This window comes from Aeromonas sp. 601039, from assembly GCF_049174415.1.
Classification (GTDB): Bacteria; Pseudomonadota; Gammaproteobacteria; order Enterobacterales; family Aeromonadaceae; genus Aeromonas; species Aeromonas veronii_A.
The window spans coordinates 1-57096 of sequence record NZ_JAAKTL010000009.1 but is presented as its reverse complement, the minus strand read 5'-3'; the positions used below and the strand labels follow the sequence as shown (position 1 = coordinate 57096).

General features: G+C 53.1%; 53 protein-coding genes, 2 tRNA genes, 1 pseudogene and 1 riboswitch (1 of these 57 only partly in view). Of the genes and pseudogenes, 37 read left to right on the top strand and 19 right to left on the bottom strand.

Going from position 1 to position 57096, the window contains the following annotated elements:
* On the bottom strand, positions 1–402 hold the 5' portion of the coding sequence (locus G5195_RS09645; RefSeq protein ID WP_216978992.1) for an amino acid ABC transporter permease. It extends 396 nt beyond the left edge of the window; 402 of the gene's 798 nt are visible here — the first part of the coding sequence; its start codon is at positions 400–402; the stop codon falls past the left edge of the window.
* Positions 395–1165, bottom strand: coding sequence for an amino acid ABC transporter ATP-binding protein (locus G5195_RS09640; protein WP_421221590.1), 771 nt, complete (start codon positions 1163–1165; stop codon positions 395–397). The genes G5195_RS09645 and G5195_RS09640 overlap by 8 nt, the downstream gene beginning before the upstream one ends.
* Positions 1166–1271: 106 nt before the next feature.
* On the opposite strand from G5195_RS09640, the gene G5195_RS09635 reads away from it, so the two are divergent.
* A complete protein-coding gene (locus G5195_RS09635) occupies positions 1272–1814 on the top strand; it encodes a hypothetical protein (RefSeq protein ID WP_323915199.1) in 543 nt (180 codons plus the stop codon).
* A 216-nt stretch (positions 1815–2030) separates the two neighbouring features.
* Entirely contained in the window at positions 2031–2312 is a 282-nt protein-coding gene (locus G5195_RS09630) for an RNA recognition motif domain-containing protein (RefSeq protein ID WP_005337180.1), read from the top strand.
* A 71-nt stretch (positions 2313–2383) separates the two neighbouring features.
* Here G5195_RS09630 and G5195_RS09625 read toward each other — a convergent pair whose 3' ends face one another.
* Positions 2384–3283, bottom strand: a complete 900-nt coding sequence (locus G5195_RS09625; RefSeq protein ID WP_421236058.1) for an aldo/keto reductase — start codon at positions 3281–3283, stop codon at positions 2384–2386.
* A 149-nt stretch (positions 3284–3432) separates the two neighbouring features.
* Between G5195_RS09625 and G5195_RS09620 the strand changes: the two genes are divergently transcribed.
* The 3 genes from G5195_RS09620 (at position 3433) to ltaE (ending at position 5761) form a co-directional block, all read left to right on the top strand.
* Positions 3433–3840, top strand: coding sequence for a helix-turn-helix domain-containing protein (locus G5195_RS09620; protein WP_033137628.1), 408 nt, complete (start codon positions 3433–3435; stop codon positions 3838–3840).
* A gap of 87 nt (positions 3841–3927) precedes the next feature.
* Positions 3928–4629 carry a short-chain dehydrogenase gene (locus G5195_RS09615; RefSeq protein WP_266135536.1) on the top strand — a complete coding sequence of 234 codons (702 nt, stop codon included), beginning with the start codon at positions 3928–3930 and terminating at the stop codon, positions 4627–4629.
* A gap of 112 nt (positions 4630–4741) precedes the next feature.
* A complete protein-coding gene (ltaE, locus tag G5195_RS09610; RefSeq protein ID WP_421221589.1) occupies positions 4742–5761 on the top strand; it encodes a low-specificity L-threonine aldolase in 1020 nt (339 codons plus the stop codon).
* 89 nt (positions 5762–5850) lie between these two features.
* On the opposite strand, the gene G5195_RS09605 is transcribed toward ltaE, so the two are convergent.
* Genes G5195_RS09605 through G5195_RS09595 form a run of 3 tightly spaced genes read right to left on the bottom strand, consistent with a single transcriptional unit; the run spans position 5851 to position 8306 of the window.
* A complete protein-coding gene (locus G5195_RS09605; protein ID WP_005337175.1) occupies positions 5851–6282 on the bottom strand; it encodes a PAS domain-containing protein in 432 nt (143 codons plus the stop codon).
* Between the two features lie 8 nt (positions 6283–6290).
* Positions 6291–7313, bottom strand: coding sequence for a response regulator (locus tag G5195_RS09600; protein ID WP_043823589.1), 1023 nt, complete (start codon positions 7311–7313; stop codon positions 6291–6293).
* A gap of 54 nt (positions 7314–7367) precedes the next feature.
* Complete coding sequence (locus tag G5195_RS09595) at positions 7368–8306, bottom strand: LysR family transcriptional regulator (protein WP_216978986.1); 939 nt, start codon at positions 8304–8306, stop codon at positions 7368–7370.
* 833 nt (positions 8307–9139) lie between these two features.
* Here G5195_RS09595 and G5195_RS09590 point away from each other — a divergent pair.
* The 5 genes from G5195_RS09590 to G5195_RS09570 all read left to right on the top strand — a co-directional run bounded on the left by G5195_RS09590 (position 9140) and on the right by G5195_RS09570 (position 15103).
* Positions 9140–11092, top strand: coding sequence for a putative bifunctional diguanylate cyclase/phosphodiesterase (locus G5195_RS09590; protein WP_421221658.1), 1953 nt, complete (start codon positions 9140–9142; stop codon positions 11090–11092).
* Positions 11093–11235: 143 nt separating this feature from the next.
* Complete coding sequence (locus G5195_RS09585; protein WP_005351146.1) at positions 11236–12801, top strand: AbgT family transporter; 1566 nt, start codon at positions 11236–11238, stop codon at positions 12799–12801.
* 71 nt (positions 12802–12872) lie between these two features.
* The gene (nfsA, locus tag G5195_RS09580) at positions 12873–13598 is read left to right on the top strand and encodes an oxygen-insensitive NADPH nitroreductase (protein ID WP_421206552.1); all 726 of its coding nucleotides are present in this window, start codon (positions 12873–12875) and stop codon (positions 13596–13598) included.
* Positions 13599–13790: 192 nt separating this feature from the next.
* The gene (locus tag G5195_RS09575) at positions 13791–14555 is read left to right on the top strand and encodes a DNA repair protein (protein ID WP_421221588.1); all 765 of its coding nucleotides are present in this window, start codon (positions 13791–13793) and stop codon (positions 14553–14555) included.
* The gene (locus G5195_RS09570; protein ID WP_421221587.1) at positions 14549–15103 is read left to right on the top strand and encodes a VOC family protein; all 555 of its coding nucleotides are present in this window, start codon (positions 14549–14551) and stop codon (positions 15101–15103) included. The genes G5195_RS09575 and G5195_RS09570 overlap by 7 nt, the downstream gene beginning before the upstream one ends.
* A gap of 145 nt (positions 15104–15248) precedes the next feature.
* Here G5195_RS09570 and G5195_RS09565 read toward each other — a convergent pair whose 3' ends face one another.
* Positions 15249–16472 (bottom strand): MFS transporter, encoded by a 1224-nt coding sequence (locus tag G5195_RS09565; RefSeq protein ID WP_421221586.1) that lies wholly within the window; start codon positions 16470–16472, stop codon positions 15249–15251.
* A gap of 95 nt (positions 16473–16567) precedes the next feature.
* Between G5195_RS09565 and G5195_RS09560 the strand changes: the two genes are divergently transcribed.
* On the top strand, positions 16568–17443 hold the full coding sequence (locus tag G5195_RS09560; protein WP_005337156.1) for a LysR family transcriptional regulator: 876 nt from the start codon (positions 16568–16570) through the stop codon (positions 17441–17443).
* A 63-nt stretch (positions 17444–17506) separates the two neighbouring features.
* Complete coding sequence (locus tag G5195_RS09555; protein WP_139734162.1) at positions 17507–18463, top strand: LysR substrate-binding domain-containing protein; 957 nt, start codon at positions 17507–17509, stop codon at positions 18461–18463.
* 81 nt (positions 18464–18544) lie between these two features.
* Here the strand turns inward: G5195_RS09555 and ribA are convergent, their stop codons facing one another.
* Positions 18545–19138, bottom strand: coding sequence for a GTP cyclohydrolase II (gene ribA / locus G5195_RS09550; RefSeq protein ID WP_103251772.1), 594 nt, complete (start codon positions 19136–19138; stop codon positions 18545–18547).
* A 248-nt stretch (positions 19139–19386) separates the two neighbouring features.
* On the opposite strand from ribA, the gene cmk reads away from it, so the two are divergent.
* The 6 genes from cmk to pyrF all read left to right on the top strand — a co-directional run bounded on the left by cmk (position 19387) and on the right by pyrF (position 24560).
* Entirely contained in the window at positions 19387–20079 is a 693-nt protein-coding gene (cmk, locus tag G5195_RS09545) for a (d)CMP kinase (RefSeq protein WP_019444698.1), read from the top strand.
* A gap of 94 nt (positions 20080–20173) precedes the next feature.
* Positions 20174–21844 (top strand): 30S ribosomal protein S1, encoded by a 1671-nt coding sequence (rpsA, locus tag G5195_RS09540; protein WP_005337148.1) that lies wholly within the window; start codon positions 20174–20176, stop codon positions 21842–21844.
* A 92-nt stretch (positions 21845–21936) separates the two neighbouring features.
* Entirely contained in the window at positions 21937–22221 is a 285-nt protein-coding gene (ihfB, locus tag G5195_RS09535) for an integration host factor subunit beta (RefSeq protein ID WP_005299934.1), read from the top strand.
* 158 nt (positions 22222–22379) lie between these two features.
* Positions 22380–22664: a LapA family protein gene (locus tag G5195_RS09530; RefSeq protein WP_005337143.1), complete on the top strand. Its 285-nt coding sequence runs from the start codon at positions 22380–22382 to the stop codon at positions 22662–22664.
* A gap of 9 nt (positions 22665–22673) precedes the next feature.
* Entirely contained in the window at positions 22674–23840 is a 1167-nt protein-coding gene (gene lapB, locus G5195_RS09525; RefSeq protein WP_047438342.1) for a lipopolysaccharide assembly protein LapB, read from the top strand.
* 18 nt (positions 23841–23858) lie between these two features.
* Entirely contained in the window at positions 23859–24560 is a 702-nt protein-coding gene (pyrF, locus tag G5195_RS09520; RefSeq protein WP_042083286.1) for an orotidine-5'-phosphate decarboxylase, read from the top strand.
* On the opposite strand, the gene rrtA is transcribed toward pyrF, so the two are convergent.
* Positions 24535–25128 carry a rhombosortase gene (gene rrtA / locus G5195_RS09515; protein WP_270657478.1) on the bottom strand — a complete coding sequence of 198 codons (594 nt, stop codon included), beginning with the start codon at positions 25126–25128 and terminating at the stop codon, positions 24535–24537. The two genes, pyrF and rrtA, sit on opposite strands and share 26 nt — an antisense overlap.
* On the opposite strand from rrtA, the gene G5195_RS09510 reads away from it, so the two are divergent.
* From G5195_RS09510 to G5195_RS09490, 5 genes are all read left to right on the top strand, one after another.
* Entirely contained in the window at positions 25127–25750 is a 624-nt protein-coding gene (locus G5195_RS09510; RefSeq protein ID WP_421206541.1) for a tRNA-uridine aminocarboxypropyltransferase, read from the top strand. The two genes, rrtA and G5195_RS09510, sit on opposite strands and share 2 nt — an antisense overlap.
* 20 nt (positions 25751–25770) lie before the next feature.
* Positions 25771–26478: a 7-cyano-7-deazaguanine synthase QueC gene (gene queC, locus G5195_RS09505; RefSeq protein ID WP_421236057.1), complete on the top strand. Its 708-nt coding sequence runs from the start codon at positions 25771–25773 to the stop codon at positions 26476–26478.
* Positions 26479–26539: 61 nt separating this feature from the next.
* Positions 26540–27211, top strand: a complete 672-nt coding sequence (gene queE, locus G5195_RS09500) for a 7-carboxy-7-deazaguanine synthase QueE (protein ID WP_421206539.1) — start codon at positions 26540–26542, stop codon at positions 27209–27211.
* Position 27212: 1 nt separating this feature from the next.
* Positions 27213–27443 (top strand): DUF3820 family protein, encoded by a 231-nt coding sequence (locus tag G5195_RS09495; protein WP_005337126.1) that lies wholly within the window; start codon positions 27213–27215, stop codon positions 27441–27443.
* Positions 27440–28015 carry a cob(I)yrinic acid a,c-diamide adenosyltransferase gene (locus G5195_RS09490; RefSeq protein ID WP_421236056.1) on the top strand — a complete coding sequence of 192 codons (576 nt, stop codon included), beginning with the start codon at positions 27440–27442 and terminating at the stop codon, positions 28013–28015. Before G5195_RS09495 ends, G5195_RS09490 begins: the two co-directional genes overlap by 4 nt.
* Positions 28016–28084: 69 nt before the next feature.
* Here the strand turns inward: G5195_RS09490 and G5195_RS09485 are convergent, their stop codons facing one another.
* Positions 28085–28489 carry an H-NS family nucleoid-associated regulatory protein gene (locus G5195_RS09485; protein WP_279490670.1) on the bottom strand — a complete coding sequence of 135 codons (405 nt, stop codon included), beginning with the start codon at positions 28487–28489 and terminating at the stop codon, positions 28085–28087.
* Positions 28490–28791: 302 nt separating this feature from the next.
* Positions 28792–28963: riboswitch (Lysine riboswitch) on the top strand.
* An 88-nt stretch (positions 28964–29051) separates the two neighbouring features.
* On the opposite strand from G5195_RS09485, the gene G5195_RS09480 reads away from it, so the two are divergent.
* On the top strand, positions 29052–30632 hold the full coding sequence (locus tag G5195_RS09480; protein ID WP_421206536.1) for a Na+/H+ antiporter NhaC family protein: 1581 nt from the start codon (positions 29052–29054) through the stop codon (positions 30630–30632).
* A 91-nt stretch (positions 30633–30723) separates the two neighbouring features.
* Positions 30724–31305, top strand: coding sequence for a thymidine kinase (locus G5195_RS09475; RefSeq protein ID WP_005337121.1), 582 nt, complete (start codon positions 30724–30726; stop codon positions 31303–31305).
* An 80-nt stretch (positions 31306–31385) separates the two neighbouring features.
* On the opposite strand, the gene G5195_RS09470 is transcribed toward G5195_RS09475, so the two are convergent.
* Positions 31386–32723 (bottom strand): flavohemoglobin expression-modulating QEGLA motif protein, encoded by a 1338-nt coding sequence (locus tag G5195_RS09470; protein WP_216953395.1) that lies wholly within the window; start codon positions 32721–32723, stop codon positions 31386–31388.
* A 158-nt stretch (positions 32724–32881) separates the two neighbouring features.
* Between G5195_RS09470 and G5195_RS09465 the strand changes: the two genes are divergently transcribed.
* Complete coding sequence (locus G5195_RS09465) at positions 32882–33337, top strand: YbjN domain-containing protein (RefSeq protein WP_005337119.1); 456 nt, start codon at positions 32882–32884, stop codon at positions 33335–33337.
* 134 nt (positions 33338–33471) lie between these two features.
* Positions 33472–33559: transfer RNA gene (locus G5195_RS09460), tRNA-Ser, on the top strand.
* 294 nt (positions 33560–33853) lie between these two features.
* On the opposite strand, the gene G5195_RS09455 is transcribed toward G5195_RS09460, so the two are convergent.
* The 6 genes from G5195_RS09455 to G5195_RS09430 all read right to left on the bottom strand — a co-directional run bounded on the left by G5195_RS09455 (position 33854) and on the right by G5195_RS09430 (position 39979).
* On the bottom strand, positions 33854–34576 hold the full coding sequence (locus tag G5195_RS09455; protein ID WP_421236055.1) for an AcvB/VirJ family lysyl-phosphatidylglycerol hydrolase: 723 nt from the start codon (positions 34574–34576) through the stop codon (positions 33854–33856).
* Positions 34577–34587: 11 nt separating this feature from the next.
* Entirely contained in the window at positions 34588–37137 is a 2550-nt protein-coding gene (mprF, locus tag G5195_RS09450) for a bifunctional lysylphosphatidylglycerol flippase/synthetase MprF (RefSeq protein ID WP_421236054.1), read from the bottom strand.
* A 153-nt stretch (positions 37138–37290) separates the two neighbouring features.
* Positions 37291–37473, bottom strand: coding sequence for a hypothetical protein (locus tag G5195_RS09445; protein ID WP_042055686.1), 183 nt, complete (start codon positions 37471–37473; stop codon positions 37291–37293).
* A gap of 54 nt (positions 37474–37527) precedes the next feature.
* Positions 37528–38853 carry a two-component system sensor histidine kinase RstB gene (rstB, locus tag G5195_RS09440; protein ID WP_421231570.1) on the bottom strand — a complete coding sequence of 442 codons (1326 nt, stop codon included), beginning with the start codon at positions 38851–38853 and terminating at the stop codon, positions 37528–37530.
* Positions 38854–38874: 21 nt separating this feature from the next.
* Complete coding sequence (gene rstA / locus G5195_RS09435) at positions 38875–39585, bottom strand: two-component system response regulator RstA (protein WP_216977836.1); 711 nt, start codon at positions 39583–39585, stop codon at positions 38875–38877.
* Positions 39586–39903: 318 nt separating this feature from the next.
* Positions 39904–39979 (bottom strand) — tRNA-His (locus tag G5195_RS09430).
* 370 nt (positions 39980–40349) lie between these two features.
* Between G5195_RS09430 and G5195_RS09425 the strand changes: the two genes are divergently transcribed.
* Genes G5195_RS09425 through gmtX form a run of 3 tightly spaced genes read left to right on the top strand, consistent with a single transcriptional unit; the run spans position 40350 to position 45390 of the window.
* A complete protein-coding gene (locus G5195_RS09425; RefSeq protein ID WP_421236053.1) occupies positions 40350–41750 on the top strand; it encodes a tyrosine-type recombinase/integrase in 1401 nt (466 codons plus the stop codon).
* Positions 41747–44719 (top strand): VPA1269 family protein, encoded by a 2973-nt coding sequence (locus G5195_RS09420; RefSeq protein ID WP_182927755.1) that lies wholly within the window; start codon positions 41747–41749, stop codon positions 44717–44719. The genes G5195_RS09425 and G5195_RS09420 overlap by 4 nt, the downstream gene beginning before the upstream one ends.
* The gene (gene gmtX, locus G5195_RS09415) at positions 44716–45390 is read left to right on the top strand and encodes a gamma-mobile-trio protein GmtX (protein WP_236319824.1); all 675 of its coding nucleotides are present in this window, start codon (positions 44716–44718) and stop codon (positions 45388–45390) included. Before G5195_RS09420 ends, gmtX begins: the two co-directional genes overlap by 4 nt.
* Positions 45391–45685: 295 nt before the next feature.
* On the opposite strand, the gene G5195_RS09410 is transcribed toward gmtX, so the two are convergent.
* A complete protein-coding gene (locus G5195_RS09410) occupies positions 45686–46396 on the bottom strand; it encodes a hypothetical protein (RefSeq protein WP_421236052.1) in 711 nt (236 codons plus the stop codon).
* A gap of 33 nt (positions 46397–46429) precedes the next feature.
* Entirely contained in the window at positions 46430–49291 is a 2862-nt protein-coding gene (locus G5195_RS09405; RefSeq protein ID WP_421236051.1) for a UvrD-helicase domain-containing protein, read from the bottom strand.
* Between the two features lie 545 nt (positions 49292–49836).
* On the opposite strand from G5195_RS09405, the gene G5195_RS09400 reads away from it, so the two are divergent.
* The 7 genes and pseudogenes from G5195_RS09400 to G5195_RS09370 form a co-directional block, all read left to right on the top strand.
* Positions 49837–50997, top strand: a complete 1161-nt coding sequence (locus G5195_RS09400) for a hypothetical protein (protein ID WP_376901214.1) — start codon at positions 49837–49839, stop codon at positions 50995–50997.
* An 88-nt stretch (positions 50998–51085) separates the two neighbouring features.
* A complete protein-coding gene (locus G5195_RS09395; RefSeq protein ID WP_421236050.1) occupies positions 51086–52780 on the top strand; it encodes a ThiF family adenylyltransferase in 1695 nt (564 codons plus the stop codon).
* A complete protein-coding gene (locus G5195_RS09390) occupies positions 52752–53255 on the top strand; it encodes a Mov34/MPN/PAD-1 family protein (RefSeq protein WP_376901212.1) in 504 nt (167 codons plus the stop codon). The genes G5195_RS09395 and G5195_RS09390 overlap by 29 nt, the downstream gene beginning before the upstream one ends.
* On the top strand, positions 53245–53781 hold the full coding sequence (locus G5195_RS09385) for a hypothetical protein (protein WP_159158219.1): 537 nt from the start codon (positions 53245–53247) through the stop codon (positions 53779–53781). The genes G5195_RS09390 and G5195_RS09385 overlap by 11 nt, the downstream gene beginning before the upstream one ends.
* Before the next feature lie 604 nt (positions 53782–54385).
* A complete protein-coding gene (locus G5195_RS09380; protein ID WP_421236049.1) occupies positions 54386–55711 on the top strand; it encodes a hypothetical protein in 1326 nt (441 codons plus the stop codon).
* Positions 55712–56061: 350 nt separating this feature from the next.
* Positions 56062–56922: a TIGR02285 family protein gene (locus tag G5195_RS09375; protein WP_421236048.1), complete on the top strand. Its 861-nt coding sequence runs from the start codon at positions 56062–56064 to the stop codon at positions 56920–56922.
* 68 nt (positions 56923–56990) lie between these two features.
* A pseudogene (locus G5195_RS09370) lies at positions 56991–57096 on the top strand (IS5/IS1182 family transposase); the annotation flags it as partial.

The following is a 57096-nucleotide window of genomic DNA, read 5'->3' as shown; positions in this document are numbered from 1 at the left end:
GCAGGCAAGGGGGGCCAATCCCAGCATGGGGCCCAGCAAGAAATAGAGAATATAGAGCTGCACCAGCTGGGGCGTGGTGCGCACCAGCGCCAGATAAGCGATGGCGAGCCATGGGCCGAGCCGAGAGGGGAGCAGCCGCAGGCTGACCACGCACACCCCGACCGCCAGAGTGCCCAACAGGCTGAGCAGCGCCACCTGCAAAGTGACCAGCAGGCCGTTTAGCAAGGGGCCGGCATAAAAGGTTCCCTCATCCCACTCGCCGAGAAAGGGCAACACCCGCGGCCACTGCCACTCATAGCCCATCTGGCGAGCGCCGCTATAGAGCGCCCAGCCCAGTAGCGCAGAGAGCATCACAGTGCCCGACAGCCAGCCAAGCAGGCGGGGGCGATTGAGCCTAGCCATGATAGCTAAGCACCTGTTCGAGGAAGGCCCGGGTTCGCGGGTGCCGGGGGGCGTTGAACAGCTGGGCGGGCGGGGCTGACTCGATGATCTTCCCCTCATCCATAAAGAGCACCCGATCCGCCACCTGACGGGCAAAGCCCATCTCGTGGGTGACGCAGATCAGGGTCATCCCCTCGTCAGCCAGCTCGCGGATTACATCGAGCACTTCGCGAATCATCTCGGGGTCGAGGGCGGAGGTGGGCTCGTCAAACAGCATCAGCTCGGGTTGCATGCAGAGGGAGCGGGCGATGGCGACCCGCTGCTGCTGGCCGCCGGAGAGCTGGTGAGGGTACTTGTCGGCCTGCGCCTGAATGCGCACCCGCTCGAGCAGCCCGAGCGCCCGGGCTTTGGCCTCCTCAGGGCGCAACCCCAGGGTATGCACCGGCGCCACCATCAGGTTTTCCAGCACCGTCATATGGGGGAAGAGGTTGAACTGCTGAAACACCATGCCAACCCGACCTTGCAGGCGGCGCAGGTAGGAAGGGGTCACCGGCTCGCCAAACAGGAACAGCTGGCCGTCGTCGATCCCCTCCAGCCCGTTGATGGTGCGGATCAGGGTCGATTTTCCCGAGCCTGACGGGCCACAGATAACCCACTTCTCTCCCCGTTCAATGGTGAGATCGATGTGATGTAGAGCCTGAAAGTTGCCATAGAATTTGTCGACGCCACAAAAGCGCACACAGGGTTGCGAGCTGGTCAAGAAGCAGGTTCCACTGAGAATCATTTACGCCATGGTATTGATTTTATAGGGGGATGACAAAGAAAACCCCCTTGTCAGCATCCTGATGGCTATTCACAATGGCGCCATTTCGTGATGACAGGAGCTTTTCATGCGTATTACATCCTTGCTTGCCGGTTCGCAGGTGCAGCTGTTGATGCCGCCAGCGGTTCGCTATCGCTGCGTCATTTTTCTGCTGTTGCTGGTGAGTTGGGGCGTGGTGGTGGCCTCCTTGTGGGATGGCTGGGGCGCCATGGCGCTGCTCAACTGGGTGGGCGTGGTCTTTGGTGGCATCACCGGGATCATGGTGTCGCTGCCCCGCAGCTGGCAGCCCTGGCGCCTGGCGGAGCTGGGGTGGGATGAACAGCATATCTATCTGCTCAATGGCAACAAGGATGAGGCGCTGGCGCTGCCCCGCAACCAGCTGGTGGCGCTTGAACGGGAGCGACGAGTGGGTCACGACGGCCAGTGGCTCGACTTCAGCCTCGATCTGCAACTGAGTGAAGATGAGCTGGCGGCGGCCATGGCCTTGCTGGATCTCAAGGCGGGGGAGCTGCATCTGGTGAGCCCGTCTGTCTATCGCTTCGGCTTTAAACGGGCCTGGCACGGTCGCCGGATGCTGGCGCAACGGTTGTCAGATCTGCAATCGGCCTGAGTCGACTATTTTCTCGACAATTCCCGGCAAAGCTCAGATACTGCCAGTGACTCGAATTGATCTTGTCTGCACTGTTAACCCAAGAGATCAATCACTTGACGACAGTGTGGAGAAGGCCACGGCATGAAGCCATGGCAGGTCCGGCATAGGGGTTGTGCCCTTACCGTTATGCTGGGAATTGCATAGAGAAGGCACCTTGAATCGAGAGTGGATGGCATGAAGATTTACGTAGGAAATCTGTCGTACCGGATGACGGCCGACGAACTGAAAACCCTGTTCAGCCAGTTTGGACAGGTCGACAAGGTTGATATCATCATCGACCGCGATACCGGCCAGTCAAAGGGGTTTGGTTTTATTGAAATGCCGGTCAATGGTGATGCCGAGAAGGCCATCGCTGGTCTGCATGGCACTGAAGTCGGTGGCCGTACCATCACCGTCAACCAGGCCAAACCGAAGACAGATGCTCCCCGTGGTCGCCCGCAACAGCGCCACCGCTAAGGTGCCTCGGCAATAAAAAAACGGCATGGGTTTCCCCCATGCCGTTTTTGTTTCTGTACGTTTTGTTGTGATCAGGGGACGTCGTAACCGAGCGCCGCCTTGCGGATGCGGAACCACTGCTGGCGGTTAAGCTCGATGGATTCGGCGGCCACGGCGGCGGCAATCCGCTCCCGCTTGCCGGAGCCAATCAATGGCAGCGGCTGGCTTGGCAGCATCATTACCCAAGCGTAGACCACCTGCTCGATAGTCTGGGCGCCCACTTCCTGACGGATCTGCTCCAGTTCGGCACGCAGCGGGGCATAGGCCTCATCGCTGAACAGTCGGCCGCCGCCGAGACATGACCAGGCCATCGGCTTGATGCCAAGCTGCTGGCACTGATCCAGGGTACCATCGAGGGTCCCTTCCTGATGAAGCGGCGAGATCTCCAGCTGGTTGGTGACTAGCGGGAAGGGGAGGCGCGATTGCAGTAGCTCGAACTGACGGGCGGTGAAGTTGGATACCCCGGCGTGCTTGATCTTACCCGCCTGTTTCAGGGTGATAAAGGCGTCGGCCACACCATCGGCGTTCATCAGGGGATCCGGGCGGTGGATCAGCAGCAGGTCCAGATGGTCGGTGCCGAGCTTGCGAAGCGAGGCCTCGGCGCTGGCGATGATATGGTCCTTGCCGGTGTTGTAGTGGTTGAGAGCATGCTCCGGCTTGGCGGTGAGGGCGATACCGCACTTGGTGACGATCTCCATCCGGCTGCGCAGGGAAGGCTCGAGGCGTAGGGCGTGACCAAAGGCCTCTTCGCACTGGTAGCCACCATAGATATCGGCGTGATCGATGGTGGTGACCCCCAGATCCAGATGATATTTCATCAGATCGAGCAGAGCGGCCGGAGAGAGCTGCCACTCCATCAGGCGCCAGTAACCCATGATGAGGCGAGAGAAGGTGGGGCCTTGCGGATGCAGGGCGACACGGGATACAGACATGGTTGACTCCTTTAAAAACGCGATGCGAAAACGATGTGCAACATGGATGACTGCGGGCATCTTGGCCCCATGTGGCTGGCAAAGCAATAATGGACAGTGGCATGATTCGAACTTTGGTTCTGACCGAAGAGAGTTGGGGAGATAATTGGATGGAAGGATTTGCCGAGCGCTTGCAGAGCCTGATCGGGGAGATGAGCGTGAGCGCCTTTGCCCGCAAGGTGGGGCTCAGTGAAGCGCTGATCCGCAAATATTTGAAGGGGGCCGAGCCTGGCCTGGCGCGGGCCAACCAGATCGCCATGGGGGCCAACTGCTCGCTGGAGTGGCTGGCGACCGGATGCGGTTATCTCTACCGTCAGGCGGAAGTGGTGGACAGGGAGGCGCTGGCTGCGGCGCAGCAACTGCTGGGCGAGCAGCAACCCGGGGTGGGGCTGCCCGATGAGGAGGCGCTGGTCACCCTGCTCGCCTACTACCAGTTTTTGCGCACCCACAAGAAAGCGGACGGTTTTCTCGACTTGGCGCTGGCGCGGGAGTTTGGCCGCCATCTGGGGGAAGCGTGATGAGGAGCATATTACCCTTTGGTCGTGTCACGGCCGGTTGATTATTCTGATACGCTCTAAGCAAGATAAGTCTCCATGGAATGGGCGATGAGCTACTTGATCCTCGGAAGTGGTGCGCTGGGCTCGGCGCTGGCAAGAGAGCTGATGGCAAGGGGGGAGTCATTCCTGCTGGCCGGGCGCAACTATCCCAAAGGGATCGAGATGGAGGACTTCTTCCCGCTGCCAGATGTCGATGCCATCTCGTTCGATGCCTTGTTTACCCTCTACGATTGCGATCCGCTTCCCACCGTTGTGATCAATACCATCGGCGTGTTGCACGATGTCAGCTTTATGCCGGAGCGGCGGGTCGAAGAGGTGCACCCCAAGTGGCTGTGCGACAGCCTGCTGGCCAATGCCTGGCCAACACTGGCGCTGGCTGCCCGTTTCAGCCGGTTGATGGGCAATGACCATCCGCTGTGGCTCTGCGCCATCTCCGATCTGGCGGGCTCCATCACCGCCAATCTGGAGGGGGGACGTTACAGCTACCGGATGAGCAAGGCGGCCCTCGACATGGGGGTGAAAACCCTGGCCCTTGAGTGGACGCAGCGTTTCCCGCAAGCAGGGGTGGTGGCCGTTGCGCCCGGCTTGATGGACTCCCCGATGAATACCCCCTTTCTGAGCGAGTTGCCCGCGGATCAATTGCTGGATCCTGCCGAGGTGGCGGTGAAACTGCTCAATCTCATCAAGGGGTTATCATTGGCCCAATCGGGCCAGCTACTGGATCTGAACGGTCAGCCGCTGCCTTGGTAAATCCCGCCTGCGGGTTCTACTGACGTCTATTGGCTTCACATTCTGCTCATGCGCCCCTTGCCAAGCGAGGGGCGCATGGCTAACGTCACTCTCCTGTTTCAGGAGGGATCTCATGCGCTATATCGATTTACGAAGTGACACCGTCACCCAGCCTACTGACGCCATGCGTCAAGCCATGCTCCACGCCGAAGTCGGTGACGATGTCTATGGTGAAGATCCGGGCGTCAACGCGCTGGAGGCCTTTGGGGCCAGATTGCTGGGCAAACAGGCGGCGCTGTTTGTGCCGTCCGGCACCATGTCCAATCTGTTGGCGGTGATGAGCCACTGTCAGCGCGGTGAGGGGGCCATCCTCGGCAACGCCGCTCACATCTATCGCTATGAAGCGCAGGGGAGTGCCGTGCTGGGCTCCGTAGCCCTGCAACCCTTGCCGATGCAGCGCGATGGCACGCTGGCATTCGATGATATCAAGGCTGCGCTGGCCCCTGATGATGCCCACTTCGTCCAGACTCGCCTGATCTGCCTTGAGAACACCCACAACGGCAAGGTGCTGCCGCTCTCCTATCTGCAGGAGATGGGGGCATTCGTTGCCGAGCGCGGCTTGAAGCTTCATCTCGATGGCGCCCGGCTTTTTAACGCCGCCGTGGCCAGCGAGACCCCGGTCGAGGTGATCGCCGCTCCATTTGATAGCATCTCGATTTGTCTCTCCAAGGGGTTGGGCGCACCGGTGGGCTCGCTGCTGGTGGGCAGACACGACTTCATCGCCCGTGTGCGCCGACTGCGCAAGATGCTGGGGGGCGGCATGCGTCAGGCGGGGATTCTGGCGCAAGCCGGTCTGTTTGCCCTCGAGCAGCACGTGACCCGCCTGGCCGATGATCACCGCCGTGCCAAACGGCTGGCCGAAGGGTTGGCTGCACTGCCGGGCATCGAGCTCGACCTCTCGCTGGTGCAGAGCAATATGGTGTTCCTGCGGCTGCGTGAGGGGGAATCAGCCCCTCTGCTCGCTTTTATGAAGGAGAGGGGGATCCTCTTCTCCGGTTACGGCGAGCTGCGGTTGGTGACCCATCTGCAAATCAACGATGACGATATTGAAGAGGTGATCGACGCCTTCACCGAGTATCTCGGGGCGCGTTGAGACGGCTGGTGAGGTAGAGGTTATACCGAGACCTGTTCATACCGAAATAAAAGAGGGCGCCGCGGCGCCCTCGGTTATTTGCTGCAAGCTCAAGCCTGCCGCTGGCCGCTCATCAGCATGGCCTCATCGGTAGCGTCGTAGATCATCACCGCGATGTGGGTCACCTGACCGCCGAAATCGGCCAGTGGCACCAGCGTCAGGTTCTGGAACATATGGGGGGCCGAGCCGGTAATGGGGCGATAGTTGGAGAAACGTAGCAGATAGGGCTTCTGCTCCCAGGTGCTGAAGGCGCGGTTGTTGAGCTTGAAGACCATGTTGGCCTTGCGCTCGAACCAGGCTCTGTCCACATCGGGGAAGAGCTCGAACAGTACGCCATCGCGCACGTCACTGGCCAGTCGGCCGCTGTGGCTCTCCATAAAGCCGTTCCACACCTGTACCTTGTACTCCTTGTCGAGCACTACCAGGCCTACGTCCAGGTTCTGGACTATGTTCATCAGCCAATGAAATTCACGGATTTCCATAGTCACTCCTAGAGCATGTGCATGATTTTGTTGTTCATGGTGGCGATGGAATCTTCGGTAAACAGCAGCAGCAGATCACACTGCACCGCGTAATCCTGGATCCGGTAGTTGATCTCGATGGCGAGCGTGCGGCGCCAGCGACTCTTGTTGGTGTTGATCAGCTCGTTGATGGGTCTGTGCTGGCCGAGCACCACCGGGTGCCCCTGACTGAAGGGGGTGTCGAGCTGGTTGGCGTAGCCGCGTAGGAAGGCGCCGATCAGCACGTTGGCGGTATCCATCAACAGCTCCAGTTCGGCGGTGCGATCCAGCGTCCCCTGATGGTTCATCAGCTTGGCCAAATCTTTGAAGCTGGAGTCATGGAACAGGATCAGCGCTTCACCGGCGATCCCAGCTCCGATAAACCCCTGACAGACGGCGGAGAGGGTATCTGAATCCGCAGCGGCCGAGAGGGCCATATGCAACTCTGATACTTCCAGCACGTTGACGTTGGGGATGGGCAGTACCACGAAGGCGTTGAGCAGACGAGCCAGCAAGTCGGCGGCCTGACCCATGGAGACGTTGGCCAGCTCCTGATAGACATCGCGGATTTCGGGGGTGATCTTGACGCCTGCATCGGCTACCACTCCGTTTGGCTGCTGCTCGGGGGCGCTTGGTTGACCGCTCGGGGTGGCACTCCAGAAATCATGCTTTTTGAGCAGGGCGAGCAGGGTTTCTGGGGCGGCAGGTTTCTTGATGAAATCGAGCGCCCCTAGCCCCATGACCCGTTGATAGGCCTCTGGTTGGATATCCCCGGAGACCACGATCACCTTGTTGCGTAGACCCTCCCGTTGGAGGGTCTCCAGCACGCCGTAACCGTCCATTTCCGGCATGGTCAGATCGAGAAAGATGAGATCCCCATGGCCCATCAGCACCTGTTCGATCCCTTCAAGGCCATTCGCCGCATAGTGCAAATCGACTTTCCAGTCAGCCGGTAGCGCTCGTGCCAGCTGTTTGCGGGCGAACCCGGAGTCATCACATATCAATACATTCATGGCGTTAGGCAGGCTCTGTTGGCAAGGATTGCTATAAGTGTGGCCCGCTAACAGTCAGATGCAATGTGGGAGGTTGTCACCCTGTGAAAATTGGTTATCCCATTGCCGGTTACGATAGCGTGCGGAGTATTTCTCAACAAATTCAGCGAACATCTTAACACGCAACGGGGCGAACTGGTGCTGGCAACACAACATGTAGAAGGGGCGATTGCCGGTCTGCCAGTCGGTCAGTACCGGTACCAGCTGCTCGTCATGGAGGAAGCTGCTCAGATAGTGCAGCGGGGCGTTGACTATCCCCAGATGACGCCGGGCTGCGCGCACGGCGGCCTGAGTCTGGTTGACGGTCAGTTTGGCGCTGCGTTTGATGCAGATGTTTTGGCCATCCTTGTCGGTCAGTTGCCAGTGCTGGTGTGGCCAGCAGTAGATGAGATCATGTTCTTCCAGCTGGCTGGGGTGGGAGGGGGTTCCCTTCTTGGTCAGATAGAGTGGCGAGGCAAACAGGCCGTACTCGATATGACCGAGACAGATCGCATTGGGCAGCGACTGGGGCAGCTCACCGTTGAAGAACACCAGATCCCGATCATTGTCGAACAGGTGCTGGTGATCATTGGTCTGGGTGATATCGAACTGTACCTCGGGATAGTGCAGCCCGAATTCGGCCAGCATATCGATGAGGATGGTGTTGGAGAGCGCGATCGGCGCGGCTATCCGGATAAGCCCGGTGATGTCTGCTTCTTTACCCCGGATCTCGCTGGTGGCCTGCTCGATTTGTGCAAGCGGTGTGCAGAGACGCTCGTAGTATCTGAGCCCTTCATCGGTAAGACGGAGTTTACGGGTAGAGCGATGTAGCAGGGAGCAACCCAGTTGCTCTTCCAGCTGGGAAATGCGTCGACTGATGGTGCCTGTTGGCATGCCCAGTGCGGCTGCAGCATGGGAGAATCCTCCCTCTTGCACCACCTTGACGAACAGGTAGAACTCTTCGATGTGCTTCATAAACGCTGTTCTGGGTGTAACAAGGGGGCAACCATAAAAAGAGCCTTATCGCTTGGCAAGGGTAATTCAGCGTTTAATTGATCTGGATTCGATTTCTACTGATACCAGTTTAAATTTTCAATTGTTCTCGAATGAGGATTATTTTCTGCGCCACAGTCATTGTTGCGAGATGTCACCCGTTAGCTCAAGAGAGAGAGGCGACATGGTATGACTACAATACGACCCATCCTCAGGAAAAAAGAGGATCGCGCTGGTCAAGAGCAGTTCTTTTTTTCGGCGATGTGAATGTGATGACAGTCGCATATTCATCATGCCGGTCTGGTGAAGGTAGATATTCGGTTTTGAGGTATTTAAGTTCCTTGTTAAGTCGCTATTTGGGGCCGGTTTTGCTCTTTTTTGTCTGTTTATTCAACGCGCTGGTTAATAAATGAAAGTTTTACGAGGGAAATGCCGGCACTTTTTTTAGTTGACTTGCTTGTCAGTAAATAAGTGTTTGTTGTGAATCGTAAAAATGTTTTTTGAAGTATCCAGAGTGCAATTCTTAGTGCTTGTTTTTGCTGGGAAAAAAAGTTAAAAACGAACGAGGGATTTGTTCTGATTGACAGGAGTATTGGCTGAGTCCTTTTTTCTGTGGCTGGATTGGCTCTCCTGTTGTTGATTTCTGAAATCAGTTATCTGCTTTTGGCCATCGCGAGAAATAGTGGCCGAGAGGTGTTGTCACCTTGCATTCTGCATACGGCGGTTTGCCCATTTGTTTTCCGGTTCACCAGTGACCATCCAGCATGAATGATTTTGACCAGATGAATACGCTTGACGAACGGTTACTGAAGACAATGGATGTTCTGCATACCCCTATCTGGGTATATGACATCGAACATCACCATATTTTCTGGGCAAACCGCGCAGCACTTCCTCTCTGGGAGGCCACCTCCCTTGACGAGCTCTGTTCCAGGGATTTTTCGGCTGATATGGCCACAGCCATAGCGCTGTTGTTGCAACGCTACCTCGGTGATTTTCAGCAGGGGCGAAGTTACAACGAGTGGTGGACTATCTCCCCAAAGGGGGTCAAGAAGCAGATCTATCTACGCCTCTCCGGCATTCAGCTGGCTGGCCGTCTGATGATGATGACCGAGGCGGTGCTCGACTCCGATACCCTCTATCAGGAGTCCTCGCTGGCAACCGGTGATACCCTGGCCTGCCTGTTCGATAGCAATGGCGCGTTCGAAAGCGGCAACTATCACTTCGAGATGTGTTTCGGTCACCGGATCGCCACGCTCTCCCAGGTTTTTTCCGGTAGTGACGACAGTTTTTACCAGAAGCTCTCCCGACTCGATGAAGTAGTGACCGAAGGGGAGTGCCGAACCCTCAAGGGGATGCGCTGGTTCCAGTATCAGTTCCGCTATATCCAGCAAGGAGCACGGATCCTGCTCACCATGCGCGATATTACCGATCGCAAACTCGAGGAGCTGGAGCATCGCCACCTCGCTTGGCATGACTCCCTGACCGGCCTGCTCAACCGTTATGGCTTGATGAAATCTCTCGAGGCCTATTGCGGGCTGGGGGAGCGTTTCGCGCTGGTATTCATGGATCTGGACAACTTCAAGCTGGTCAACGACAACTACGGCCATAAGGCGGGAGACCGCCTGCTGGAGCGGGTTGCCGGTCGCCTCAAACAGATTTGCCCCCGCGATGTTGAGCTGGCCCGTCTTGGCGGGGACGAGTTTACCGCGTTGGTTCCCTTGGGAAACCAGAATGAACGAGCCCAGGATGTGGCCGATCAGATGCTCTCCCAGATGACCAAGCCGCTGCAACTGAGCGGTCTGCCGGAGGTAACCATCGGCGGCAGTATCGGCATTGCCATCTATCCCGATGATGCGGACGATGGTGATAACCTCATCACCCGCGCCGATATGGCCATGTATCAGGCCAAGCAGATGGGGCGGCTGCGCTGGCAGCGTTTTACCCCCAGCATGCAGCAGACCCTGCAGCGCAAGCTCAATCTCAAGCAGTTTCTGGCCAAGGCCATCGGTCGTCAGGAGCTGAGCCTCTGTTACCAGCCACAGGTCGATGTCGCCAAACGGCGTCTGATCGGTTACGAGGCGCTGCTGCGTTGGTATAACCCGGTGCTTGGCCATGTCTCGCCAGTGGAATTTATCCCATTGGCCGAAGAGATGGGGCTGATCCGCGAGATCGGCAGCTGGGTGCTCTCTACCGCACTTGCCCAGATGGCCAGTTGGAAGAAGTGCCTCCATCACCGGGTGCCAGTCTCCGTCAACCTCTCCGGTTTCCAGCTCTCGTCGGCACTGCCCGGGCAAGTGCGCCAGCAGCTGGCTCTGCACGGAGTGGATGCTTCCCTGTTGACGCTGGAACTGACCGAAACCGTGCTTATGCTGGATATGAAGGGGTGCCTCGATATTCTCGATGACTTGAGTGAACTGGGGATCAAGATTGCCATCGACGATTTTGGTACCGGCTACTCATCCCTTGCCTATCTCAATCGCCTTCCCATCGATACGATCAAGCTGGATCGCTCTTTCGTGGTCGGCCTCAACCTGCCGGTGATCCGGGCGACTGCGGCCATGGCCACCAATCTGGGGTTGGGGATCATGGCGGAAGGGGTGGAGGAGCCTCACGAACTGGCCGCACTGCAGACCCAGGGGTGCCATGTGTTCCAGGGATATCTGTTCAGCAAGCCGCTGACGGTTGCACAAGTCGAGGCAAGCGGTTTCGTGGTGGAGTGTCAGGTTGGGCGTTATCCACTGTTAGATGCCGTGATGGCAGAGTAACAAGTGTGCGTTAGGCCACAACTTGGAATTTTATTCCGCAATATTTAATCAAAATTAATCATTCTTTTGCGATCGGTCATGAGACGGATTGGCTGGAATTGCTAGCATGCGACCTCGTTTCTAGGGAAAGGAGTATCGCAATAATGAGTCATGCTGCTGTCAATGACCGTCCGGCCAGCCCTCCCAAAGGTTGGCTGAACCGTTTCCTCAATGGCGTCGAGAAAGCCGGGAACAAATTACCCGACCCCGCCATGCTGTTCCTCTACGCCTTGCTGATCGTCTGGGTCGGCTCCTGGGTGTTGTCACAATTCCAGTTTGATCTGGTCAACCCCCGTACCGGGGAGGCGGTAGTGGTCAACAACCTGCTGACCGGTGCCGGTCTGGCCGAGTTTCTCTCCACCATGGTGACCACTTTCACCGGCTTTGCCCCGCTGGGCATCGTGCTGGTGGCCATGCTGGGGGTCGGGGTGGCCGAGCAGTCCGGTTTTATCAATACCGGTCTGAAAAAGTTGCTCAAAGTGACGCCTGCCCGTTTTCTCACTCCCATGCTGATCCTGGTAGCGATCGTCAGCCACACCGCTGCAGATGCGGGCTATGTGCTGGTGATCCCCATCGGTGGCATCATCTTCCACGCTGCCGGACGCCATCCGCTGGCGGGGATCGCCGCTGCCTTTGCCGGCGTTTCCGGCGGTTTTGCCGCCAACTTCCTGCCCTCCGGCGGGGATGCGCTGCTGCAGGGTTTTACCCAGTCCGCCGCTCAGTTGCTCGATCCTGACTACATGGTCAACACCCTGTGCAACATCATCTTTACCGGTGCCTCTTCGTTGCTGATCATCTGCGTCGGCTGGTTCATCACCGAAAAGGTGGTGGAGCCGCGCCTCAAGCACGTGGCGCTCAACGAGGATCTGGAGAGTGCCGACGAGATGGGGCGCTACAGCGCGCAAGAGAGCCGGGCCTTCAACTGGGCCGGGTTTGCCATGCTGGCGGCTATCGTGCTGCTGGCGCTGGCGCTCTCCCCGAGCGATTCACCGCTGCGTGCTGCCGATGGCTCCCTGACCACCTTCGCTGCCCCCGTGATGAAGTCCATAGTGCCGCTCATCTTCCTGCTCTTTATCCTGCCCGGGATTGTCTACGGCTTTGTCGCAGGCAGCTTCAAGAGCGGCAAGGATGTGATCGATGCCATGTCGGCCACCATGAACAAGATGGGCTCCTACATGGTGATGGCTTTCTTCTGCGCGCTCTTCATCAAGGCGTTTGGTGACTCCAATCTGGGCACCCTGCTGGCCCTTTCCGGTGCCGAAGTGCTCCATGCGCTGGCGCTGCCCGGTGAGGTGACTATCGTCGGGATGATCCTGCTCACCGCCAGCGTCAATCTGGTAGTCGGCTCGGCCTCCGCCAAGTGGGCGCTGATCAGCCCGATCCTAGTGCCCATGTTGATGGCGGTGGGGATCTCCCCCGAGCTGACCCAGGCGGCCTATCGGGTCGGGGATTCTGCTTCCAATATCATCACCCCGCTGATGGTCTTCTTCCCGCTGGTGGTGGTCTATTGCCAGCAGTATGTGAAGAGCACCGGGATCGGTACTCTGGTCTCCATGATGCTGCCCTACTCGCTGGCCTTCCTGGTGAGCTGGACGATTTTCCTGCTGCTCTACTGGGCGCTCGGCTTCCCGCTCGGGTTGCAAGCCCCTTACGTCTATCCGGCCCCTTAAGCTGGGTGTGCGAGGGAGCCTTGGGCTCCCTCGTTTTTTTCGCTATGGTGTTACCTCATTTTGGAGGTGCCATGAATCAGACCATCGATCTTATCCTTTCCCATCGCTCCATTCGTCAGTTCACTGCCGAGCCGATCGCCCCGCAGCAGCTGGATGTCATTCTCGCCGCCGCCCAGTCCGCCTCGACCTCGAGCTTTTTGCAGGTGACCAGTATTGTGCGAGTCAGTGAACCCGAGGCGCGTCAGCAGCTGGCCATGCTGGCGGGCAATCAACCCTATGTGGTGCAGGCGGCCGAGTTTCTGGTGTTCTGCGCCGATTACCATCGTCACAGCCAGATCGTGCCCGAGGCCCAGACCGGTTATGCGGAGCAGTTGTTGATCGGTGCCATCGACGGCGCCCTGATGGCGCAAAATGCTCTGCTGGCGGCGCAGTCGCTGGGGCTGGGCGGGGTCTATATCGGCGGCATTCGCAACCATCCTGCCGAGGTGAGCGAGCTACTGGGCTTGCCCCATCAGGTGATCCCGCTGTTTGGCCTCTGCCTTGGCCACCCTGCCCAGCAGCCGGAGCAGAAACCCCGCCTGCCCAGGGGATTGGTGGTGCATCAGGAGCGCTACCAGCACGAGCTGGATCGCGACCTGCTGGCCCGGTACGATCAGCAGATCGAGGACTACTATCAGGCCCGCAGCAGCAACAACAAACAGCAGACCTGGAGTAGCCAGATCCGCGCCATTCTGGGCAAGGAGTCCCGCCCTTTCATGCTGGGATTCCTGCAATCGCGGGGCTTTAACCTCAAGTAATGGCGCTGATGGGCGATACTATGGGAGTGATGACCATCATGGTCATTTTCCCGTGATCCTGAAATCTTTCCCTGAGACCGGGTATACAGCTTGGCGACAAATCGTGGGCAAGGGGGGATCTACAGGCTACCTTAAGTAGATAAGCTGTTGTAGGATCACGCAATTGGATTGGGACAGGGGTTTGGACATCCTATGATTTTAACTTTGGTATTGCTGTCTATCGGCGCGCTCCTGTTTTTGGTTATCGCCTATAACGTGGTACAGCAATATAAGCAGAAGGCGGAGGCTGAAAAGCGTCACGCCGTTGCCAGACACAAGACGGTAGCCGACGAGACCGAAGAGGTACTGCTGAACGTCAATCTGGTGCCTTTCTCCAAAAACATGGTGTTGCTGTTGCAGCACCGGATCCTTGATGCCTATCGCGCCATCGCCCAGGTGATGCCCAACAACCAGATCAAGCAGCGCATCGCCGATGTGCAGATCCAGATCAAGAACGTGCAGGAAAATTACAGTGCGCAGGATGAGGGGCACTTCAAAACCCCCGAGTCTGATCGTCAGGCGATCCAGATGTTGCAGCTGGTAAAAAAGCTACGTGCCGTACTGCGTGTCGAGCACAACAAGGGCAAAATTGATCCGCAGGGGTTTGCTCAGGAAGATCGTCGTCTCGAGCTGATGCAGCTCAAAATCAACATCTCGAATCTGGTCAAGCGGGCGATGGATGCCCGCATTCAGGGGCAATATGGTACTTGCCGCCAGCTCTATACCAAGGGGTTGTCGGCAATGGCCAGCATTGGCGACAAGGATCCCTATCTGTTGGCTCGTGAAGAGGATATGCGTCAGGGGCTCAAGGAGCTTGAAGAGCTGCAGCAGCAAAACAACGCGCAGGATCTGCAAAACATCAAGGACAAGGAAGCCGACGAGCTCGATGTCCTGTTTCAACCCAAGAAGAAATGGTAAGCATGTCTCATCCACTCGATTCCACACTGGGGCCAATGGCCCCATTTGTTTCTCAGCTGTTGACCGAACTGGCCGCTGCTGGCGTCACATTTTCCCAGCCAACTGTCGATCACCTCTGTTATCGGGCGGCGACCTTGCAGGAGTACCGCGCGCTATGTGCTGTGCTGGCTGAAGCGGGCTCCTTGCTGGTGGAGGGTATGATTGGCGGACGTCCCATCGCCACCTATCAGTTGCATCAGCCTCTGTTGGCTGGTGAGGTACAGGTACCCTGTATCGAGCTGGCTGCACCGAAACCGGGTCGCGTCCATCAGGCGGGGCTGGAACATATCGAGCTGGTGGTTACTTCACTGCAGGATCTGGTAGCGCGCTATCCCGAGCAGCCATTCAAAACCGGCAACATGCAGGATACCCGCAACCCCGATATTGGCCTGATGTTGCCCTCCGGACAGATCAAGTTTCATCTGCGCCCGCTGGCTGAGGTGATCGCCGAAGAGGTGGCGACCGGTGCTGTGGTCGCGGTGCCTGCGGATTATTTCGATCAGGAGTGATCCTGCGCTCAATGCGGTGCGAGCCTGACAGGCTCTTGAATAACGCAGCAAAAGGGGTCACCGGTGTGACCCCTTTTGCTATCTGGCAGTGCTGGGTTGCGAGAGTGCTATCTGCTCGTGGGTGACCCTGTTTGCGCTGAGATCGTTACCCGTGCCGGTGTGGTTGCTGGGCAGAGAGTGGCGATTGGCTTCGCTGCTTGAGGCGACCAAGCCAGAGGCTCAAACCCGCCGTCAGGATGAGGACCAGTTCAATTCCCATGACCAGACCGCACAGCTCGCCCTGCTCCCAGAACGGGTGCAGGTAAAGTCCCCCCAGACTGGCTCCCAGATAGTAGGCTACCAGATAGAGGGAGGAGGCGAGGGCGCGGTTGTGTTCGACATGATGACCGACCCAGGCACTGGCGCAGGCGTGTGCCAGGAAAAAGCCGAAGCTGGAGATCAGCAAGCCACTCAGGATCCCGAGCAGACTAGCTTGCAGTAGCCATAGACTGCCGAGGGCCATCAGCGCGATCCCGACCAGCAGCATGCGTTGTGCCCCCCAGCGGTTGGCAAAGCGGCCACTCAGAGAGGAGGCTACAGTCCCCGAGAGATAGGTGAGAAAAAGCATGCCGAGCCACTGGGTGGGCAGGGAGAAAGGGGGCTTGGCCAGCAGGAAGGTGAGGTAGCTGAACTGGTTCAGAAACACCATAAAGTTGAGGCCGCCAATCAGATAGGCCCCTACCAGCAAGGGATTGGTCAGGTGTTGTTGCAAGGCGCGAGCAAATTGGCCGCGAACGGGGGCGCTCGCCACAAAGCGGGTCTGATGGGGTAGCAGCCAGAAGACCAGCGGCAGCAGTGACAGGCTGATCACACCAATCCCCAGAAAGGTATGCTGCCAGTCGCCAAACCAGCCCGCCAACAGACCGCCGACCACCCGACCGGCAATGCCACCGAGGGAGTTGGCGGCAATATAGACCCCCACCGCCGAGAGGAGCGCCCGTTTGCTGAACTCTTCCCCCATATAGGCAATCGCGGTCGCGGGCAGTCCTGCCAGCAGCGCACCCTGCAGGATGCGTAGCAGCAGCAGGGTGCCAAACTGCTCAACCAGCGGGATTAACAGTGAGAGCAGGATCGCCAGGGTGAGGGTACCCAGCATGACCTGCCGACGGCCATGGCGATCCGCCAGTCTGGCGCAGATCAGCAAGGAGGCGGCGAGGCCAGCAGTGCATCCTGCCAGGGTCCAGCTGGCCGAGAGGGAGTTGACCGAGAAGACCTCGGCGATCAGGGGTAACAGGGGATGGGTCTGGTAGAGGTTCAGAAACACCAGAAAAGAGCCCAGGCTGAGGGCCAGGGTTGCACGTATCCACTCGCGACTTCCAACTTCAATCATTGCGTATTGTCCTGACTACTTTTGGTCAGGGTAGAGTCCTTGCGGTTATAAATATAATATATTTAAGTTATCTATCTCATAAGATGAATTGATACATGGATCTGAAACAGCTCACCTATCTGCTGGCGGTCAGGGATGCCGGCTCATTTACCAAGGCAGCAAACAGTCTGCATGTGGCACAACCGGCCATCAGCATGGCCATCGCCAAGCTGGAGCAGCAGCTCGAATTGCGGCTGTTTGATCGACAGGACCGGGCGGTACGGCTCACCCCTGAGGGAGAGGTGCTCTGTCGCCATGCCGAGCGTCTGTTGCTGCAGATGCATCAGGCCGAGGCCGAGATGGCCGAGCTCAAGGGGTTGGAGCGGGGGGAGGTGCGGATCGGGATCCCCTACATGATGGGCTCCTACTATTTCCCCCCTCGTCTGATGGCCTTCAAGCACCGCTACCCCGGCCTCAAGATCCGGGTCGAAGAGGCCGGCACCCGTGAGCTGCTCAGCCGGATGGTGGATGGTTCCCTCGATCTGGCCATTCTCATCACCAGTGATCTCCCCCCCGCCATCGAGGGAGCGCATCTGCTGAGCGAAGAGATGTTGATGGTGGTGGGGGATGATCACCCCTTGCGCGGCGAACCGGCCGTCACCCTCTCGCAGTTCTTTGCTCAGGAGCTGGCGCTGTTTCGCCGTGGCTTTTATCACCGGGAGCATATGGAGGCGCTGGCCCAGAGCCTGGGCGTTGAACCCGATATCGCCTTCGAGAGCAATCTTATCCCTCTGCTCAAGGCGGTGGTGCGGCAAGGCTTTGCGGTGACCACCTTCTTGCGGATGGTGCTGGAAGAGGAGCCGGATCTGAGTGGCGTGCCCTTCGACCCGCCTATCTATCTCGATCTCTGCGTGGCGTGGCGGCGTGGCGATCCGCTCTCCATGGCCAACCGTGCCTTGCGTGATTTCCTACTCAAGGAGCGCCCGGCCTGATGGCGGCGGGCTATTGCTGAAAGTTTGTTACTATTAACGGTGGGTTCGCTTGAGGGCTACACCATGAAATTGCAGCAATTGCGCTATATCGTCGAGGTGGCGAACCACAGGCTGAATCTGTCGGCCACCGCCGAGAGCCTCTTTACCTCCCAGCCCGGGATCAGCAAACAGGTGCGGATGCTGGAGGATGAGCTGGGGATCCAGATCTTCGAGCGCAGCGGCAAACACTTGACCCAAATCACTCCCATCGGTCGGGATGTGATCAAAGTGGCCGCGGAGGTGCTGGACAAGGTCGCCACCATCAAGGTAATGGCCAGGCAGCATGTGCATCCGGAGCAGGGAACCCTCACCATTGCCGCCACTCATCTGCAAGCTCGCTATATTCTGCCCACCATCCTCAAGGGATTCATGGCCCGCTTCCCCAAAGTTGCCGTAACTGTGATGCAAGGGAGTGCGGCGCAGTGCCGCGCAGCCGTGCATGATGGCGCTGCCGATCTGCTGCTGGCGGATGAACCGGAGGATGGGAGCGATCTGCTTGTGCTCCCCTCTTTTCAGTGGCAACGGGGCTTGGTGCTACCCAAGGATCATCCGTTGGCCAAAGCAACATCGCTGACTCCGGCTGAGCTGGTGGAGTTTGCATTGGTGACTGACGGAAGGGCTCTCTCCACAGCTCATGGCACTGATTGCGCTCATGCCGAGAGCCGGATCTCCTGCTGTGCGAGCGACAGCGATGTGCTCAAGACCTATGTCAGACAAGGAATGGGCATCGGGGTGATGGCAACTTTTGCTTGGGAGCCCCAGCGCGATGGCGATCTGGTGCTCAAAACGGCGCCCTGGCTACCAGGCGGTGTGGCCGCTATCGGGTTGCGCAGAGGGGCATTTTTATGCGGCTATCTCTACGATCTGATTGAACGTCTCGCGCCGCAATTGACCCGCGAGCGGGTCGACCAATACTGTGCTGCCCGCACTGGCGAAGAGCTTGAAGCACTGCTGGCCAATTTGACCGTGCCACTTAGATAGCTTGGGTTGATGTGTGGTCGTCCCAAGAAAAACGCCTCCCAATGGGAGGCGTTTGACTATCTGATATTCGTCAATGCAGGCTCACTTCTTCAACATATGATCCAGCTTGTTGGCCTTGGTCGACAGATAGAACTCGTTGTGGGGATTGCGTCCTTCCTGCAACGGAACCCGTTCGGCCACCGGAATACCGAAGGATTCCATGGCTTTCATCTTGCGCGGGTTGTTGGTCATCAGTTTGAGAGACTTGACTTCAAGCTGCTTGAGCATATCGGCGCAGATGGTGTAATCGCGCATGTCGGCGGCAAAACCAAGGGCCACGTTGGCCTCCACGGTATCGGCACCCTGATCCTGCAGGTGATAGGCGCGGATCTTGTTGAGCAAGCCGATGCCACGACCCTCTTGACGCACATACAGCAACACGCCACGACCGGCTTTGGCGATATTCTCCATGGCCGCCTGCAACTGGAAACCGCAGTCACAACGCAGGCTGAACAGGGCGTCGCCGGTCAGGCACTCTGAGTGGATCCGGCCCAGCACGGGCTCTTCACCGGTAATGTCGCCCATCACCAGTGCGGCGTGATCTTTGCCTGTGCCGGTTTCCTGAAAACCTACCAGCGTGAAGGTGCCCCAAGGGGTTGGCAATTTGGATTGGGCCACGAGGGTAACGCTGCTCATAGGTTGCTCCTTACTACTAACGGCTCAAAAAAGGGGGCCAGTTTAGCGCGCCTTGTCAGGAACGACCATAAGAACAAGTCCCTGCATTGCTTAATGAAATCTCCAAATGAGATACAAGCACAGCTGTCCGTCGGGGTTTTGGCCCTTTGTGCGGATTGATGACTGCCAGGCTCACCACATTCGGGTATAATCGGCGCCCATTAACCCACCCCTTCGGGATGGGAGCAACACAGTGCAGGAGAGAAGTTATGCCTCAGATGGCCCCCGTAATGACAATTGATGGCCCCAGTGGTGCAGGTAAAGGCACCTTGTGTCAGCTGCTTGCTGAGAAGCTGGGTTGGCACTTGCTGGACTCGGGCGCCATCTATCGGGTGTTGTCCCTGGCCGCCCTGCATCACGATGTAGAGCTGGACAGTGAAGCCTCACTGGTGCCGCTAGCTGCCAATCTGGATGTGCAATTTCAGGTTGAGGGCGATCTGGTCAAGGTTATCCTGGAAGGGGAAGATGTCTCCCGCACCATCCGCACCGAAGAAGTGGGTAATGCTGCCAGTAAAATCGCCGCCTTCCCCCGGGTGCGCGAAGCATTGTTGCGCCGTCAGCGTGCATTTCGTCAGGCCCCGGGTCTGATTGCCGATGGTCGTGACATGGGTACAGTTGTTTTCCCCGAGGCCGAGGTGAAGATTTTCCTCGACGCCAGTGCCGAAGAACGGGCCCAGCGTCGCTATAAGCAGTTGCAAGATAAGGGCTTTGATGTTAACTTTGAGCGTCTTTTAACCGAGATTCGGGAACGTGACGATCGCGACAGAAATCGCGCTACTGCACCCCTGAAACCGGCAGAAGATGCTCTGGTGGTAGACTCTACCGCCATGACCATAGATGAAGTGCTGGCAACAGTACTCGCCTATGCAGAGCAACAACTTGGTGATGCCAGCGCAAGCTGACATCCGGTCGTCTGCACCAAGGATGGCGCAGATTATTTAAAACAGCCCCGCTTGTGCCGGATTGCAAGTGGATGTTTCATTTGTGACATAAACAATGATCGAATCTTTTGCTCAACTCTTTGAAGAGTCCCTGAACGCCGTTGAAACCCGTCAAGGTTCCATCGTCAAGGGTACTGTCGTTGCTATCGAGAACGGTTTCGTACTGGTTGACGCCGGTCTGAAATCCGAGTCCGCTATCCCGGCTGAAGAATTCAAGAACGCCATGGGCGAGCTGGAAATCAACGTCGGCGACACCGTTGACGTGGCTCTGGACTCTATCGAAGATGGTTTCGGCGAAACCAAGCTGTCCCGCGAAAAAGCCAAGCGCCACGAAGCCTGGCTGCAGCTTGAGAAGGCTTACGAAGAGCAAGCTACCGTTATCGGTATCATCAACGGCAAGGTCAAGGGTGGTTTCACCGTTGAACTGAACGGCATCCGTGCCTTCCTGCCGGGTTCTCTGGTTGACGTGCGTCCGATCCGTGACACCGCTCACCTGGAAAACAAAGAACTCGAGTTCAAAGTCATCAAGCTGGACCAGAAGCGCAACAACGTTGTTGTTTCCCGTCGTGCCGTGATCGAGACCGAGAACACCTCCGAGCGCGAAAGCCTGCTGGCTAACCTGCAAGAAGGTCAAGAAGTTAAGGGTATCGTCAAGAACCTGACCGACTACGGTGCATTCGTAGATCTGGGCGGTGTTGACGGCCTGCTGCACATCACCGACATGGCGTGGAAGCGCGTTAAGCATCCTTCCGAAATCGTCAACGTTGGCGACGAGATCGCTGTCAAGGTTCTGAAGTTCGACCGCGAGCGTACCCGTGTATCCCTGGGTCTGAAGCAGCTGGGCGAAGATCCCTGGGTTGCTATCGCCAAGCGTTACCCGGAGACCACCCGTCTGTCTGGCCGCGTGACCAACCTGACCGACTACGGCTGCTTCGTTGAAATCGAAGAAGGCGTTGAAGGCTTGGTACACGTATCCGAGATGGATTGGACCAACAAGAACATCCACCCGTCCAAAGTTGTTAACGTTGGCGACGTGGTTGACGTGATGGTTCTGGACATCGACGAAGAGCGTCGTCGTATCTCCCTGGGTCTGAAGCAGTGCAAATCCAACCCGTGGCAGCTGTTTGCCGAAACTCACGCCAAAGGCGACCGTGTTTCCGGCAAGATCAAGTCCATCACTGACTTCGGTATCTTCATCGGTCTGGATGGCGGCATCGACGGCCTGGTTCACCTGTCTGACATCTCCTGGAACAACCAGGGCGAAGAAGCCGTGCGTGAATTCAAGAAAGGCGACGAGATCGAAGCCGTTGTTCTGCAAGTGGATCCGGAGCGTGAGCGCATCTCCCTGGGTGTCAAGCAGATCGAAGAAGACCCGTTCAACAAGTACCTGGCTGACAACAAGAAAGGTGCTATCGTGAAGGGTAAGGTTACCGAGGTTGATGCCAAAGGTGCCGTTATCGAACTGGCTGACGGCGTAGAAGGCTACCTGCGTGCCTCCGACGCTGCTCGTGACCGCGTAGAAGACGCCACTCTGGTGCTGTCTGTTGGTGACGAAGTTGAAGCTAAATTCATGGGCGTTGATCGTAAGAACCGCACCGTAAGCCTGTCTGTCCGTGCTAAGGACGAGGCTGATGAGCGTGTTGCTATCGATAACCTGAACCAGCAAGAAGAAGTTGTGTTCAGCAATGCTATGATGGAAGCGTTCAAAGCCGCCAAGGGTGAGTAATCCTTGATGCAAGAAAAGGGCGGCATTGCGCCGCCCTTTTTTATCCTGGCAAAATGAATATTGCATGTGATCGGGGAAGGAGATTTAACGTTATGACCAAATCAGATCTCATCGAACAACTGGCAGCCAGCCGCATGCATATGCCGGCCAAGGATGTCGAAGCCGCCATCAAGGAGATCCTTGAGCAGATGGCGTCGACCTTGCAAAACGGCGACCGGATTGAAATCCGCGGATTTGGCAGTTTTTCACTGCACTATCGTGCGCCCCGTGTGGGCCGCAACCCCAAGACTGGGGACAAGGTTGAACTGACCGGGAAATATGTCCCGCACTTCAAACCTGGCAAAGAGTTGCGCGAGCGCGTCAACATCATTGAATAATGCAGAAATGGGCATACCTCGGGTATGCCTTTTTTCTTTTTGGCACCGATTCCTGTGCCAATCGTCTTGTTTCTTAAACTCTTTTCCCATTCACTCTAGAGTCTGCCTGCGATTTTAAGGATAATCAGCCTCTCATTAGATACTGACAGGGAGCTCTTATGAAGCGTATTTTGGCCCTCATTCCGCTGGTGCTGGTGTTTGTTCTGACCCTGGCGCTGGGCTCACAAAATGGCCAGCTGGTTCAGTTCAATTACCTGATCGCTCAGGGTGAGTTTTCGCTTGCCATGCTGTTGGGCTTCTTCTTCGCTGGCGGCTTTTTGCTGGGCTGGCTGGTATTCGGCCTGCTGTTCCTGCGCCTGAAAATGCAAAACCGCACCCTCAACCGCACCATGCGTCGTCAATCCCGCGAGTTGGAGCTGGCCCGGTCACCGGGTAAGGAATAATGTTCCTCAATGCTTGAACTGCTTTTCCTGCTGTTACCCATCGCCGCCGGTTATGGCTGGTACATGGGTCGCAGGAGTGTTCGCCAGGACACCCAAAAACAGAGTAACCAGTTTTCCCGCCAGTATGTGGCGGGCCTCAACTATTTGCTGTCCGATGAATCCGACAAGGCGGTGGATCTCTTTATCCAGCTGCTTGAGGTGGACAGTGAAACCATCGAAACACACCTCTCCCTCGGCAACCTGTTTCGCCAGCGTGGGGAGGTCGATCGTGCCATCAAGATCCACCAGAACCTGGTAACCCGCCAACTGACCCGGGAGCAGCGTCAGCTTGCCCTGCAGGAGCTTGCGCGCGACTTTTTGGCTGCTGGTCTGCTGGACCGAGCGGAAGCGCTCTGGAATGAGCTGTGTGATGACAGCGACTATGAAGAGACGGCGCTGGCACAGCTGTTGATCATCCATCAGCAGTTGCGGGACTGGGATAAGGCCATCGATGTGGCGGTTCGTCTGCAAAAATTCCAGGGCAAGAAGCTGGCCGACCCCATCTCCCATTTCTATTGCGAGCAAGCCGAGACCGCGCTGCGTGAGGGCAATAAAGGGGAGGGGCTGGCCAAGCTCAAACGGGCGCTCAGTATCAATCCGGCATGTGCCCGGGCCAGTTTGCGCCTCGCTGAGCTCGCCATGGCAGAGGGGGAGTATGAGCAGGCCAGCAAGGAGCTGCTGCGGGTGTTCGAGCAGGATATCGACTTTGCCTCCGAGGCAATGCCCAAATTGCTCGAGTGCTATCAGCAGTTGGGGCGCACGCCTGCGTTGATCCCGCTGCTTGAGAAGGCTGTGGAAGATCACGCCGGTGTCAGCGTGACCCTGGCCCTTGCCAAGCTGGTTGAAGAGCGTGATGGCCTGAGCCAGGCCCGTTCGCTGGTGTTGCGTCAGCTGCGTCGTCATCCGTCGATGAAAGGTTTTTACCAGCTGGTGGGTTTTCAGCTGGCCAGTGCGGAAGAGGGGCCTGCCAAGGAGAGCCTCGAACTGCTGCAACAGCTGGTCGGCGAGCAGATCAAAATCAAGTCAACCCACAAGTGTCGGCAGTGCGGCTTTGCCACTCACTCGCTGTTCTGGCAGTGCCCGTCTTGTCGCCAGTGGGGTTCCATCAAGCCGATCCGTGGTCTGGACGGTGAATAACAAGCAATAGGATGTGAGATGCAAGATCCCAAAGTACTGGTAGCGCTGGATTATCAGCACGAGGCAGATGCCTTAGCGTTCGTTGAACGTATCTCTCCGGCCCAGTGCCGTCTCAAGGTAGGCAAGGAGATGTTTACCCTGTTTGGCCCGCAATTTGTACGCCAGCTGGTGGCCAAGGGATTTGATGTCTTTCTGGATCTGAAGTTTCACGATATTCCCAATACCGTTGCCAAAGCCGTGGCAGCCAGTGCCGAGCTCGGTGTCTGGATGGTCAACGTGCATGCCAGTGGTGGTGAGCGGATGATGCGTGCCGCCAAAGAGGCGCTGCTGCCTTATGGCGACAAGGCGCCATTGTTGATCGGGGTGACCGTACTGACCAGCATGGAGCAGTCCGACATGATCCCTCTTGGTCTGGATGTGAGCCCTGCCGAGCAGGTGATCCGGCTGGCTACCTTGACCAAGACATCCGGCTTGGATGGGGTTGTCTGCTCTGCCAACGAGGCCCATGAGCTTAAAGCCTTGCTGGGCGAAGATTTCAAGCTGGTGACCCCGGGTATTCGCCCGACCGGTTCAGCGGCCGGGGATCAGCGCCGGGTGATGACACCGAAAGCGGCGGTCGAGGCGGGGTCCGATTATCTGGTTATCGGTCGCCCCATTACGCAGGCTGCCGATCCGGCCGCCATGCTGGCCAGCATCAATGCCGAGCTGGCTGGTGCGTAACAGGCTCACTCAGTGATACGCGGTGCAGGCCGAGCAACAGGCCTGCACCGGCCCCGATAAGATGAGAGCCGATGTGTACCCTGGCATTGATCAGGGTGGATATCGGGCTCTCTCCTGCGTTGTAGAAGTCCATCGCCAGCTTGAGTCCCATCCCTGCCAACAGTAGCCAGCCCGATGTGCGGCGTCCGTGGCGAATATCCTGCATTGCCCCCCAGACAAACAGGCCATGCAGCGAGCCGGATAGCCCCATGTACCATTGGGTCTGCGGGCACCACCACCAGATCCCCAAGCCCACTGCCAACCAGAGCAGCAACATCAGCAGCGGCAGGTGAGCCCCACCCAGATAGTCGCGAAACAGGCTATAGAGGATGGCGAGGCCGCCCAGATTGAGCAGCAGGTGCCACAGATTGGTATGAGCCAGATTGCCTGTTATGATCCGCCACCCTTCGCCCCCGGCGATCAAGGGCCGATCGAAGGAGAGCTGAAGATTGGGAACGGTAAAGAAGAGTAGCAAGCTGGTGAGAGAGAGCGTGATAACCCAGAGCAATCCAGATTTGTCTGACAACATGAAACAGTCCAACGACAAGAACAGTCGATACTGTACACGTTGCACCCGAGCCCTCAAAGCCTGCCTGTGCGATTATATTGTGCCGGTTGACAATCACACGCCCCTCTACATCTTGCAGCACCCCAACGAGGTGGCACATCCCAAGGGGACTGCCGCGCTGCTGGCGGCCTCTTTGCAACAGTGCGAGATCCATGTGGGGGAGGACTTTTCCCGCGATGAGTGGCTCAATGTGCTGCTGGCTGACCAATCCCGTCGTTATTATTTGCTCTGGCCGGATGAGGATGCCATTTCGCTGACCGATCTTCGCCAACAGTGGGAGAGTGAATCCTCTGGCTCCGCATCCGTCGCCTTTATCTTGCTTGACGGCACCTGGCGCAAAGCCTATCGCATGTTGCAGAGCAACCCGGCACTGGCCCGCTTGCCCCGCATCGGCATTGGTGCCATTGCCGGTCAATATGCCATTCGAAAGAAACCCTTTCCCGATGCCCTCTCTACCATAGAGGCGGGCTATCACCTCTTGTCCCGGTGGGAGGGGAGGCCGGAGCACTATGCGCCCTTGCTGACCCTGTTTAACCGGTTGAATACCCAGTGGCAGGACTTTGCCGAAGGCCGCCGCGCGTGACAATTCAAGGAGTTATCAAGATGAAAAAAGCAGTCGTGGTTTTCAGTGGCGGTCAGGACAGCACCACCTGTCTGGTACAGGCATTGGCCCGGTATGATGAAGTGCACGCCATCACCTTCGACTATGGCCAGCGCCATCGGGAAGAGATCGACACCGCGCGTCGTCTGGGCAGTGCTCTGGGGATCGCCGCCCACAAGGTGATGGATGTGACGCTGCTCAATGAGCTGGCGGTCTCTGCCCTGACCCGTGACGACATCCCGGTCAGCTGCGATCTGCAGGATAATGGCCTACCCAACACCTTCGTGCCGGGTCGCAATATCCTGTTCCTGACCCTGGCTTCCATCTATGCCTATCAGGTGGGCGCCGAAGCGGTGATCACCGGTGTCTGCGAGACCGACTTCTCCGGCTATCCCGATTGCCGTGACGAGTTTGTCAAGGCCCTCAATCAGGCGGTGTCGCTGGGGCTGGATCGCGGCATCCGTTTTGAAACTCCCTTGATGTGGCTCGACAAGGCCGAAACCTGGGCACTGGCGGATCACTATGGTCACCTCGACACGGTGCGCCAGCAGACCCTGACCTGCTACAACGGCATTGCCGGTGACGGTTGCGGCACGTGTCCTGCGTGTGAACTGCGCAGTCGCGGTCTGAACAACTATCTGGCCGACAAGGCGGGTATCATGGCCAGACTGTTTGAGAAAACCGGGCTGGGCGAGAAAAGCGCAGAGTGAGCCTGCGTCTTGCCGTGGCTTGGGGTATAATCCGCGACTTTTGCAACAAGCCGTGATCGAGATGCACTACCCAATCAACGAGATTTTCCAGACCATCCAGGGGGAGGGCATCTTTACCGGCCTGCCCGCCATCTTTGTTCGCCTGCAGGGTTGCCCGGTGGGCTGCCCCTGGTGCGATACCCGTCATACCTGGGTTGTTGATCCGGCTCGTGAAGTGGGTAAGGCGGCGGTACTGGATGGTTCCAACGAATCCGATTGCTGGAGCCAACTCAGCACCGCGCAGATTATCAAGAGCTTTGGCGATCTGGGTTATCAGGCACGCCATGTGGTGATCACCGGTGGGGAACCCTGCCTCTACGATCTGCACGAACTCTCGTCAGCATTACTGGCGGCGGGTTATCAGGTGCAGATTGAAACCAGTGGCACCAGCGAGATCAAGACTCATGAGCAGACCTGGGTAACCGTCTCCCCCAAGATCGGTATGAAAGGGGGGCTGCCTGTGCTGGTCTCGGCGCTGGAGCGGGCCAACGAGATCAAGCATCCGGTGGCCACCGAGCACCATATTGAAGAGCTGGATGCGCTGCTCGCTACCGCTACCCTGCGCCCGGACGTGGTCATTGCCTTGCAGCCGATCAGCCAGAAACCACGGGCCACCCAATTGGCGATGGATACCTGTATCGCGCGTAACTGGCGACTCTCAATCCAGACTCATAAATATCTGGATATCGATTAATATGGATTGGCTATCCGACGAACAGGTACTGCTGACCCTGACCAACAAGATGCCTTACGGTAAATATCAGGGTCGACGTATCATCGATATTCCCGAGCCCTATCTGGTGTGGATGGCGCGCAGCGGTTTTCCGGCGGGTAAATTGGGCCAGACGCTAGCGTTGGCTTACGAAATCAAACTCAATGGACTCGAGTCCATGATTATTCCCATTATTAACAGGATGTCGGTATGAGAATATATACGAGGCAGGGCGACAAGGGCATGACCCGGCTGGCCGATGGTATCCCATTGCCCAAGGATCATTTGCGGGTCGAGACCTACGGTTATATCGATGAGCTCAACTCCCATATTGGTTTGTTGATTTGTGACGTCCCATCGCAAGAGGTCGGCTTATTGGCTGATTTACAGCTGTTGCAACAGGAGTTGTTTGATCTGGGGGGCGAGTTGGCATTCTCCAGCGACGCCCAGAATGAATCGATTTGGCAGGTTAATGCCGCTTGGACAACTCGCCTTGAACAGCAGATAGATCGTTATAGTGAGCCATTGCCACCGCTGCGCCAATTTATATTGCCCGGTGGTTCCCGTGCTGCGGCGCAAGCGCATGTGGTGCGCACTCTGGTGCGTCATTGCGAGCGCTTGCTGCTGACATTGAGCCGGGAAGAGCGGGTCAATCCCGAGGTGCTGCCCTATCTGAACCGGATGAGTGACTGGTTCTTTACCATTGCCCGCTATCTCATCTGCGTGGCAGGGGAGCGTGAAGTGCTGTGGGTCAAGGCAGCAGATCGCCCGCAATCAGCTATCTGATATTTCACGTTTAAGCGGCAATAAAAAACCTCGCCTTGGCGAGGTTTTTTATTAGCAACGAGATTGAGATCAGATAGCAAAGTCTTCCAGTGATTTGCCTGCTGCCACTGCGCTGGCAATGACCGAAGGCATACGGCCCTGGCCGGTCCAGGTTTTCTCTACGCCATTATCCTGATAGCGATATTTGGCCGGACGTGGCGCCCGCTTGCCTTTTTCTGATTTGCCGGGGTTGGTAGCGACAGCGCTTACCAATTCTGCCGGGTCAATACCGGCGGCTTTCAGCATTTCGCTATATTCGTTAATTTTCCGCAGATGCTCTTCACGGGCCTGACGCTCGGCAGCTTCATCTTGCTGACGTTCAGCAACGATAGTAGAGAGTTTTTCCAGTGCCTCTTCCAGTTGTTCCAGAGAAAGCTCGCGGCAGGTCGCACGCAGACTGCGGATATTAAGCAGTACCTTTAAAAATTCATTCATAGGAGTTACCACGTCGAGTCAGAGAAAAATATTATGTTCCAGCTGATTCTTGCTTGGTGATTTAAATAAGTCAAGCCGGGTTAAATATTATATCCGTGGGGAACATCAATACAGATATTTAATATGGCCTGCAATAGGCTTGGTGATTGGATGCCAATGAAGCCGCAGTAGGTGAAAATAGCGTCAAAGTTGGCGTTGTTGCATCATTTGACTACCATTTTCCGACCTTGATTTGTTTATTATGATTATTTAATCAAAAAACTTGCTATAAGCTGCCATCTCGATAAAATGTGCGGCGAATACCTTTAAGTAGAGGCGCGCTGCCTATGAGTATTTGTGCGGAGGGTGATGCCTGTGATGCACAAGGAAAGGAGTCAGCGCCGAAGTGGCCAGGCCATCATACCGGGCTGCTGGTTCTGCATCTAATAGGTGCAGGACTGCCATAGTCATCCACTATGGAGCGCTACCTGAAGGGGCTGAGGAGTATAACCTCCCCATAGGTTTTGTTTCTTTAGATCCTCTCGGTAGATCTCCACCTGTAATCTTTAGGTGCAAAGAGATCATGGACATTAGTCATTTCGCCGACTCCGGTTGGTCCGTTCTTCCCCCCCTGTTGGCTGTCGCGCTGGCGATCATGACCCGCCGCGTGCTGCTGTCCCTTGGTGTGGGCATCGTCACCGGCAGTTTGCTGCTCAATCAGTTTTCACCCCTCGAATCCCTGCATTACATGTTGAATACCGTGCTCAAGATCTTCTGGGTCGATGGCGCGCTCAATCGTGACAATGTCAACATGATCCTGTTTATGCTGCTGCTGGGTGGCCTCATCAGCCTGATGAGCGTCTCCGGGGCGACCCGTGCCTTTGCCGAGTGGGCCGAGCGTCGTGCCAAGACCCGCAAGGGCGCCAAAGCCCTGACTGGCATGATGGTGTTTGCCTTCTTTATCGATGACTTCTTCCACAGCCTGTCGGTGGGGGCCATCTGCCGTCCGGTGACCGACCGCTTCCAGATCTCTCGTGCCAAACTGGCCTATCTGCTGGACTCCACCGCGGCGCCGGTCTGCGTGCTGATGCCCATCTCCTCCTGGGGGGCTTATATCATCGCCCTGGTTGGCGGCATCATGGCGGCACACGGTCTGACCGAACAGAGCCCCATCGCGGCGTTTGTCGAGATGATCCCGATGAACCTTTACGCCGTCTTCACCCTGATCATGGTGCTGGTGGTGATCGCCTGTCAGCTCGATATCGGCCCGATGCGTCAACACGAAGCGTGGGCGCTGGAAGGCAAGCTGTGGGATGAGTCCAAGGGCCGCCCCATCGGTCTGGATATGGAGAGCCCGGAAGAGAGCAACGGCGGCATGATCGACATGGTATTGCCGATCCTGACCCTGACTGCGGCCACCATCTATTTCATGATTGATTCCGGTGCTGCGGTGCTGAGCGAGAAAGGGCTGCCGTTCAGCGTGCTCGGCTCGTTCGAAAACACCAACGTCGGCTCTTCGCTGGTCTACGGTGCCCTGTGCAGTCTGGTGGTCTCCATCGGTCTGGCGATGCGTCTGAAGCTGGGTGCCAAGAACTGGATCAAGGCCGCGCCACAAGGCGTCATGGCCATGCTGCCGGCCATCAACATCCTGCTGTTCGCCTGGACCATAGGTGCCGTGGTGCGTGATGTGGAGACTGGCAAGTACCTGGCTTCGCTGGCTAACGGCAACCTGCCGATCGAAGTGCTGCCTGCCGTGGTCTTTATCCTCTCCTGTGCCATGGCGTTTGCCACCGGCACCAGCTGGGGAACCTTCGGCATCATGCTGCCACTGGCCGGCGACATGGCTGCCGCCAGCGACATCAGCCTGATGTTGCCGATGCTGGCCGCGGTACTGGCTGGCTCGGTGTTCGGGGATCATAGCTCGCCCATCTCCAGCACCAGCATCCTCTCTGCCACCGGTGCCGGTTGCCATCACATCGATCACGTGATGACCCAGCTGCCTTATGCACTGGCCATTGCCTTCGGTGCGGCCATCGGTTACCTGGCGATGGGCTTGATGCACTCCAGCCTGGCCGGTTTCAGTGTCAGTGCCCTCTGGTTTGTGCTCTTTACCAGCTATCACCTGAAAAAGGCCAAAGCGCGGCCAGCGCTGGCCACCGCGTAACATTTATAGAGCAAGGGGCCCGCGGGCCCCTTGGTTTTGTCAGGGGCTTTGGTTAGCATGCGCCCCATAAATTCAGTTTCGGAACAGTATCATGGCTTCACTGCACTACAAATTTGCCACCATGAATTCAGGCAAATCCACCCAGCTCATTCAGGCGCACTTCAACTATCTGGAGCGGGGCATGCATCCTCTGGCGATGACGCCAGCCATCGATGACCGTTTCGGGGTCGGGGTGATCAGTGCCCGGGTAGGTCTTGAACTGAAGGTGGACGTGTTCAGCGACAGCTGTGATCTGTTTGAAATGGTGAAAGAGCGTCATGCGAAGAAACATATCGATGTCTTTATCGTGGACGAGGCCCAGTTCCTGACCCGTGAGCAGGTCTACCAGCTGGCCCGCATCGTCGATGAGCAGGATATTCCGGTGATGGCCTATGGCCTCAAGACCGATTTTCGCGGCGAGCTGTTCCCGGGCTCATACCATCTGCTCTGTCTGGCCGACAAGTTTGAAGAGCTGAAGAGCATCTGCTGGTGCGGCAACAAGGCTCACATGAACTCCCGGGTCAACGAGGCGGGTCAGGTGATGCGTGATGGCGAGCAGGTGGAGATCGGTGGCAACGATCGCTATGTGTCACTGTGCCGCAAACACTATCTGGAAGGTCGGGCCTACAAGTAATTCGGCTGCGATATTTGAATCGTCGAGAAGGGCGTCCATCTGGCGCCCTTTTTATTTTCCCCAACTTGTATCGCTGTGGTTCAGTCTATCTCGATATCCACCGGCGCAATGATGGGGTCGGCCACCGGCAGGCGTTGAAATAGCTGGCGAAAATGGTGCTGTACCCGGCCGATATCCACCAGCGACATGCCGGAGGCAAAACCGAACCAGACATAGAGGCCGGTGAGATCGCGAAACATCGGCGGCAAATAGCGGGGGGCGGCAATCAGCCCCTCCAGATAGTGTTGATAGAGTACCGGAATATCATCAAGCGTCACCTTGCCGACAAACAGCATTGGCAGGATCTCGGGCACCCCTTCCAGCACGGCGCTGCGGATAAAGTTGACCGTCTCCACATAGCCACGCACGTAGGAGAGATCCTTGGTAAAACAGGCGCCGCCGCCCACCATGCCGCCACGAAAGACCCGCTGGGTGATCTTGTAGGCGTCGTGCTCGCTGGTGCCCTGCTGTACGAAGTGCTTAAACACCTCGATAAAATCGGCGCCGCGCTCGGCCATGTCGATGGCCATCACCCGATCGGAGATGCGCTTGGCCCGATCCGGAAAGGAGCTGAAGGTGAGGGTCTCTATCAGGACAGCCAGCCCCTCCTGACAGGCGGTGATCCGCGGTGAACCGGCGCTCAGCCAAGTGGCATAGGGCTGCTGGCGACCGTTGAGGGTGGTGCCGACATGGACCCACCCCTCGTGCACCTCCAGCACCTGCAAGTCCAGCTCGGAGAAACGGGCGTGGGAGTTGAGCTTGATGTAGTCGCCACCGGCAGCGGCATCGGAGACAATCCCATCGCTCAGCTTCACCTGCACAGTGCCGTCACTGAAGTAGCTCGACAGCTTGCCCTGCAGTTTGGCGACCGCGGCCTCTCCTTCGAACTCCTTGGGGTAGGGGCGCACCAGATGGCGGGCGCCGGGCAGGGAGAAGATATCGCACAGGCGGGCGCCCAGCTCCTTGAGAGTCTTGCGATCCCCGCGCAGGTGATCGCTGGCAGAGCCATAAAGCAGCTGGCTGTAACGCTGAAAATCGGGTTGGCCGCGCTGGCGCAGCATCTCGATCACCACCATGTACTGATCGACCGTCTCTTGCAGGATCCGGCCAAGATCGTCCTGTGGCCCCAGTTTTCTGCGGATCCTGTCCCGCAGCTCCTTGAGTTCCAGATACTTGTTGCGCGGATCGAAGCCGAGGGGGAGGGCATCATAGAAGTGCCTGTCGATAGCGGGCAGCTCCCTGCCACCGCTTGCCAGAAAGCGATCCTGCAGATGGCGTGGCCATTTGATGGCATCCAGAATGCGGATGGGTTTTTGCAGGGTGAGCAGCTCATCCGAGAGTGATTTCAGATGAAGGCGATACTTTTCTTGGATAGTCATGGGGCCCCCTGTGGGGCAAGCGTCGTCGTGGATTTGGCTGAGTATATGCATAGCGCTTGCCAAAAAGAAGCGAGCCGCAGGGTTATTGGGTTGGCGTGCTTTTTGTTGATAGCAAATTGGTTTAGACTGCGCCCCTTGATCCCAATCTTGTCGTGGAAATGATGAATATCCCCAGCTCCGAAATGATAATGCGTTGGTTGCAACAGGCTCGTATCGAGCACTATGTCTGCGACCAGTGTCACGGTATCCACATTGTCTCTTTGCAGTCGGTCGATGGTATTCAGGAGAGCCGGATCTTCGTGGAAGAGGAAGGCCTGCTGTTCTCCTCCGAGCTGGAAGTGCGCCCCTCCGCAATGCTGCCGCTGGTTGCCGAACTGGGCCGACTCAATATGCAGTACCCCTCCCTCAAGGTGTTCCTCGATATCATCGATGACAACCTGCCGCGGCTGGTGGTCGGGCACACCGTCTTTACCAAGGCCGGACTCAGCGTCGAGCAGTTCCTGCTGTTCGTGCAAAGCACCATCGCTGCCACCCACGAACTGGTTGCCGAATGCGAACGTTCCGGCTTCCTCAACCTGCCGGAAATCCAGGTTGCACCGGAATCTGTGCATTAAGTGTTCGAACGGTTCGCCAGGTGAAAAAAGCCGTTGACGCGGGCGGGGCTTTCCCCTAAATTACGCCCCGTTCCAACGCAACAGCGCAGCGAACACCGTGTTGGCTGAACACGTTAAACCACAGACCAAAATTTGGTGAGGTGTCCGAGTGGCTGAAGGAGCACGCCTGGAAAGTGTGTATACGGCAACGTATCGAGGGTTCGAATCCCTCCCTCACCGCCACATTGCAAAGCCCTGATGGAAACATCAGGGCTTTTTGCTTTCTGGCGCAATCCCCGCGTGGTTGCTGGCATAGGAATGCAAATCCTCATTGTTGATAGCCCAGCATCTGGCTGAACCTCTTGGGCAATCGTAGTGAAAAGCCTCGGTGACTTTGACGCCACGGCCAACCCATTGGTCGATCCTTTTAAAGTTTCCGCCCAATTCAGTAAAAGGGCCTCTCGCAAGAGAGGCCCTTTTCATTGCTCGCTGATTTGCCCTGCTCGGTACTTAAAAGGCATCCAGTGGTGATACGGATTAATGCTCCACAGGCTGCGGATCCGGGGGCAGGTTCAGATGCTTGGTGATGGCCTGATAGAGCTGGGGGTAGTTATTGTCAAAATGGTGTCCTCCCGGCAGGGTGACGCTGATGACGTTAGGTTGGTTGAGACGGGGGCAGAGGCGGTCGCCGTCATCGTCATCGGCTCCTTGCAGGCAGAGCATCGGTAGATCGCGGATGGTCTTCACCTGCGGTTCGGTCGGATAGCTCCGCGCCTTGTGGGTCAGCATGTCGCTGACGTGGATCTCGAAATCCGAGCTGGTGGAGGGGGAGAGCATCACGGCCCCGACCAGCCCCTGACGATAGTGCTCCGGCAACCGGTTGATGACGAAGGGGACAATCTCGGCACCAAACGAGAAGCCGACCAGCAGCCAGCGGGGGCGCTGCCAGCGAGTCTGGTAATCATCGAGGATCCGCTCCAGATCGGCGGTCACTTGCTCCGGGGTTTTCTTCTTCCAGTAGTAGGTGAGGGAGCTCCAGCCCACGACCGGCATGCCGTTCAGCTGAAACTGGGCGCTCAGCCCCTTGTCGAGGGCCGCCCAGCCACCATCGCCGCTGAGAAAGATCACCATGGGGGTGTCGGATGGCTGCTTGACCGGCAGCTCAATCAGGCTCAGGTCATCCTTGACCGGGACGGCGTGCGCCGCAAAAGTTGAAACGGGCAGTACGAGACTGAGTAACAGCAATATCAGGGCTCTCATTGGTCATGCTCCTATTTCTTGATCAGCCCCAGCGGGCCGCGGCTAATCAGGGTGATCAGGTGAGTCAGGGTTCTGGGCAGTACCAGCTTGCTGCTGCAGAGCAGGTAGCGGGGTTCCCAGCGGGGCGAAAATTTCTCCTTGTAGCGTCTGAGCCCCTGAAAGTTGTAAAAACGGCTGCCACGGACGAACAGGGTATTGCCAAGGCGGGCCCAGTAGCTGTTGAGCGGATGATCGTTGAAGCCGGACATGGGGGCCATCCCCAGATTGAAGCTGGCGTACCCCTGCGCCTTACCCCACAGCAGCAGCTCGACAAAGAGAAAATCCATGATGGGGGCGGTGCCGGTATCCAGGCTGTAGCGCATCAGATCGATGGAGAGCATCTCCTTGTTGTCGCTCACCCAGAGGTTGGCAAAGCCGACGATCTGCCCCTCGTGCCACACCAGCGCAGCCGGGCTCAAGGTCAGGTAGTCAGGCTCGAAGCGGCCGACCGAGAAGCCCTTCTCCTTGCCCATCTTGCTCAGCAGCCAGGTATCGGAGACGGTCTGCAATCTGGGCAGCAGTGGGGCCACGGCACTGGCCTCGACCACCTCGAAGGTCAACCCTTCCCGTTTGCCTTTGGCGTGGCTCTGGCGCAGGCCGCGCAGGCGGCTGCCCGCCAGATCGAAGGTGGCCAGATCGACCATTGCCTCTTCACCGAGCTTGAAGGGGATCAGCCCCAGCTCCAGATAGAGCGGAAGATAGCGGGCCGAGACCTGATAAAAGACCGGGTTGGCGTCGTGCTCGTCGCACCGCTCGCGAAATTGCCAGAGCAGCTCTTCGATCTGATCGGGGCGACCGACCGGATCCCCCATCACAATCCAGCTGTTGCCCTCGATGGCATACATCAGGAAGGCGTCACCGGCGGGGTGGAACAGCAGTGACTTGTCCTGTAGCTGGGCCAGATAGCCGTGGATCCCCCCTTCGCGCACCACCAGCTCGTGGACGCGCGTAAGCGTCTCCTTGTCCGGCTTTTCACCGACCACGCGTAGCGGCGCAAGCAGCTGGGCAACCCCGGCCACGGCCAGCACGGCCACCACGCTCCCCATGGCGCGCAGGCCGCGGGCAGCCCCGCCGTGGGGCGAGAAGTGGAACCAGAGGGCGTGGTCATACTCCACCTGACGGTAGGAGAAGAGCAGCAGCCACAGCGCCCCCAGCAGCACGGCGCCGACCGAGATGAGCCAGCCCGGGGTGTACTGGGGATAGAGCAGTGACCCCTTGCGATAGAAGAGGGAACGGCAAGGGGTCATGATGAGCAGGAAGCTGCCAAGCAGCAGGGCTGACTCCCAGTCTCCCCCCTTGAGCAGGGAGAAGGCGATACCCAGAGCCAGCAGCAGCTGGGTGATGCGAAACGCGGCGTCGTGACGGCGATAGAGGCTGCGAGCCAGCAGGATCAGGAGGATACCGCTCACGCTGCCGAGCACGTGGGAGAGCTCAAGCAGATGGAGCGGCAACACCTGCAGCCACACTTCAATGTGGCTGCGCATGGTCGGGATCATCCCCGAGCAGAGCAGCAGGCTACCGGCGGCGAAGGTTCCCATGCTGATAAGGGCGGGCAGAAATTCGCGTACTGTGCTCATCAGCCCCTGTAGCCGCTGCCAGCGCGCTTTTTGTTGCAGCATCTCCTGACTCGCAAAGAGCAGCAGAGCACAGAGAAAGGGAAGCAGGTAATAGATGCAGCGATAGAGCAGCAGCGAGGCGAGCAGCTTGTCGGTTGGCAGGTAGTTAGCCAGCAACAGGCTCATGCTCGCTTCGAACACGCCGATCCCGCCCGGCACGTGGGCCAGTACCCCGAGGAAGCTGGCCAGCACGAAGGCACTGAGCAGCACAGGGTAGGGGACGCTATCTGCAGGCAACAGCACAAACAACACGGCGGCGGCGGCCATCCAGTCGGCCAGCGCGACCAACAGCTGCAACAGACGAACCTTGAAGCCGGGCAGGATCAGGCTGTGTTCGCGCCAGGAGAGACGGTGTGTGGGCCAGCAGAGGTAGCAGGCCACCAACAGCAGAGCCATCATGCCCGCCAGCTTGAGCAGGGTATCTGCCCATTGCGGCCAGTCAGGCAGCAACTGTGATACATCGCAGGTCAGTAGGGCGCCACCTCCCCACGCCAGCAGGCCGAGGAAGAAGGTGATGGAGCAGAACAGCACCACGCGGGCCACTTCCCCGGTGGCGAGCCCCAGTGCGGAGTAGAGGCGATAGCGTACCGAGGTACCGGTCAGCAGGGCAAATCCCAGGGTGTTGGAGAAGGTGTAGGCGATAAAGGAGGTGATGCTGACCTGTTGCCAGGGAAGGCGCTTGCCCAGCGCATGGAGCGCCAACATGTCATAGCTGCAGAGGCAACCATAACTGAGCAGGGTCAGCAACAGGGCGCCCGTCAGTCGCGGCAGGGGTTGGGACCAGATGGCCACACGAATATCGTGCCAGTGCCATGCCTGAGTCAGGTGATACAGCACGATCAGAGCGGTGCCGAGCAGCAGCAAGCTGCACAAGGGGCCGAGCCATTTAAGCAGATGACGCCACATGCCATGTTCCTGTGGTCATTGACCGTTTCCCGCAAAGGGGGAGCCGGGTCGTGGATCCGGTTTGGACGAGGGAGGTGCTCGTCAGGAAAATTTCGGGAAGAGATGGAAAGGGAGGCGTCAGCCTCCCTCTGTGCTATCCAGTGACCGGTTGGATCACTTGGTTTTCGGTGCGACTTTGACGGCAGGGGTCTTGGCGTGGGTGGCTTTATGGTGTTTTTTCACCACCTTGGTCTGGGTCGCCTGCGGCGCGGCTGTCTTGGTCGGGGTGGCCGCCATGGTGAAACCGGAGGTGAGGGCGAAGACGGCAGCCAGGGTCAGGGGAATGATCTTTTTCATGTTCAATTTCCTTATTCGGGTTGATGTTATGGAGCGTTCTCCATGACAGTCATCCTATGACGGTTGCAGTGGCCCTTCAGTGAGCGGTTGGTGACGGTTTGTATCCAAATGTACAGGCAGGGTGAGGCAGAAGCGGGCGCCGTGGTCACTGGCCAGCAACGCCACATCCCCCCCGTGATGACGGGCAATGCTGCGCACGATGGCCAGCCCCAACCCGGTGCCGCCGGTGCGACGATCCCGGCTCTGATCAAGGCGTACGAACGGCTCGAAGATCTGGGGCGCCAGCGCCGGATCGATCCCCGGCCCATTGTCGCTCACCTCCAGCAGATAGTTCTCCTGCAGCCGCGAGATGGAGAGGGTAACCTCGCTCTCGGCGTAGCGCAGGGCGTTGCTGATGAGGTTCTCCACCGCGCGCGTCAGCAGACGCTGATCGCCGCACCAGGGCATGTGGCGTGGCGGCAGATCGAGGGTGAGCCTCTTCTCGGGTGCCAGCGCCTGCCAGTCGCCAAGATGCGCTTGTGCCCAGTGGCTGAGTTCAAGCTCGTCGCGCTGCAACGGCAACTCGGGTCTATCCAGCCTGGCGTAGGTGAGCATCTCTTCGATCAGGGCGTCCAGCGCGCCCAGATCTCGCTCCAGCGCCTGCTGCTCCTGCTCGGCAGGGGCTGGAGCGAGCATGGCAAGCCGATAGCGCAACCGGACCAGCGGGGTGCGCAACTCGTGGGCGATGGCATCGGTCAGTTGCTTGCGGCTGGCAATCATGGCCTGCAATTGGGTCGCCATTTGATCGAAGGTGCGTCCCACCCGGGCCAGACTGCTGCCCGGTGGCAGATTGGTTCGGCAGGAGAGATCCCCATCGCCCACGCGACGTGCGGTTTGCTCCAACTGTTGCAAGCCGCGCCAGTGGGGACGCAGCCACAGAAGGATGGGCAGGCCGAGAGAGAGGCCGATCACCAGCAGCAGCCCCACATCGACCCAGTGCAGCTCATGCAGGTAGGAGAGGTAGGGTACAGGGCCGACAATCAGCACCCGGTCGGTATCGGGGATGCGCTGCAGGAAGGTGTCATCCTCCTCGACGATGACAATGTTGCCGGCAGCCAGAAAGGCCTGATCCTCGCTGGCCAGCGGCTGGCGCACCAGCTCGCCGATCTTGAGGGGGAGGGTAAACTGACTGCTCTGCTCGGCCAGTCGATCGGACCAGCGCTCTGGCGGGGTTCTTGCCAACTCGCCGGTCAACAGGCCAAGAGAGCCCTGCATCATGCGTTCGAGATAGCGATCACCCGCCCGTTCGGCGGTCACCTGATAGACCACTCCCACCAGCAGGATGGCCAAGGTGAAGCAGCCGATCAGCAACAGATAGAACTGGATAAAGAGACGGCGCATGGCGGTGCTCCCGAAAGAGGGTTATTCCCAGGCGTGGGGGACGAAGAGGTAGCCTTTCTGGCGCACCGTCTTGATCCGGGTCGGGTTGTCAGGGTTATCACCCAGTTTGCGGCGCAGGCGGGAGATGGCCACATCCATGCTGCGATCCTGACCGTCGTACTCCCGGCCGCGCAAGCTGCGAAAGAGAGCTTCCCGCCCCAGGATCTGGCCGGCGTGACAAGCGAGTTCCCACAACAGATCAAAATCGGCGGTCGAGAGAGCAATGCTCTCGCCATCGAGGCGCACATCTCGCCCCGGGCCATCCACCCGCAGCCGACCAAATTGCAGCTGCTGGGGAACGCTGCTGGTGGCTGCCGGTTGGGTTGATGCTTGCTGGTGCTGGCGAAACTGCACCCTCAGTCTGGCCAGTAGCACGGGGGGCGGGGTGGTTTTAAGGATGTAGTCGTTGGCGCCCAGCTCCAGACTCAGGATCTGGTTCATGTCGCTATCCAGCGAGGTGAGCATTACGATGGGGCCGTCGAAGCGCGGCCGCAGATCCCGACAGAGGGACATGCCATCTTGCCCCGGCAACATGATATCGAGCAGCACCAGATCGGGCTGTTCGGCCTCGATCCGGGCCAGCGCCATGTCCCCTCTGGGCTCGAGGATCACTTCCATATCGTGGCGGCCGAGCCAACTGCTGATGAGCTGGCCAATCTCGGGATCATCTTCGACAAAAAGAATGCGTTGCATAGAAAAGCTCCAACGGGAAGCAGGAGAGAAGAAGAGCGATCAGCATATCAATGGCGCTTGGGAAATACAGAAAAAGAACCGGGCAGGCTGGTGCGTGGGGGAGTGTGGCTGTGTGTATCGATGGGGAGGCGCGAATCGTGACAAATGGGCAGAGCCGCGTTTATCGATCTGGAGGATGATGGCCTTGTAGACAAGGCAAGGCGCTGTCGGGCGTAAAAACAAAAAAACCGGCCAAGGCCGGTTTTTTTGTGGTGTAGACCAGAAGGTCACTGCACCAAGTCGATGGACATCACCTTGCGGCGATTATCGACAGAATAATGGGGTGGCTGATGGGGCTCGAACCCACGACAACCGGAATCACAATCCGGGACTCTACCAACTGAGCTACAGCCACCACTAAAATCTTCATCAACACTCGCCAATCCAGAAGAAAAGGAGAGCATCAATGGCGCGCCCTGCAGGATTCGAACCTGCGACCCACGGCTTAGAAGGCCGTTGCTCTTCTAACCCCTTTACTTAGGTTACCACAAGTTACTACTAAGCGCTTTATGGTGCGGATGATAGGCTGATAAGTCGCATAAATCAACAAAATTTTATAGCTTATTGATTTGACCAACCCCCTATTAGATCTTACCATTAAGTTAACACATGGAACGTCATGTTAAAGGAGTGTTGCTTTGAGGTTGGGTGAGAATTCTCCAATAGGTAGGTCTCATGTTGTGATCATCCAGAAGTTGGCTGATGTCTCAACCATGAAGCTACCAATGTTATACTTGATTACTCCAAACGGGCTGTCTGTTTTCTGGCCTCTTGTTGAGTACTTCAAAGCTCGCCCAAATACTAGCTTGTCGTGGGCCAGACAAACGTCTAGAGCGCTGGGCCTGCTATATGATTTCTCCGTTGCTGTCGCCGATTTAGGTCTATCAAGACAAGAGCTTTTCCGGCGGTTCTCGCTGTCCCTTTGCCATGGCACTATTGATCCCGAGACCTATCAAGACAAGACAGGTCTTTATTGGGCCCCTGGTTCGGTTTCTGTGCAAAAAAAGATGTGCTCTAGCATAACTAGGTTTATCGCTTGGAAAGATGAAACCAGCAGGAAAGAGGATCCGGTTTTCCTTCGGTATTTAGAAGAAGTCCCACCTAGCCTAAGGAGGCTGCTGACGGCTAGTAAAATAATAGCCAGTAAATCCATGCTATATCACACCAAGGACGTCAACATGCTGGCGGAAGGGTTGGATAAGGCGAGGAAGTTTTTTGGTATGGAATTGGGTAATGATCCACGAGAGTCGATAGGTAACATTCGAACTGTCAACAACTTCCCTTCAGAGCTAATTCCTCAGCTAATAACACATGGCTTTATTCGTGATCCTCATGCAACTGATCCATTTGAACGAGAGGACATAACGGCCAAAATGATCACTATATTGCTTGCAGGCGGTGGGCTTAGAAAAGGGGAACCATTTCATCTCTGGTTTAATGATGTCGTGCCTGAACCTGCTAGAGGGTGCGCAGTAACCTTATTTCATCCCTCAGGCTCACAAACAGGTTTTAGAGGCAACAAACAAACCAGAGAGCAGTACCTAGCTCAGAGGAAAATGTTACCTAGAAATCGGAGTGGTGCTAGCAGAAGTCACCATGCTACTTGGAAATCTCTGGCCGTAGATAAAAAAACGCTGTCAGCGCCTGTTTATTTCATACATGAGTCGTACTCGTTCCTGTTTTGGGAAATGTATTTGCTCTACATGAACCGCTATCGTCCTTCACTAATGAAGAGTTACAAGGCTAATCACGGAACAGAACATCCATTTTTATTTGTATCTAATGGTGAAGATCGTGGGGCAGGCATCAGCTATCGAGGTGCTCCTTACTCAATGGCTGCATTCGATAAATCTTTTGAGAGGGCTCTAGGGCGGTTGGAGAAAAAACTTGGGCGGAAGTTGCCGCGTGGTCGAGATTATGGACTCAATCCGCATGCGTTACGGCACCACGTTGGACATGTAATGGCCGAAGCTGGAGTTGAGCCCCAGATAATTAAGGATGTAATGCACCATCGAACCATTGATGCTCAAGAAGCATACAAAAAACTACCACCAGATAAGGTTCAGAAGATCTTGGCCAGTTACACACTTAGCTCACAACTAAACAATATAGGAATGGTCAAATGAAATTGCGCGGTATCAGTGTAAGAAATGGCAACGCAATTGAACAAAATGATGAAATAACCCTATCTGTGATGATCATTTCTCCTTTTGCTGCATCCAAGGTTTCAAGAGAGGTTGAAAATGCGTTTGAGCGTTTGATAAAAAACTACAAAACGTGTAAATGGATGGTAACGTCTGAATTTTTTTACGCTAGATATGGGCAGTCGTACATGCCCAAAAATTTAAGAAGGCTACTTGTCCCAAAGTCAATAGTAGATAGGCTTGAAAAGGATATAGCCTCTCATGGGGTTGCTAATAGCCCAAAAAGTGAGCAAGCAAGAGCCACTCTCGTCAATAATATTATCACTGCTGCGAGTGAACTTCTTTTTCTGATGGAAAGGGAATACCTTAATGACGTCACTATGGAGGACTGGGAGGAGTTTTTAGCTCCTATAAGAACCGCCGACGGGGACCGGTATATTAATGATCTAAGCATTCATGATAAAGCAGGTTTAAAGGGGGTAGCTCAACTACTAACTTTAATGGTAGAAGGGTATAACTTCTCTAAGGCGATTCACGTAAAACGCTCAGATAAAGTCAACAAAGGCGAGGATCTTCTGGCTAAGCCGCCTGAGCATCTTGTTTCATGGGTTGAGCGTTGGAACCACTATATAGAATCAACTCGTAACTTTACGCTAAAAACTTATCATACTGCATTTCATCGATTTCGTATCTTCTTGGAAGATGTCTATTTTGGCACCCAAATACCATCGCCAGAAGAGTTCTTTAGCTCACAACCACCCGTAGATTTCATAGCATGGTCGGAAGCAAAGTTTCATGAAAAGTTATTTTCCAGTGAGGCCGCTCTCTGCGATTTTGTAAGATACAACACGAACTTTTCCAACTGGTTTATCGAAACCTATTTATCTGACACCGAAGAAAATGGTGATAAATTTTCTGCCGCATACCCATTAGTTCGTCCGCAAGCACTTAAATCTTTTTTTAATTCGCATAAAAGTGATTTGGATGTGCCAGGATCTTCTACCAAGGAGGTTATGCCATTATGGCTTAGAATGAGGTTAAGGGATTTGCTCTCAGGAGAAGATTATGCATGGCCAAAAACATTAAGTAGTGAATATAGTGACCATTTAACAAACGAACTAGGTGAGCCTCTCTGGTTACCTTCAGTTACATATATCTACCTGATGATGTTAGAAATTCCAGTTCGGCGTATCCAGTTGCTACGGTGTGATTCTGGAGAGGGCGATACTAAGCAATTCTCACCAGAGTTAAATAAATGGATTGCAAATAAATCAAGTACCGCTAATTTTTGGAAAAACGATCCTAAAGCTAGAGTTTATGACCGTGGTTTACTGAGAGAATCTCGCTCATTTGAAGAAAGTGACCAGAATCTGGTTCTTTACATAAACTCCAATAAAACAGCAGACAAAGATGTGGGGTTTAGTGAATTCTCTGGTTATGAAATTCCTTGGAAGCATCCCGAAATAATCCGTCTGGCAACAGAGTTAAGAGCATGGCAGGAAAAGTATAATCCGTGTTACAATCCTGTCTCTGCCAGAGAAATTCCAGATTCTGTATTTCCTCAAACAGCCAATCAGGCTATCGCAGATAGTATTCCTGACCGTTTTTATCTTTTCCGTTCGGGCATAAACTCGAAACGAAGTGCTGCAACTAGCATGGTCCCTCCAACTGAGCGTTCTCTAGTTCAGTATTGGAATCTGGCAATGGCTGAACTGGAAAAACAGCTTAATGAAGAGGGACTGGATATCCAACTTGTTCTTAATTGGAATGAGGTTGGACAACCCCAATTAGTATTCTTTACACCTCACGGATTAAGGGTTGCGGGACTAACCTCACTGGCAGAACAAGGGGTTCCAATTGATGTGCTTAGTAAGCTTGTTGCTGGGCACAAAAGCTTGACCATGACCCTCTATTACATAAAACATTCGGTAGCTCACGTCACAGAAATACTGAATGAGGCCAGTCACAATATCCTGCTAAGGGAACAGGAAGACTTTGCTCGGTGGATTAAGAGTTCTTCGTGGGATGAGGTGAAAAAATATGCAGCATACAATAGTGAAGATGCTGCAATCGCATTAAGCAGAAATTGTACTGCCATTGTCGGTATTTGGAATGCAACCCATCTAGGAATTTGCCCATACGGTGGTACGAGGTGTTACGATGGTGGAGAAGTTATTCGTAAAAATGGGAAAACTAATACTTATGGAGCGGTTTCAGATAAAGACTGTATTAATTGCCGTCATTTCATTACCGGTTCTCCTTGGAAAATGGAGTTGATAGTACACGGAAACAAATTACTACTTGAGATAGAGAAAAAGATAAAGGCAACTCAAGATGCCACCGAAAATGTGAATAAACTTCAGGTTAATTTGAGAACCGCCGTGAAGGCTGGAGAAAAGCCTGATGCAAAATTGAGGACTGATATTAACAAATTACACTCAATAATTGAGCGCCTTAGTAATGAAACAGATACTCTGATCCGTTCGCTTCATGCGACTCATAATCTCATCAGTAAAATTCGTCAGATACCAGATGGAAGTCCTGAAGGGGGGATTGATCTTGTTGTGCACTCACAAAGCCACTTCGATATAGAATATGCTGAGTCACCTAGCAATTTCAAAACACTAGATCTCGTTGTTCAGGCTAGCAGAATTTATATCAATGACCGTGATGAAAACTATGAGCGAGAACGTGATGAGGTGATGAATATTATCCTTCTAAACAACGGATATAAGCCGCTCATGATGCTACCGCTGACAATAGATGAAAAACGGAGAGTCGCAGATAGCCTGGCAAAACTGCTTGTAACTAGAGCCACAGGAGAGGAGATAGTAGCATTGCAATCAGGTAGTGTGACCCTAGAAGAGCTTGGCTTTACCCCTAGTATGCCGCGTGAAATGGCAAGACTACAGTTATCTAGTCAGATTTTGCACAAGGAAAATGATCAATGACACCCGTAACAATTAGCCAAGTAGAGGATTTGTATCAGGAATTATCAAAAAATAGAAAAGCAGACCAAAGGAAAATGCTTGCGAATATCCATGAGGTTTGTGCAAAGCTGGTAAAACAGGGTTCAACGCCTTCTGCTGCATCTGTAGTAAAAATATTAGGAACACAAGGGTATAAGATCTCGACTAGAACAATTTACAACAAACGTAATGGCCAAAATCCTTATCCCATTTTAATCGATGCTTGGATAGAGGTTCTGGCGGCGAAGAAGGTTAAGATTACTGAGACAATTGATAATGGAGTAATCCAAATTGATGAACAAGATCTAGCAAAAATTAGTGATCCAGTTCTTCAGCATAAAATGATGATATTCATTGGCCAAGTCCGCTCGCTAAAGGCTCAAAATGACGCATTGAGAAACATCGAGAAATTACCAGTTGTATCTATGGATATAGGGACTACTAATTTGGTAGCAACAATATTGAGTGAGTTGAATCGGGAAGTTATCTCAAACCTGCTCAATCAATCTAACCCGAGTTTGTCTTTCAACAATGATGGGTGTCTGATAGCTAAGCGGCCGATTCCAGCAGGAACAGTACTTTCAGATCCAGGATTAGCAGAGGCGTTGGAAGCAATTCTGGACAGTCAAGATTTAGACTATAAGCAGAAATGACTTGTACAGTTCTAGTTATCACAAGACACCGACCTCAAACCGGAGTCTTGTTTTGGCTACTTTCGGGCATACTGCCATTGGCATCAATTTTAGAGCCTATTCAATGTGCTGTAGGGTACGGCCCCTCGATCATCTAGCATAATGGTCAGTCCGCTTCTACAAATCCTCTAAAGTTCAATGAGCTCGCCTGGTTAGGAAGTAATCGATATCCCCTTTGCAACCGAGCAACCTGTCGAGACAGCCATTGCTTACATAAGTCTGATGATTGCGTAGAACTGCTAACTGCCATCGCTGACTACCACCACTTCTTAAGTGGGTCATCAAAATGGCAATCTCTTCTAGCCTTGTTCATTAACTCCCTTTTCTCTTGTTCATTCAAACTAACCAAATTATTTGAAACTACATTAAAAAACAGTTCAGGATGAAGAATGTAGTTTGTTGAATCAAGAAATTCTTGATTTACACGAAGTGATAGGTACTCAAACCGTTCTACGAAGCTCTCGTAAACTGAGCCACTTTTATCGTTATTTTTTCTAGCTTTGTTCGCAAGAACCTCTATCTCTCGCGTCAAGAATGAGTTAACCAGCTCAGCCTGGGCAGGAGCATTTGCACACAATGTTTTAAATGAATCAACCCACCACCGCTTAAACGGAATAGAGGAAAATGCACAACTACCGCCAAGCCAGGGTGACCGATATCCAATCTCTAAATTTCGAGTCGCCTTGTTTGAAGACAAAGGGAAAAATTTTTCAATACTATCGAGTCGTGAGCTGAGACTGAAGCCTGCTGTCCCCTCTGCTTCGTATACCTCACCAGTGTTGTAGCTGCCAATATGGTGGTATAGAACCGTACCAAAGGGGGCGCTACGTTGGTCTTCTACTAACTGGTATAAAGCAAAAGACCTACAATCTCCCAGATCCCACCCAACTTTTAAATCTTCACACAGGCTAGCGTTGGTAGAAAACGTACTATTGAATTCATTTATGATTTCGGAATACGTATCCATATGTTCCCCTACCTTAACTCACGTAATTAGCTATCATAAGCCTGCCTTGACCTTGATGGTAACCTTGCACTGGTCATCCTTAATCCCATAACCAGTACATCCCCAAAAGTCACCATACTGACCATTACGGATTTTCATTGGTCGTCCGCACTCAGGGCATATTTTAATTTTGCAACCACAAAGCGAATTATTGCAAACACTCTCATTCCTTGTATCGATTGAGGGTGAGTGGCATTTTTCACACACTCTAGCCTTTCCTACAGGACAGCCAAAACCTGTGCTACAAGCATAGAAATCACTATACGGCCCCTTGACCAACCTTAGATAGCCATCTGTACAGTATGGGCACTTGAACCTTTTTTTTGATTCCTCACTGAATGCTTTTGAAACAACATTTATCTTGTATTTTGGCGAGAGTAACTCCGTCACAAAATCGGATGGTGCTGTAGGATTGGCAATAATGTAGACTTTCTTCCTTGCTCGGGTAATGCCTACATACAGGAGACGCCTTTCCTCAGAATGAGGATATGGGTCTAGAGATGGCAGCAGGGATTCAACTATAAGGTTGTCTTTATTTTCATTAGGGAATCCCATCTTTCCTTGAAAGAAGCCGATTAAAATTACATAGTCTGCCTCTAACCCCTTAGATTTATGGAAACTCCAGAAGTTAACATTGCGCAAATTATTCGTCTGTTTTAATGCACTATTAGCCTCATTTAAAAGATAGTTATAACGAGCAATAACGGCGATGCTTCCAGTCGCATCATTTTTTCTAATCTTTTGAACAACCTCAGCGACTCTTTTATTCAAACCTCCTTTTTCTGGGGATTTGTCATCAAGCAGATAAATCTGTGAATCCTCAACCACAGTATGCGTTTCTATATACTTTTTATACTGTTCAGGATTTTCCATAATGAACTGACCAGCAGTATCAGCAATACTATTGTTATAGCGGAAGGTCTTTTGTAGCTTAGTAAGCGTATAGCTACCAACGATTTCACCAAAGCGAGTTGTTAGCTCTAACTTTCCACCATTAAATCTATAAATTGACTGCCAATCATCACCAACGACAGTTAGTGATGGCTGTGGCCCATTTTTAATGATGGTCTGGATGAACTCCATTCGAACTGTTGATATATCCTGGAACTCATCAACCAGTATGTATCGCCATTCAGGAATATATTTTCCAGCATTAACCTCTTGAATTGCTCTGATTATCATGTCATCAAAATCAATTGCATTCTGTTCTCTGAGCTCACTGATATATGCATGATGAAGCAAATCCAAGATTTCTGAGAGCTTCTTGGAATGATGCACTCCAGTAGTCTCGAACCTACTCTGTATGGACTCTTTCGTGAGGCGTTCAACTCGAATGGATTGGAGGGCTTTTGTCAAAAGCTCACCCCAGCCTGTGATATGACCCATATCACGCAGCTTGTTGAACAGTTCATCAGAAGATAATGGATTAAGAACGACACCATTATCTAACAGCTTTTTCTTGAGGTTTTCCAGTAAAACACCCTCTATCCATTCATAATGGAATGTCTCAATTAAAACAGTTTCACATTCATTATGCAGCATTCTTTTATTATTAATGGACTGATTATAAGAAACACGATCTATATCCGGCCTGGTTCTTCCATTACGGTCTATACCAAAATGTTCAATATAAAGTTCAGGTTCTATGATTTTAAAGTCTGGGCGATAGTCAAAACCAATATCGATGCGCCGTTTGGTCACATATGGAGACTCATACTTATACTCAACACCATTCTCATAAAGGAAATTTGCTATAAGGAGTTCCTGGTAACCCTTAACGAGATCACTGTTGAGGGTTCTAAATTCGTTGTCCCTGATATACGCTTCATATTCTGATTTCGACTTAAAATCAAAAGGGTTAACGGGTTCTGGGAACATGTTTATAAAGTCATAAATTCTATCGATATCTGATGATAAATACTCTTCAAGCCATGAGGTGACCCATAATTTTAGCTTTACGTCATCCTCAGTAAAAATAGATATATTGGTATCAACGTTTGAATTACGTAGAATCATCCTTCCTAACGCATGGAAAGTAGCAATATCTGGAGTCGATTCTAGCTCAATATTAGACTTCTTAGCTTTATCTTCTAGGCGTTCACTTAGTTCGCCCGCAGCAGTCTTATTATATGCAAGAACCAAGATCTCCGATGGCTTCGCTAATCCTCGGTCTATCAAATCGAGGGTCTTAGCAACCATGACGGATGTTTTTCCAGTACCAGCTGCTGCAAGTACCATATTCCTATCATTTGAACGTAATACGCCTAAACGCTGTTCATTAGTTAATGGATTTGATTCTACTACATCAAAGAACTCTTTTCTTTTTATAAGTTGATACTCTTCGTGCTGCTCGCGTATGTAGTCAATATTAAGAGGATGGTATGATATTAGGTTTTTTACCTTCTCTATTAGTTCAGGATTTAAATATCTTTCCCATTGTTCGCTCTGGGCCTCATAGTCGCGGCTCAATGACATACATATCTGAGCAAGATTGATCACCCAAGAATCTCTTGGGTACTCGTCAAAAGCAAGACTATTAAACTCAGTAACTTTCTGCTCTATTGTTGTTGTAATGTGTTTTGCTATTAAAGTATTTAGCGACTCAACGAAGCTATCTGAATCAGCGCATCTAATAAATTTGTGTTTCTTAGTCTTACTTCCAATTTTGTAGGTAAGTATTCCGCCTAGGAGTTTTCGTTCAAAAGTTGCAAAACTCCTGAAATCGGATGCAGAGTCATTTTCTAAAATAGTATCTTTTTTTGAGGATACTAAATTATCTCCCTGCACAACAATAGTATCTGAGCCAAGGATTTTCCCAATGAAGTTAAATGAGAGCTTGGCTATGGAATCATTCATTAACAACTCTCTAATTAATGCGTCATGCGACTTATTTACTTGCCCACAAGTTGTGGTGCCAAATGAGTGATATCGTAACAGATTACAGGCGTTGTTTGGTCACAAACCTATGAGTAGAGAAAACTAGATGAGAGGGCGATCACACGGAGCTGCATCTAAGTTGTGGTTTGGGCTTGTGAAGACCTGGTGTTGTTTGACCTCAAGAGCATGTGACATAGCGTACAAGTCCCATGGGACTGGCAACAATGTAGCGCTCCATGCGGCCAAGTTGGCGACAAGCGGGAAAGCAGCTGGCTAGAGTTATGGTTGTATACAAGTTGATAGGGTTTGGTATGCCTGTTCTCAAGCCAGTGAATAAAGGGGGCAACTGATTGGGTAAGGGTGATCTGACTTCGATTTTGATAAACAACGTTGAGTTGTATTCGGTTCTTACTAGTGGTTTGATATGTGTATCAATTAGCTCATGTATTCTAAACACATCTTCATTATGGAGCACACAAATGGCATCACCGTCAATAGAGGTTTTCCCCGTAGGTAACGGAGACATGACCTTAATCACCACTAAAAATAACAAAAAGATTTTGATTGACTGCTATCGAAGAGCAGGTAAAGAGTACGATTACCTAGAAGATCGTCTGAGAGAGCGCCTGAACACTGACGAGGATGGCCGCCTTTATGTGGATGTGTTTGTTCTTACCCACCCTGATGCAGACCACATAACCGGATTTGACACCATGTTCCATACTGGTGTTCCAGATGGCTGGAGTGATAAGTCCAACAAAATTATCATCAACGAAATTTGGTCATCACCTCGTGTATTCCGCCGAGCGACAGCAAAAGGGGCAGATGGCAACAACCCCCTTTGTGATGATGCCCGAGTATTCAATACAGAAGCTAAGCGTCGAGTTCAACTCTATCGGGATAGCAAGCACATTGGCGATGCAGGCAATCGTATTATCATCCTTTCTTCAGATGAAGATGGCAAAACAGATGATATCCAGCCAATTGTTGCCGATCTTTATACATTGTTCGGTGATATGTCCGGTATAGATGACAACTCTCTTAATGCTTTCTTGCTTGCTCCTGCCGATAAACAGGAGGTTGCCGAAGACGAAGAAGAGCTTACAAAGAACAACTCCAGCGCAATCATTCGCTTTGACTTGACTAATACTATCTACAATGACGAACTTGCTTGCAATATCACCCACACGCACTCAGTTCTCATCGGCGGCGATGCAGAAGTTAAGTGCTGGGAAGTTCTTCATGACAAACTGAAGGCTACGGGTCAACTTGATGAGCTTGCCTATGATGTTCTTCTGGCTCCACACCACTGCTCTTGGCGCTCACTCTCTAATGACAGCGAATCGCAATGCGAAGATCCTCAACTGAATGAGTCCGCCCATGCTGCCTTGAGCTTCGCAAACCCAAGCGCATTAATTCTATGTAGCAGCCAAGAATTTGGTGAAAAGACACCTCCATCACAACGTGCTAGGGATGAATACGAAAAAATTCTTAAGGACAAAAAAGGAGGCGAGTTTTTGGCCGTAGTGGAGCAAGGTGAGGATGCTGATGGCAATCCGAATTCACTCATGATCACTTTCACTGAAGGCAAGCCAAAGAAAACAAAAAAAACACAAAAGCGTGACTTCTCGACGGTTGCTAACCCCGCAGCGGTTTCTAAGAGCGGAAAAAGTACGTATGCCTAATGTTCAGCTGACCTCAATTGAGGTACTAAGCGAGTACCTTTCTGACAGGTATTCGGCTGAGCGACTATCTGAAGGAGAGTTGCGGGGCTTGGGGATTACCTCAAGCCCCTATGCAGCCAGTTGGCGTATCCAAACTGACATCAGGCACCCAGACTGTGGTAATGAGATTCAATTGATTGTTGCGGCTAGACCTACTTTTCCCTTCATTGTTCCGCACATCTATACTCACCCCAAACTGGAAGTCTTAAAGTACCCTCATGTTGAAGAGCAAGGTAGGCTTTGTGTATGGGGGGATGAGGTTTCCTTTGACCCGCAAGACATTGCTTATGTTGAACACCTAATCAACGATAGTCACTCTTTGGTAGAAAAAACAATCTCAGGTGAACTCGATGAGGACTTCTACACTGGTTTGTTAAGTTACTGGGCTCGTTCTTATACCCCCTCACCAAAGGAAGAGAAGGCTACCTGTTTATGTAACGTCAAGATCCTTACATCTAGACAGGTTCATGTAGCTTATGACAGCACCAAAGGCGTCATATTTGCTGACACCAAAGATGAGCTCAATGCTTGGCTGAAAAACATTGGCCTCAAGCCGAGCCACAAACACTGTTCTACCACACTCCTTATTAATCTGACTGAAGCTTGGCGGCCATCGGAATATCCAACGACACTTGGTAATATTTTGTCGATACTGGAAGCCCAATGTGTCAATCACAACCAAGCGTTAGATGCAATCGCATGTATCTTGGGTTCTAGTCTCAATAATCCTGCATTCTTAGTACAAACCAATACAGTCAACGGTGCAATTATCACTGCGATGAGGTGCGTGGGTGGCATTAGTACAAGAGGTCATGCCGGACAAGAAAATCTGCCCAAAGCAAAAGCTGGAAATGGTTTTAGAGATAACCGTATCCCTTTACAATACCTAAAAGCTAGATGTTCGCAAATTGCTATCCGTGGAATAGACGTAGAACGCAGAGACGCATCATGGGTTCTAGGTAGAGACTCGAACCCATGCCTCCCAATAACCAGTGCAACTACTATTGGTATTATCGGGCTTGGCTCTGTAGGTTCAAGTCTTATCCCTCTACTTATTAAAGCTGGGTTCAGTCAGTTTGTTTTATGTGATGGTGACTCGCTTGAGGCTGCAAATGTCGGCAGACACCTTCTTGGCATGAACTACATAGGCACCAATAAAGCGGAAGCTTGCAAAAGTTATATTCAGAAGAGCTACCCATGGGTAAATGTTTTGTATGCAGGGTGTCGTAAATGGTTTGACGACGAGAAGGCTATAGAAGCACTTACAACAAAATGTGATTTGGTCATAAGTGCAACAGCAGAATGGGCATCAGATAAAGCCATACAGGAAATGATAGAAAATGACAGACTATTATGTAGTGTTGTCTTCTGTTTTACCGAAGCACATGCTGTAGCTACCCATTGCTATGTAAATATGGCCGGTAGCTTTAGCTATGGGTCTCTATTTGATAACACAGGGAAACTCCAAGAGAGCTGCGCCAAGTTTGACCATCAAACCACTAAGAAAACACATTTTTGTGGTGGCGTATTCCAGCCATACGGCGGTGTAGAACTTAGCTTCGGGCATAGCATGATAGCTGAAACTGTCACTGAGCTTGCTTGTGAAGGCATTTATGAAGATTGCTATCGTGTATGGGTAGGGAGCCGAAAGCTTCTGCAATCAGTAGATGGCACATGGAATCCAGGTTGGGAAGAAAAGTATGGAGAGATTGGCGATGGCTCTAGAATCCTCAGCGTTATCTAGTCAGGCTGCGTCTATTGAGTTCACATCCCTCTCTTTACATGGGCTATCAGTGAATTTTTCGGAAAACGCGATCAACCAATTATACCAGCACAAACAAACTGGTAAAAAAGATGAAGCTGGTGGTTTTCTGTTTGGAGAAATCGATTCCGGTGTGGTGACGGTCTTATCTGTATCCTCCCCCAGCAGCGCTGATAAGAGGTCTCGCTTTGGCTTTTCATGGAATAAACGAGAAGCCAACAAAACAATACAGGAGAGATTCAATATGGGATTACACTACCTCGGTGATTGGCATACTCACCCTTGTTGTAATCCAACCCCTTCTTGGGATGACACCCAATCGATCCGAAGTACCTTTCTAGAATCTGAACATCAGCTTAATTATTTCATCATGCTGATTCTTGGAACTGCGGGGATCGAACAAAGTTATGTCGCTTTAACCGACGGTAAAAAGGAATATCGATTTAATGCAAAATGAAATTATACAAGAGCAGCTAAACACCAGAAAAGAGCTGCCCATACAACCGAAAGCCTACACAAAAAGAGATTTTTTCTGTGCTATCGCTGTTGGCATCTATCTTCTTTTGCTACTAATGCCTTCCATTGGGTACTGGTACATGGTCACAACTAATGCCCCCCCTCCTTGGGTTGTGTCGATTAAGCAAGTTATCGAGTGCGTGCTGGTAGCAGTTAGTGGTGGCGTACTGTATTGCTTGCGGGCGGTGTATTTGAATTATAGTGTCAGAAAGCAATGGGATGAGGTCTGGGTTGTTTGGTATTTATTACGACCATTTGCGTCAGGCCTGATGGGTTTCGCCACTTATTTGATTATCTCTGCTGGTCTTGTGGCTGTTGGTTCGCCTTCAGCTGAGCACCCAGAGAAATTACTTTATGTCCTATCATTTTTTGCAGGTCTGAATGTAGATGGATTTTTGAAAAAATTTGAGGGACAGGTGTCCAGTTCGGTAAAGGTTAAGGAAAGCAGACAAACACAAGGTTCGTAACCTTCAGCCAAACGTTGCTTGACCTTAACCTCTTGCCGCCCACCACCTAGGGTGGGTAAAGCTCTATCGGCACACGGCAAGTGATGAAGATTGCAACTGATGCTGACTATCGCAGTTACCTCTCACTCACCTACGAAGGCCAAGACCAAGCGTATGACCCAGTGAACCCTGTTGTTCGGCATACCAGAGAATATATGTGGTATTTATGATGTATATACAACATTTATTATTTCCACCATGATATGTGCATCGTATGTACAGATCTAGTTATCACCTTACACAAATCTAAAACTGGTGTCTTTTTTACGCTACTTTCGTGCGCCCTTCCTTTGGTATCAATTTCAGAGTCTTCCACCGTACTGCATCCATTCCCCCTCCCTGATTACCAGTCCGCTCCTACGCACCCTCTAAAGCTCAATGAGCTCACCTGGGGAGTGGTCATACATCTAAATCCAATTGGAACTTGACGAAGTTCAAAACAATCAAATGTAAGTGTATGATTTTTCATGAAAGTGTTGTAACTACTGATGTAGTTAAAGCATCCAATTTAACTGAATAAACTGATGTGCTTTTATACATAGATCCATTTGTGGGTAGGATAGAGATGGCAAGAATCCTGATGACTCGCGCCCTTGACGACAACGGCCATATAGTTGATGTCAAAGAGGTTGTGAGTGGCAAAGGATGCAATTGCACATGCATAGGTTGTCAGGGCGTTGTCTGGGCAATGAAGGGGCAAGTTAAAGCCCATTATTTCTCTCATGAGCCTAATTCAGTCGAACAGAATGCCTGTACCTGGAAGCCGGAAACGGAAATACATATCCTAGCTAAAGAGGTTTTAGCAACGGATAGGCAGTTGTTACTGCCTATTGGAACTATAAATCCAATACATCAAAATATAGCCTTTGATGAGATGGTATGTGAGGTTTATGAAGGCAGAGTTATACCTGATGTTATTGGGTTCATCGAGGGAGAGAAGGTTCTCATCGAAATTGCAGTTACGCATTTTTGTGATCGAGGGAAAGTTAAAGAATTAAAGAGGGTGAATGCAACCTGCATTGAACTTGACCTGAGTGGATTTCGTGTGAAAGGAGAGATAATATCAAAAGAAGAGATAAGAGATTATCTAAAAAAATGCCCCAAAAAATGGGTGTCTGTAGCCCCTGTAGGCAACTTCTCCGAAATGATTTACTCCCATAATAGACAACAATTATTATCTTTACAGCATCAGTATTCATCTTTGAGTTCAAAGCACCAGACAGAGGTTAAAAAACTTAATGCAGAATTCGAAGCGATAAAAAATACGCGCGAATCAGAACTAAGCGATATGCAAAGAGTGATTCAACAGTCTCGGCATGCAGAAGGCAAGGCTAACGCCATTTTAAAAAGATGGGAGAGAGTGTTAAAAGAAAAAGAGTCGTCCATTTTAGAGGCACAGGAAAAAATAATCCTATTGGAAGATCAATACAGAAGCTTTGAAATGGAATTGAAAGACCGTCTCTATCATATACAAGATGAAGTTGATCAAAAGCAAGATTTACTACGTGACCTTCTTAATTTAGATGAACTTAAGGCAGAGTTTTATTCACAGGTTGATGATATAAATAGAACAATTAAAGCTAAAGAGGCTCAGCTTGATGCTGGTGAAGTCGAAATACGTAGGCGTTCAGCCTCCTTAGACCTAATACAGAAGAATTTAAATGATAGCCTCATCTCGCTGCAAGAACGAGAAGAGGCTCTAACAGAAAAATCAAAAGACTTGGCAAGCATCATTGATATTAAAGCAAGAGAGCTGGCTAAAGTAATGTTTGAGCAGTTGTTGAAAGAAAAATCAAATGAGATAAAAGCACTAGAGGAAAAAGAAAGGAAAGCAAAAAAAGATATTGATGATTTAAGGCGAAAATATAGTTCATATATCAAAATTCCATGATTTTCAAATACTGATTGTGTAGGTGTGGTTCTCACCTGAAAACCATTTTTTATCTAACCATTGACTGACAGCACTTGATCTCAAGAGCACGCCACATAGCGTACAAGCTCTATGGGCTCTATGGGACAGCAACAATCAAGCCTCATGCTGCCGTGTATGGCGACAAGCGGGAGAGTTCGGCGTATCAACGTTCAGCACCATCCTTGACGATACAGAAAACCAGAAATTTCTACGTTAGTAGGTTTACGAAAGCGCATACGTATGCCAATATTTTCTTGTGAAGATGTTAGTGTTGCTGACTAATCGCCGCACTATGGTTTATATCAGTATAATAGAGAGGTGAAATTGCCATGAAAAGGATTCTTCTAATACTCATCTCTTTTATTATATCTGTCGATGTAACTGCAAAAGAGACAATCCATTGGGTTCAATATGATATCCCTCCATTTTATATTAAGGATGGTAGCTATTCAGGTAGAGGTGTGGTTGATGTTACTGACGCTATGATCAGAGCTGAATTGCCCCAGTATAACCATGTGATCATATGGGCTAACATCGCCAGGATCCGGCATATGATGGAGCAAGGACAGAAAGTTGTTTGTGGAAATATGATAAAGACACCTGAAAGAGAGAAGTATCAAACATTTTCTACTTTTCATAAAACACTATCAACTGCACCACATGTAATCATACCATCCAGTGAGCTTAACACTTATAAGCAGTATATAATTGATGGAGACGGTGTTGATTTGCTTCGGTTGATTCAATCGAAGGATAAACTTGGCTATTTCATAGCATCTCGTTCATATGGAAGTAAATTTGACCTCGCAATTAAAGATAAAACAAATAAGAGAGTTAACTACTCTCTCAATGCTCCGATGGGTAATGTCCTGGATATGCTATTAAAAGATGTAAATGGTTTTACCGTCGCATACCCAGAGGAAATTATCTATTACACAGAAAGTAAGTTTGGGTATGGCTCATCAACAGTATCTGATTTAAATAAAAAGGCTTATCTAGGGAAGTTCAAAGTGCTTCCGATAGCTGGACAGCCAAAAGAAATATCAACTTATGTTGCTGCACCGAAAACTGAGTGGGGTTATAGAGTTATATCTGATATCAATGAAGCGCTATCAAAGTTAAAATCTAATCCAGCATATATTAATGAAGGCTATATGTGGCGTGACTTACCTAACCATGATATGCGTTAGGGAAGGTGCGAACAAGTCCCTGATATGAGATCATGTTTGTCATCTGGAGCCATGAAAAAGGGTTCATCATGAGTCATCAGCTCACCTTCGCCGACAATGAATTCAGCAGTAAGCGCCGTCAGACCAGAAAAGAGATTTTCTTGTCCCGCATGGAGCAGATTCTGCCATGGCAAA

Bases quoted from the DNA above. Each gene is read 5' to 3' on its own strand.
- G5195_RS09640 (WP_421221590.1), bottom strand. From the start codon at position 1,165: ATGATTCTCAGTGGAACCTGCTTCTTGACCAGCTCGCAACCCTGTGTG.
- G5195_RS09635 (WP_323915199.1), top strand. From the start codon at position 1,272: ATGCGTATTACATCCTTGCTTGCCGGTTCGCAGGTGCAGCTGTTGATG.
- G5195_RS09630 (WP_005337180.1), top strand. From the start codon at position 2,031: ATGAAGATTTACGTAGGAAATCTGTCGTACCGGATGACGGCCGACGAA.
- G5195_RS09625 (WP_421236058.1), bottom strand. From the start codon at position 3,283: ATGTCTGTATCCCGTGTCGCCCTGCATCCGCAAGGCCCCACCTTCTCT.
- G5195_RS09620 (WP_033137628.1), top strand. From the start codon at position 3,433: ATGGAAGGATTTGCCGAGCGCTTGCAGAGCCTGATCGGGGAGATGAGC.
- G5195_RS09615 (WP_266135536.1), top strand. From the start codon at position 3,928: ATGAGCTACTTGATCCTCGGAAGTGGTGCGCTGGGCTCGGCGCTGGCA.
- ltaE (WP_421221589.1), top strand. From the start codon at position 4,742: ATGCGCTATATCGATTTACGAAGTGACACCGTCACCCAGCCTACTGAC.
- G5195_RS09605 (WP_005337175.1), bottom strand. From the start codon at position 6,282: ATGGAAATCCGTGAATTTCATTGGCTGATGAACATAGTCCAGAACCTG.
- G5195_RS09600 (WP_043823589.1), bottom strand. From the start codon at position 7,313: ATGAATGTATTGATATGTGATGACTCCGGGTTCGCCCGCAAACAGCTG.
- G5195_RS09595 (WP_216978986.1), bottom strand. From the start codon at position 8,306: ATGAAGCACATCGAAGAGTTCTACCTGTTCGTCAAGGTGGTGCAAGAG.
- G5195_RS09590 (WP_421221658.1), top strand. From the start codon at position 9,140: ATGGATGTTCTGCATACCCCTATCTGGGTATATGACATCGAACATCAC.
- G5195_RS09585 (WP_005351146.1), top strand. From the start codon at position 11,236: ATGAGTCATGCTGCTGTCAATGACCGTCCGGCCAGCCCTCCCAAAGGT.
- nfsA (WP_421206552.1), top strand. From the start codon at position 12,873: ATGAATCAGACCATCGATCTTATCCTTTCCCATCGCTCCATTCGTCAG.
- G5195_RS09575 (WP_421221588.1), top strand. From the start codon at position 13,791: ATGATTTTAACTTTGGTATTGCTGTCTATCGGCGCGCTCCTGTTTTTG.
- G5195_RS09570 (WP_421221587.1), top strand. From the start codon at position 14,549: ATGGTAAGCATGTCTCATCCACTCGATTCCACACTGGGGCCAATGGCC.
- G5195_RS09565 (WP_421221586.1), bottom strand. From the start codon at position 16,472: ATGATTGAAGTTGGAAGTCGCGAGTGGATACGTGCAACCCTGGCCCTC.
- G5195_RS09560 (WP_005337156.1), top strand. From the start codon at position 16,568: ATGGATCTGAAACAGCTCACCTATCTGCTGGCGGTCAGGGATGCCGGC.
- G5195_RS09555 (WP_139734162.1), top strand. From the start codon at position 17,507: ATGAAATTGCAGCAATTGCGCTATATCGTCGAGGTGGCGAACCACAGG.
- ribA (WP_103251772.1), bottom strand. From the start codon at position 19,138: ATGAGCAGCGTTACCCTCGTGGCCCAATCCAAATTGCCAACCCCTTGG.
- cmk (WP_019444698.1), top strand. From the start codon at position 19,387: ATGCCTCAGATGGCCCCCGTAATGACAATTGATGGCCCCAGTGGTGCA.
- rpsA (WP_005337148.1), top strand. From the start codon at position 20,174: ATGATCGAATCTTTTGCTCAACTCTTTGAAGAGTCCCTGAACGCCGTT.
- ihfB (WP_005299934.1), top strand. From the start codon at position 21,937: ATGACCAAATCAGATCTCATCGAACAACTGGCAGCCAGCCGCATGCAT.
- G5195_RS09530 (WP_005337143.1), top strand. From the start codon at position 22,380: ATGAAGCGTATTTTGGCCCTCATTCCGCTGGTGCTGGTGTTTGTTCTG.
- lapB (WP_047438342.1), top strand. From the start codon at position 22,674: ATGCTTGAACTGCTTTTCCTGCTGTTACCCATCGCCGCCGGTTATGGC.
- pyrF (WP_042083286.1), top strand. From the start codon at position 23,859: ATGCAAGATCCCAAAGTACTGGTAGCGCTGGATTATCAGCACGAGGCA.
- G5195_RS09510 (WP_421206541.1), top strand. From the start codon at position 25,127: ATGAAACAGTCCAACGACAAGAACAGTCGATACTGTACACGTTGCACC.
- rrtA (WP_270657478.1), bottom strand. From the start codon at position 25,128: ATGTTGTCAGACAAATCTGGATTGCTCTGGGTTATCACGCTCTCTCTC.
- queC (WP_421236057.1), top strand. From the start codon at position 25,771: ATGAAAAAAGCAGTCGTGGTTTTCAGTGGCGGTCAGGACAGCACCACC.
- queE (WP_421206539.1), top strand. From the start codon at position 26,540: ATGCACTACCCAATCAACGAGATTTTCCAGACCATCCAGGGGGAGGGC.
- G5195_RS09495 (WP_005337126.1), top strand. From the start codon at position 27,213: ATGGATTGGCTATCCGACGAACAGGTACTGCTGACCCTGACCAACAAG.
- G5195_RS09490 (WP_421236056.1), top strand. From the start codon at position 27,440: ATGAGAATATATACGAGGCAGGGCGACAAGGGCATGACCCGGCTGGCC.
- G5195_RS09485 (WP_279490670.1), bottom strand. From the start codon at position 28,489: ATGAATGAATTTTTAAAGGTACTGCTTAATATCCGCAGTCTGCGTGCG.
- G5195_RS09480 (WP_421206536.1), top strand. From the start codon at position 29,052: ATGGACATTAGTCATTTCGCCGACTCCGGTTGGTCCGTTCTTCCCCCC.
- G5195_RS09475 (WP_005337121.1), top strand. From the start codon at position 30,724: ATGGCTTCACTGCACTACAAATTTGCCACCATGAATTCAGGCAAATCC.
- G5195_RS09470 (WP_216953395.1), bottom strand. From the start codon at position 32,723: ATGACTATCCAAGAAAAGTATCGCCTTCATCTGAAATCACTCTCGGAT.
- G5195_RS09465 (WP_005337119.1), top strand. From the start codon at position 32,882: ATGATGAATATCCCCAGCTCCGAAATGATAATGCGTTGGTTGCAACAG.
- G5195_RS09455 (WP_421236055.1), bottom strand. From the start codon at position 34,576: ATGAGAGCCCTGATATTGCTGTTACTCAGTCTCGTACTGCCCGTTTCA.
- mprF (WP_421236054.1), bottom strand. From the start codon at position 37,137: ATGTGGCGTCATCTGCTTAAATGGCTCGGCCCCTTGTGCAGCTTGCTG.
- G5195_RS09445 (WP_042055686.1), bottom strand. From the start codon at position 37,473: ATGAAAAAGATCATTCCCCTGACCCTGGCTGCCGTCTTCGCCCTCACC.
- rstB (WP_421231570.1), bottom strand. From the start codon at position 38,853: ATGCGCCGTCTCTTTATCCAGTTCTATCTGTTGCTGATCGGCTGCTTC.
- rstA (WP_216977836.1), bottom strand. From the start codon at position 39,585: ATGCAACGCATTCTTTTTGTCGAAGATGATCCCGAGATTGGCCAGCTC.
- G5195_RS09425 (WP_421236053.1), top strand. From the start codon at position 40,350: ATGTTATACTTGATTACTCCAAACGGGCTGTCTGTTTTCTGGCCTCTT.
- G5195_RS09420 (WP_182927755.1), top strand. From the start codon at position 41,747: ATGAAATTGCGCGGTATCAGTGTAAGAAATGGCAACGCAATTGAACAA.
- gmtX (WP_236319824.1), top strand. From the start codon at position 44,716: ATGACACCCGTAACAATTAGCCAAGTAGAGGATTTGTATCAGGAATTA.
- G5195_RS09410 (WP_421236052.1), bottom strand. From the start codon at position 46,396: ATGGATACGTATTCCGAAATCATAAATGAATTCAATAGTACGTTTTCT.
- G5195_RS09405 (WP_421236051.1), bottom strand. From the start codon at position 49,291: ATGAATGATTCCATAGCCAAGCTCTCATTTAACTTCATTGGGAAAATC.
- G5195_RS09400 (WP_376901214.1), top strand. From the start codon at position 49,837: ATGACCTTAATCACCACTAAAAATAACAAAAAGATTTTGATTGACTGC.
- G5195_RS09390 (WP_376901212.1), top strand. From the start codon at position 52,752: ATGGCTCTAGAATCCTCAGCGTTATCTAGTCAGGCTGCGTCTATTGAG.
- G5195_RS09385 (WP_159158219.1), top strand. From the start codon at position 53,245: ATGCAAAATGAAATTATACAAGAGCAGCTAAACACCAGAAAAGAGCTG.
- G5195_RS09380 (WP_421236049.1), top strand. From the start codon at position 54,386: ATGGCAAGAATCCTGATGACTCGCGCCCTTGACGACAACGGCCATATA.
- G5195_RS09375 (WP_421236048.1), top strand. From the start codon at position 56,062: ATGAAAAGGATTCTTCTAATACTCATCTCTTTTATTATATCTGTCGAT.